Below are 57671 nucleotides of genomic sequence, written 5' to 3'. Positions count from 1 at the left end.
CGTTCGGACTGCTGGTCTTCCTGGTGCTGCGCGCGGTCCGCAACCGGGGCGCCCGGTCCGGGAGCGGGCTCCCGGACCGGGCGGACGGTGTGGTGGCGGGCCGGTGAGGCCGCTGCCGTCAGACGGACTTCTGGTACGAGCGGAAGGTGCGGGTCGACAGCCACACCGCGATCACGGCGAGGGCCAGCAGCGCTCCCCCGCGGCTGAGCACCAGTCCCCAGTCGGGTTCCCGGGTCAGTGCCGAACGTCCGGCCACCATCGCCCAGTTGACCGGGTTGAAGTCGGCGATGTGGCGCATCCAGGACGGCATCTGGCTCGGGGCCATGAAGGACGACGACAGGAAGGTCAGCGGCAGCAGCAGGAAGGTGTTGATGCCGATGATCGACTCACGCTGGCGGACCAGCATGCCCAGGGCGTTGGAGAACGCCCCGAAGACCGTGCCGAGCAGGATCGAGGCGACGACCAGGATCAGCAGTCCGCCCGCCCCGCCCGGGTAGGTGGCGCCCGCGGCCCAGCCGAGCAGGACGATGACCAGGGACTGCACGGCGGTGCTGATGCCGTTCTGCACGACGTTGGCGTTCATCAGGGCGTTGCGGCTGACGGGTGTCGTCAGAAAGCGGTTGAGCGTGCCCCGTTCGATCTCCTCCAGGGTGCCCATGCCGGCCCACATGCTCGACCCCAGGGCGCTCATCACGACGATGCCCGGGATCAGGTAGTCCAGGTACGACGTGGTGCCGAAGCCGCCGAGTTCGACGACCTTCCTGAAGAGGTTGCCGAACAGGAACAGCCAGATCACCGGCTGGATCAGCGAGATCACCAGGAAGACCGGCTGCCGGAGGATCGCCGTCAGCTGGCGCTGGGTCATGTACCAGGTCTGGGCGAGGGCCTGACTGCTCATCGGGTTCCTCCTGCGGCGGCCTGGGCGGGGACGCGGTGCGGGGCCGCGGTCTCCGCCTCGGAGAAGCGGCGGCCGGCGTAGCGCAGATAGACGTCGTCGAGGGAGGGGCGGGCGACCGTGGCGGCGGCCACGGCCGCCCCGGCCCGTTCCAGCGCGGCGAGCAGCACCGGGACGGCGGCCGCGCCGTCGTCGGCACGGACGCTGACCCGGCGGCCCTCGACCAGCACCTCGTGGACACCGGGCAGTCCGGCGAGCGCCGCGCCGGTGGCGGCGCGGTCGCCGTCGGCGCGCAGCTCCATGTGCACGGCGTCGCCGCGCAGTTCGCCCTTGAGTTCGTCGGGGGTGCCCTCGACGACGATGCGGCCGCGGTCGACGATCGCGATGCGCTCGGCGAGCCGGTCGGCCTCTTCGAGGTAGTGCGTGGTGAGCACGATCGTGAGGCCCTCGTCGGCGGCCAGCCGCGCGATCTCCTCCCACATCGCCGTGCGGGCCTCCGGGTCGAGGCCGGTGGTCGGCTCGTCGAGGAAGAGCACCTCGGGGCGGTGGACGAGACCGAGCGCCACGTCGAGGCGGCGCTGCATCCCGCCGGAGTACCCCTTGACCTGGCGCTTCCCGGCGTCGGCGAGGTCGAAGCGGTCCAGCAGCTCATCGGCCCGCCGCTGGACGGCGGCGCCGCGCATCCCGTACAGGCGGCCCTGGAGCACCAGGTTCTCCCGGCCGGTGGCGACGGGGTCGGCGCCGGACTTCTGGGCGACGACACCGATCGCCCCGCGGACCCGGTCGGGGTGGCGCAGGACGTCGTGCCCGGCGACGGACGCGGTCCCGGAGTCGGGGCGGGCGAGCGTGGTGAGGATCTTGACGGTGGTGGACTTCCCGGCCCCGTTGGGGCCGAGGAGCCCGAAGACGGTGCCGGGCGCGACGGTGAGGTCCATCCCGCTCAGCGCGGTGACCTCACCTGGATAGGTCTTGATCAGCTGCCGCGCCTGGACGGCGGGCGCACGGGTGCTCATGGCGGAGCTCTCCTGTGGTCGGCTGGACACTCGGGTCTCCGAGTGCCCGGTGGGCCGAGCCGGTCCGCGTGAGGAGTGCCGGGCTATCCTGGGTGTGCCGCACCTCGATCGCCTGGCGTGCCTTCACGGCTTGTCCGGTCCGGGGTTCGAGACCTCGGCGGGCGCTGCTCCAACAGCTCCTGCCGGGGTCTTTTCTTCTTTCCGGGTCCGTCCTCCTCCGTCACGCCCCGCTTTCGGGGCCGGGGGCAGGGACGATGGCCTGCTCGTCCAGTTCCTGCCAGTCCTGGGGCACCTCGCCGGTCTCGTGGAACGACTTCCACTCCTCGATGCCGCTGATGGCGGAGTCGGTGAGCTCCTTGCGGAACCCCCTGATCCACTCCAGCTGCGCCTCGATCATGTGGAGCTGGTACTCCGTCTCGACGACGAAGACCCGGGGCAGCGCGTCACCCAGTTGGGCGAGCACGCCCCGGAGGGCCGCCGCCTGGACGGTCTGCGCCTGCTCCCGGTCGGTCAGCAGCTCCGCCACCTCGTCCGGCGGCAGCACCGGAAGCAGCGACAGGGCGGTGTCGAAGACGGGGAACTCGGCGGCGGGCACCGCGATCAGATCGGACAACCAGTCCAGCATCTCGGCGCGCCCGGCCCCGGTGATGCCGTACAGCGTGCGCTCGGGGCGGTTGCCCTGCCGCTGCACGCCCGTGACCTCCACATAGCCGTGCTTCTCCAGGTTCTGGACCACGGTGTAGAGCGAGCCGAAATTGATCTTGACGCTGTGCTGCTTGCCGCGCCGGCGGAGGGTCTGGGCAATCTCGTACGGATGCATGGGGCGCTCCGCGAGCAGCACCATCACCGTGAGTGCCAGTGGATTGCCGAGCTTGCGCCGCTTGGCCACCGCCCTCACCACCCCTCACTTCGTCACCGAATACTCGTCACCGAACATATCTCGATTCTCCGCGACACGTCAACCACGATGTATCGCGTATCGCGCAGGGCGTGGAAGGATTCCGTCCCCTGACCAATCCGCACCGTCACCGGCTCCGAATCACCCGTGGAGACCGATGAGCATCCCGGAAGGAAGCCCGCGTGAAAGAAGCCGTGCACATCAGCGGATTGGCCTCGGCGGGGCCCGATCTCCAGGAGCTCCTGGGGATGGTCGCCCGGGGCGATCAGGATGCGTTCGCGCAGGTGTACGAGGCCGTCTGCGGGCCGGTGCTCGGTCTGGTGCGCAGCGTCCTGCGCGATCCCGCCCAGTCGGAGGAGGTCGCGCAGGAGGTACTGGTCGAGGTGTGGCGCACGGCGCCGCGCTTCCGGGCCGCCCGCGGGAGCGCCATGAACTGGGTGCTGACGCTGGCCCACCACCGGGCGGTGGACCGGGTGCGCTCGGTCGAGGCGACAACGGCCCGTGAGCACAAGGCGGCGCTGCTCGACCGCACCCCCGCCTTCGACGACGTCACCGAACAGGTGGAGAGCCGGCTGGAGCGGGAACAGGTCCGCCGCTGCATGCGGACCCTGTCCGAACTCCAGCGCGAGTCCGTCACCCTCGCGTACTACCGCGGACTGACCTATCGCGAAGTGGCAGAGCTGCTCGCGACACCGCTGGGAACCATCAAGACTCGACTGCGCGACGGACTGATCCGGCTGCGCGACTGCCTCGGGGTGAGCGCATGAGCGACGCCGGACTGCACACGATGACCGGGGCCTACGCCCTGCACGCGCTGCCGGACTCCGAACGCCGGGAGTTCGAACGCCACCTGGGCGACTGCGAGGCCTGCTCCGTCGAGGTGCGCGAGCTCTCGGAGACCGCGACCCGGCTCGGGCTCGCCGTCTCGGCCGCACCGCCGCGGGAACTGCGCGAGCGGGTGCTGCAGGAGATCGCGACCGTGCGCCAGGAGCCGCCGTCCGGCGGCCACCGCGCCCGCACCACGAGCGCCGGCCGTACCACCGCGAGCCGCACGTCCCGGTGGCCGAAGTTCGCGCTCGCCGCGAGCCTGGCCGCCGCCGCCGGCTTCGGCGGGATCGCGGTGTGGCAGAACCAGGAGGCACAGGAGGCCCGGCAGGACTCCCGCGCCGCCCAGCAGGAGAGCGACCAGCTCGCGCAGGTCCTCGCCGCACCCGACGCACAGACCCGGTCCGGGTCCCTGGAGGACGGCGGGAAGGGCACGGTCGTGGTGTCCAAGAGCCAGAACCGCGCCGTGTTCCTCGCCTCGGGACTCGCCGAGGCGCCCGCGGGCAAGGTCTACCAGCTGTGGTTCGACGACGACGGCACGATGCGCTCCGCCGGTCTGATGCAGGCGTCGGGCACCTCGCCGACGACGTACGCCAGCCTGCTCGACGGCCCGGTGGACCAGGCGACCGGCATGGGTGTCACCGTCGAGCCGGCGGGCGGATCGGCGCAGCCGACCTCGGCCCCGCTGGCCCTGATGAACCTTCCGTCGGCATGAGCGAGCGCCCCGCCGCATGAGCGACGGCTGCGCCGGGCACCCGTTGGTGACCGGCGCAGTCGCTCGTCCGGGCCCCTGACGCAGTGGCCGCACGCGCTCGCCCCGGGTCGGGTCGTCCCGGTGGGCCGTGGCCATTTCGCGGTGTCCACCCCGTACTTCGGCCGTTGGGAGGCGGCCGGGGTACGGGGCACACTGGCTCCCTCCCGGCGGGCGGCTCAGCCGCGGCGCGGCGGGCGCGGGAAGAACCCGCTGGTCCGGTCCCTGTACGCGGCGAAGCCGGGGCGCTCGGCCATGTGCCGTTCCAGGAGCGCCTTTCCGCTGCCGCCGATGAGCAGGAAGCTCATCAGGACGGGTGCCACCAGGGTGGCGGCGGCCGCGCCGGGCGCCGGGCACACGATCAGGAACAGGCCCCACCACACGCAGAAGTCGCCGAAGTAGTTCGGATGCCGGGTCCAGGACCACAGTCCGCGGTCCATGATCTTCCCGCGGTTCGCCGGGTCTGTCTTGAACCGGGCCAGCTGGCGGTCCCCCACCGCTTCGAAGACCAGCCCCACCGCCCACACGCCCGCACCGGCCCAGGCCCACGCGCCGGCCGGTCCCGTCAGGTACCCGGCCGCCTGCACCGGGAGCGAGATCAGCCAGACCAGGGCGCCCTGGAGCAGGTACACCTTCCGCAGGGCGTACAGCCGCGGGTCGCCCGGCGCCCTGGCGAGCATCGCCGCGTACCGCGGGTCCTCGCCGTGCCCCCTGCCCCGCCGGGCGATGTGCCAGGCCAGGCGCAGCCCCCACACGGCGGTGAGCACGGTGACCAGGAGCCGGCGGGTGCCGTCCCCGTCGCCGGCCGACGCTGCGTACGAGACGAGGGCCACGGCGGTGAAGCCCAGGCCCCAGGCGACGTCCACGACCCGGTGCACACCCATGCGCAGGGCGACGGCGAACGTCGCGAGCATGACGGCCAGGGCGGCGCCCGCACAGGGCAGCAGGCCCTGTGCGAACGCCGCCCATGCGAAGCCGCTCATTCCGCGAGTCCGGCCGTCGCCCCGTCACGCGCGGCCGGCACCTCGGCCGAAGCCGCGTACCAGCCGTTGCGGGTGTCCGGCATCCCGGCCGCACCGGTCGTCTCCGGCCGTACGGAGAGGATCTGGTCCACGCCCATCCGCCGTTCGTCGAACGCCAGGGCGCCGCCTGCCAGGTAGAGCCGCCACACCCGCACGGTCTCCTCGCCGACGAGGTCCGTGAACTCCTGGTGGTTCTCCTCCAGGGTGCGCCGCCACGCGTCGACGGTCCGCACGTAGTGCTCGCGCAGCCCCTCGACGTCACGCACTTCGAGGCCGGCGCCCTCCAGCAGCGTCACCGTCTCGCCGAGCGGGCGCATGTGCATGTCGGGCGCGATGTACGACTCGATGAACGCGCCGCCGCCCGGGGCGTCGCGCCCGCGTGACATCTGCTGGACGAGCACCCGGCCGCGCGGCCGCACCATGGCGTGCAGCGTCCCGGCGAAGGCCGGGTACTGCTCGTCCCCGACGTGCTCGCCCATCTCGATGGTGGACACCGCGTCGTACCCGCCCTCGTGGCCCGGCGCCGGGGCGATGTCGCGGTAGTCGCAGCAGCGGACCTCGACGAGGTCCTCCAGGTTCCGTTCGGCCACCTGGTGGCGGACGTACGCCGCCTGTTCCCGGGCGAGGGTGACCGCGGTGACGCGGACGCCGTGCCGCTGCGCGGCGTACAGCGTGAGCGATCCCCAGCCGCAGCCGATGTCCAGCAGCCGGGCGCCCGGACGCAGTCCCAGCTTGCGGCAGATCAGTTCGAGCTTGTCGCGCTGCGCGTCCGCGGGGCCGTAACCGGGGGCGTCACTGGTCCAGTAGCCGCAGGAGTAGGCCATCGTCTCGTCGAGGAGCAGCGCGTAGAAGGCGTTGGAGAGGTCGTAGTGGTGGCTGACGGCGGCCCGGTCGCGGGCCTTGCTGTGCAGCACGCCGTGGAGTCCGGCGCGGGCGGCGGGTACCGGTGGCCGGGGGCCGACGGCGCCCAGCCGCAGCGCGGTGCCCAGCGCCCGCAGCCGGCCGCCGGCACCGGGGCTCGGCGGGCGCAGTCCGCGTTCGCGCACCGCGTGGCGCATCGCCCGCAGACCGGTGGCGAGATCACCTTCGATGTCGATGTCCCCGGTGATGTAGGCCTCGGCGAGGCCGAGTTCGCCCGGGGCCCACAGGAGCCGGCGCAGTGCGCGGCGGGAGCGGACGTGGACCAGGGGCCCGTCGGGGGCGCCGGTCTCGCTGCCGTCCCACATCCGTACCCTGACCGGCAGTTCGCCGCCGAGCAGCTGCTCGACGAGCGGTTCGAGGCGTTGCGCAGCGCCGGGGGCGGCGGTCTGCTTGGCCGTGAGTGTCATCGCGCTGTTTCCTGACGGGTCAGCAGCATCTGCTGCACATGGAGGTAGCCGGAGCGGAATCCCGCTTCGGAGTAGGCCAGGTAGAAGGTCCACATCCGGCGGAAGGTGGCGTCGAAGCCGAGCGCGTCGACGTCGTCGGTCCGTTCGGTGAAGCGTTCCCGCCACAGCCGCAGGGTCTCGGCGTAGTGGGTGCCGAAGTCGTCGCAGCGCTCGACGCGCAGGCCGGTGTGCTCGGCGGTGACCTGTCCGACGGCCTCGACGGACGGGAGGAGTCCGCCGGGGAAGATGTACTTCTGGATCCAGGTGTAGGTGCTCCCGCCGGCGCGCAGCCGGTCGTCCGGCATGGTGATGGCCTGGAGGGCGATCCTGCCGCCGGGGGCGAGCCGCTCCTCCAGGGTGCGGAAGTAGACCGGCCAGAACTCGGCGCCGACCGCCTCGATCATCTCGACGCTGATGATCGCGTCGTACTCGCCCTCGACGTCCCGGTAGTCGCTGAGCCGGACCTCGACACGGTCCTCGAACCCGGCGTCCCTGATCCGGCGGCGGGCCAGTTCCTGCTGCTCGCGCGAGAGGGTGACGGAGACGACGCGGGCGCCGCGGGCGGCGGCCCGGATCGCGAGTTCGCCCCAGCCCGTGCCGATCTCCAGGAGCTGGGTGCCGGGCCCGACCTCGGTGAGGTCGAGCAGCCGGTCGATCTTGCGGTGCTGGGCGGCGGGCAGCAGGGCGTGCTCGGCGGGGAAGCCGCGGAAGATCGCGGAGGAGTAGCTGAGCGTCTCGTCGAGGAAGAGCGCGAAGAGCTCGTTGGACAGGTCGTAGTGGTGGCTGATGTTGTCGCGGGCGCCCTCACGGGTGCCGAGCTGTCCGGCGGGGCGGCGGCGGGCCCAGACGCCCCGCAGCCGCTGGAGGGGCTGCGGGATCAGGGTGGCGACCTGGTCGGCGAGGACGGTCAGCACGCCCACCGGGTCGGGTGAGTCCCACTCCCCCGCCATGTAGGACTCGCCGAAGCCGATCAGTCCGTCGACGCCGATTCTGCGGAAGAACGTGGCGGGGTCGCGTACGTCCATCAGCGGGCCGCCGAGGCCGAGGTCCTCGCGTCCGGCGAGCCGGACCCGGAGCGGGAGGCGGTCCAGGGCATGGCGGACGAGCCGTTCGGCGATGAGGGTCCGCAGCCTTGAGCCGCGCGGCGGCCGCACGACATCGGGCCAGCGCCCGGGGTCGATGTCCGCGGTGGCGTGCACCGGGGGCGAGGTGGAGGGGGACGGGGAGTGGGACGTGGACACGCTCACTGCATTCCTTCCTGGGGGCGGTGGTGGGGACGGGGCTGTACGGGCAGTCCGCGCAGCAGCAGGCGGATGCCGTGCAGCCGGATGGCGGCCGAGACGACGGCGGTGGACCAGGGGTGGAGCAGCGCCAGCCGGAGCAGGGCGCGCGGGGTGACCGGGCGGCGCACTCCGCGGACCGTGGCGGTGAAGGGCCGGATGCCGGCCCGTTCCAGGTGCACCGTCAGGTCGAGCCGGGGCCCCGGCTCGGGGAGCCGCATCCGGTAGGAGCCGGTCACGTCGAAGAACGGCGAGACGTAGAAGTCCTTGCCGGTGGACGCCCGGCCGTCGGCGTCCGGGCGCAGCAGGTAGCAGTGGCGTTCGCCGTACGTGTTGTGCACCTCGGCGACCGTGCAGAGCGGGCTGCCGTCCGCGCGGCGGCACCAGTAGACGGTCAGCGGGTTGAAGACGTGGCCGAACACCCGGGCCTGGGTGAGCATCCGCACGCTGCCGTCGGCGAGGTCGACGCCGTTCGCGGCCAGGAAGCGGCTCAGTCCGTCCCGGATGGTCGGGGCCGTGCCGCCGAAGTGGTCGCGCGGGTCGAAACCCGCCAGCAGGCGCAGGGCCGCGGGCAGCGGTGGCGGCCCGTCCGGGTCGATCAGCCACAGGTAGGTGCGGTGCCGGAACGCGTACTTGCCCGGCGCACTCCGTACGTGGGCGATGGTGCAGGGGTAGAGGGCGTTCACCAGTCCACCCCCAGGGCGGCGGCGGCCTCGGCCCCCGAGCGGCAGCCGTCCTCGTGGAATCCCCAGCCGTGGTACGCCCCCGCGTAGGCGGTGACCGGGCCGGACAGGGCGGGCAGCCGGGCCTGCGCGGCCACCGACTCCGGGGTGAAGACGGGGTGTTCGTAGACCATGCGGGCGCGGACGAGGCCGGGGGCGACGCGGTCGGCGCCGTTCAGGGTGACGACGAAGGTCTCGGGGGCGTCGAGCCGCTGGAGCCGGTTCATGTCGTAGCTGACGGTGACGTGCCGGGCGTCGGCCGAGCAGTCCGGCATCAGGTAGTTCCAGGAGGCGCGGGCGCCGCGGGCGCTCGGCAGCAGCCGGGTGTCGGTGTGCAGCAGGGTGGGGTTGCGGGAGTAGCGGAAGGCGCCCAGGGTGCGGCGTTCCTCGTCCGTCGGGTCGGCGAGGATGCGCAGCGCCTGGTCGGGGTGGGTGGCGATGACGACGGAGTCGAACGCCTCGGTGGTGTCGTCGGCGGTGACGAGGTCGACGCCGTCCGCGTGCCGGCGCACGGCACGGACCGGGGTCGCGGTGCGGACGGCGGCGAGCTGCTTGGTGACCCGTTCGACGTAGGCGCCCGAACCGCCGGTGACCGTCCGCCACACCGGGGAGCCGCCGACCGCGAGCATCCCGTGGTGGTCGAGGAAGCGGAAGAGGTAGCGGGCGGGGTACAGCATCGCGGTCACCGGGTCGCAGGACCAGACCGCGGAGACCACGGGGGTGAGGAAATGGGCGGTGAAGTACGGGGAGAAGCGGCCGCGGGCGGCGAACTCGCCGAGCGTCATCGTGTCCGCGTCCGGTCCGCCGTCGGCCAGGAGGCGGCGGGCGGCCCGGTGGAAGCGCGGCACGGCGGCCAGCATCCGCAGATAGGCGGGGTCCCGGAGCTGGGCGGGCCGGGCGAGCAGACCGGCCGGGCCGCGGGCACCCGCGTACTCCAGGCCGCATCCCTCGCACCGCACCGACATGCTCATCTCCGACTCCTGGGTCGGGACGGCGAGCTCCGCGAAGAGCCGCAGCAGATGCGGGTAGGTGCGCCGGTTGTGCACGATGAAGCCGGAGTCGACGCGGTGGACGCGGCCGTCCGACGCGGGCAGGTCGTGGGTGTGCGCGTGGCCGCCCACCCGGTCGTCCGCCTCGAACAGCGTCACGTCGTGGGCCGTGCGCAGGATGTGCGCGGCGGTCAGTCCCGCCACCCCGCTCCCCACCACCGCTGTACGTTGCCGCCTGCCTGTCATGCCGTTCCCTCCGCCTGCCCGTGCCCCGCGCTCGCGCGCTGACGCGCGCGAGCGGCGAGGCCTCTCAACTGTGGTTCGTTACAGGTCGCGCCGCGGATTGGCCGGGACCGACTCTCATTCGTTCGGGTGACAGACCAATCCGCGGGCCGACCGGCCACGAATCCCGGTTGTGAGCGAAGATCGGAACGAAGCGAAGAGCGGGGCCCCCGGGTCCCGGCGGTCCCGCTGGGCACGAGCAGCCTGCGCCGCGCTCAGCGGTGTGATCGCCGGGTTCTGCGCCCTGGCCGTCGCCGAGCTCGTGGCGGCGGTCGTGCGTCCCGAGGCGGGTCCGGTCGCGGTGGTGGGCGGTGCGGTGATCGACCGCACTCCCCCGGCGCTGAAGGACTTCGCGGTCCGCCATTTCGGCACCAACGACAAGCTGGTCCTGGAGCTCGGGATTCTGGCCCTGCTGGCGGTCTTCGCCGTGGCGGTCGGGATGCTGGCACTGCGGCACCGGCTGATCGGTTCGGCGGCCGTTCTGGTCTTCGGCGTGGTCGGGGCGGTCGCGGCGATCGGGCGGCCGGAGGGCCGCCCGTCCGACGCCCTGCCCTCGGTGGTGGGTACCGTGCTGGCCGCAGGACTGCTGTACTTCCTGGTCGGACGGCTGGCTCCGGCTCCCGGCCCCTCCCCCGCGGCTGGCGGGAGGGACGGGGAGCCGGTCCGCGGCACCTTCGACCGGCGGGGCTTCGTCATCGCGGCGAGCGCCGCGGCGGTCGCCTCGGCCGGTGCCGGTCTGCTCGGGCGGCGGCTCACCTCCGCCGTCCAGGCCGGGGCCACCGCCTCACGGAACGACCTGGTGCTGCCCGTACCCGGCTCGCGGGCGCCCGCCGTACCCGCGGGCGCCGATCTGAAGATCCGGGGGCTGAGCTCGTTCGTCACCCCGAACAAGAGCTTCTACCGGGTGGACACGGCGCTGGTCGTGCCGCGGATCGACGCGAACGACTGGCGGCTGAGGATCCACGGCAAGGGCGTGAAGACGCCCCTGACGCTCAGCTTCCAGGACCTGTTGCGCCGCGAGATCATCGAGCGCGACATCACTCTGACCTGCGTGTCCAACGAGGTGGGCGGACCGTATGTCGGCAACGCGCGATGGATCGGTGTGCGACTGGCCGATCTGCTGCGCGAGGCGGGGGTGAAGCCGCCGTCCGGCGGTGGACCCGCCGACCAGATCGTGGCGCGTTCGGTGGACGGCATGACGATCGGCACGCCGGTCGAGGACGTCATGGACGGACGCGACGCGCTGCTCGCCCTCGGCATGAACGGTGAGCCGCTGCCCTTCGACCACGGCTTCCCGGTCCGGATGGTCGTTCCCGGCCTGTACGGATACGTCTCGGCCTGCAAGTGGATCAAGGACATCGAGCTGACCACGTTCGACGACTACGACGCCTACTGGGTCAAGCGTTCCTGGTCCAAGCAGGCACCGATCAAGACCGAGTCCCGGATCGACACCCCCCGCCCCTTCGCCTCCCCGAAGGCCGGCACCATTCCGGTCGCCGGGGTCGCCTGGGCCCAGCACCGCGGTATCCAGCGGGTCGAGGTCCGGGTGGACGGCGGCCCGTGGAATCCCGCGAAGCTGGCGGCCGAGGACAGCCGTGACACCTGGCGCCAGTGGGTGTGGGAGTGGCCGGCCACCTCCGGCAACCACACCCTGGAGGTCCGTGCGACGGACCGCACCGGCGCCACTCAGACCGACCGGCGCGTCGGCACCGTACCCAACGGTGCGACGGGCTGGCACTCGGTGGTGGTCGACGTGTCCTGACCGGACGGTCACCACCTCCCCTTACTCACGCGCTCCGCGAGGAGCAGCGTTTCGCACAGCCCAACCCCCTTACCGACCGTAATCATTCGGTCACCCATACGAACCAGGAGAACCATCATGAAGGTCACCCACGCGCGTCGTGCCGCCGTCGCCATCTCGGCGGCGTTCGTCCTGCCGCTGGCCCTTTCGGCCTGCTCCAGCGACTCCAAGGACAGCGCGTCCGGCTCCTCGGCCAGTTCGGCGAAGGCCTCGGACCCGGCGTCGGCGTCCGCGAGCGACACGATGCCCATGGACCAGCCCTTCGGCCCCGCCTGTTCGTCGGTGCCGAAGAACGGTGCGGGCTCCTTCGACGGCATGGCGAAGGACCCGGTCGCCACGGCCGCCTCGCACAACCCGGCGCTGTCCACCCTGGTCACCGCGGTCAAGAAGGCCGGCCTGGTCGACACCCTGAACAACGCGCAGAACATCACGGTGTTCGCCCCGACCAACGACGCCTTCGCCAAGGTCCCGAAGGCCGACCTGGACAAGCTGCTCGCCGACAAGGCCGCGCTCACCAAGGTCCTCACCTACCACGTGGTGGGCCAGAAGCTGACGCCGAAGCAGCTGGAGAAGGGCTCCTTCGACACCCTGGAGAAGAGCGAGCTGACGACGTCCGGTTCGGACATGACGTACACCGTGAACGACTCCTCGAAGGTCGTCTGCGGCAACGTCCCGACCGCCAACGCGACGGTCTACATCGTCGACACGGTCCTGATGCCCGCCAAGTAGCGGTCCTTCCGCGCGGGCCCGCGCTCACGCCCTTCGGCAACCCGCCGGAGGGCGTGAGCACTTCGGCCCCGCCCGGACACGGTCACGTCACGCCCCGGAAACAGCGCGTCCCTAATTTCTGTCGCCCGACAGGAAATCGGCGACAGGGGCTGACATGACCGCCACCGCACCAACGGACGTACGTCCGGATCCCGCCGGAACCGGCCAGGGCGACCACACCTCCCTGGCCGGTTTCGGCTATCGCCAGGAGTTGCACCGCTCCATGGGGCGCTACGCCTCGTTCGCGGCCGGTTTCTCCTTCATCTCCGTCCTCACCACCGTCTTCCAGTTCTTCGCGTTCGGCTTCTCCTTCGGCGGCGCGGCCTTCTTCTGGACCTGGCCGGCCGTGCTCGTGGGCCAGCTGCTGGTCGCCGCGTGCTTCGCCGAACTCGCCGCCCGTTACCCGCTGTCCGGGGCGATCTACCAGTGGTCGACCCGGCTGAGCACCCCCGCCTTCGGCTGGTTCGCCGGATGGATCATGGTGATCGGACAGATCGTCGTGGTCGCGGCCGCCGCGCTCGCGCTCCAGGTGGTGCTGCCCGCGATCTGGTCCGGATTCCAGCTGGTGGGCGGCGATCCGGCACCCACCACGGCGACGGGCGCGGCCAACGCCGCGCTGCTGGCCGTCGTCCTCCTCGCCCTCACCACGACGGTGAACCTGCTCGACAACAGGGTCATGTCGGTCGTCAACCGCGTCGGAGTGACGGCCGAGATCATCGGCGCGGTCCTCATCCTGGTCCTCCTGTTCACCCACACCGAACGCACCCCCGGCGTCACGCTGCACACCGGCGGCCAGGGCGGCGCGCTCGGCGCCCTGCTGGTCGGTTCCTTCACCGCGGCCTACGTCCTGATCGGCTTCGACAGCGCGGGCGAGATGAGCGAGGAGACCCGCTCCCCGCGCCGCACCGCCCCGCGCACGATCCTGCTCGCACTGACCTCGGCGGGTGTGCTCGGCGGACTGCTGGTGCTCGCCGGCATCCTGGCCGCACCGGACCTGACGGACGGCCGGCTGGCCACGGAGGGCCTCTCGTACGTGCTGACCAGCAGCCTCGGGGACGGGGTCGGCCGCTTCCTGCTGGCCGACGTGGCGGTCGCCGTGGCGGTGGCGACCCTCGCCATCCAGACGGCCGGCTCGCGGATGCTGTTCTCGATGGCGCGCGACGGTGTACTGCCCTTCTCCGCCCGCCTCGCCAAGGTCTCCCCGCGCACCGGAATGCCCGCCGCACCCGCCCTGTTCGTCGGCGCGGCGGCCGCGGCACTCGGCCTGCTCAACCTGGCGTCCCCTGAGGCGTTCCTGGCCATCGGCACCACGTGCATCGCGATGCTCTACCTCGCGTACGCCATGGTCACGGGCCCGATGCTGCTGCGCCGGCTGCGCCGCCTGCCGCTCTCGCCCGCCTCCGGCCCGCCGCACGACGAGACGGGCGAACCGCTCTTCTCGCTCGGCCGTTGGGGACTCCCCGTCAACGCGCTGGCCTTCGGGTACGGAGCGGTGATGACCGTCAACCTGGCCTGGCCGAGGGCGGCGGTGTACGACCCGGCGGGCGGGCACTGGTACTTCCAGTGGTTCACGGTGCTCTTCCTGGGCGCCACGGTGCTGCTCGGGGCCGTGTATCGCGCCTGCGTGAAACGGCCGGCCTCCGTACGCTGACCGGATGGACTCCCCGAGAAGACAGGACCGGGCGGCCGGCGCGGTGGTCGGATCGGCCGTCGGCGACGCGCTGGGCGCGCCGTTCGAGTTCGGTCCGGCCGGCGTCCACACCGCCCGCTTCCCGGACGGCTCCGGCACGATGTGCGGCGGCGGTGGCTGGGACCCGGGCGAGGCGACGGACGACACGCAGATGGCCGTGCTCGTCGCGGATTCGCTGCTGGAGTGCGGCGGTCTCGACCTGCCCGACCTGTTCGGCCGGTTCCGGCGGTGGGCGGCCGGCGATCCCAAGGACATCGGCCTCCAGACGGAGGCCGTCCTGACCAGTGGTGATCCGTGGGACCTCGCCGCGGCGCTGCACTTCCGGATCAACGGCCGGGCGGCGGGCAACGGTTCGCTGATGCGCGCCGCCACCTCGGCCGTGTACTTCGCCGGGCCGGAGCGGCCGGAGGCGGAGGCCCGGGCCGCGACCATGGAAGCGGCCCGCCGGATCGCCGCCCTGACGCACGGCGACCGCGCCGCCTGGGAGGGCACCGCCGTCCTGCACGAACTGATCCGGGTGGCGCTGAACGGGGCCGATCCGCTCGACGCCGTCCCCGACGCACTGGCCGCCGTGCACGCGGCCCACCGGGAGCGCTGGGCCGCCGTCCTCGCACCCGACTGGCATCCGGACCTGGCGACCGAGTTCAACGGCGCGGTGTGGCCCTGCCTCGGTACGGCGCTGTGGGCGCTGCGCACGACGCGTGCGTACGAGGACGCGCTGGCCGCGGCGATCGACGTGGGCGGGGACACCGACACCGTGGCCGCGGTGACGGGGGCGCTGACGGGTGCGGTGTACGGGCTCGGGGCGATCCCGTCGCACTGGACCGGGCCGCTGCACGTCCCGCTGCCGGGGTACGGCGACCGGGTGCTGCGCACCCCGGACCTGATCGCGCTGGCCCGGCGGCTGGACGACCGGAGCACCGATGCGCATCCTGCGGAGATTCAGCTGCCTTGAACCTACACATAAGGGGCATATAAGAGCACAATGGCAGAGCGGGTCGCTTGCCGCACACAGCGGCGGCCAGGCCTGCGAAAGCAAGGGAGACGAACCATGTCAAACGTCTCGCACACCGGTCACGACATGACCGGACACCCCGACGTCTCCGAAATGCGCGACCGGTACGACCGGATGATGGGCGGCCGCGACGTGGCGCTCGTCGACGGGCCGGTGTTCCTGGTCGGTCTGTACTGCGCCGTATCGCCCTGGGTGCTGCACTTCACGACGTCCCAGTCGTCCCTCGTGACGCACAACCTGATCATGGGTATCGCGATCGCCGTGCTGGGGCTGGGATTCACCGTGATGCCGCAGCGCATGTACGGCCTGAGCTGGGCCATCTGCGCGATGGGCGCCTGGATGATCATCTCGCCCTGGGTGGTGGGCAGCAGCCCGGACATGGGCGTCGTGCTCAACAACGTCATCATCGGCGGTCTGACCGTCCTGCTGGGGCTGGTCTGCGCGGGCGCCTCGATGAGGAGCGGCAACCGCACTTAGGGCGTGTCACCCCCACCACGGAAGGGACCATCGTCACCGGCCGGGTCCGCGGACAGCGGTCCCGGCCGCACCACGATCACCCGGCGGAATCCGCCCCCACGCCCACGATCCGAAGCGCCGCGTCCGCCGTGGCCGCCGCGAACGTCTCCGTCGCCCGCCCGGGCTCCGACAGATGCACGAGGATCACGCCCTCGATGAGCCCGAAGACCAGATCGGCGCGGAGCCGCGCCTCGTCCGCGCCGAGCGCCGCGCCCGCCCCGGTGGCGGCCAGCAGTTCCCCGTACGCGGCCCGCAGCGCCGCCCGCACCCGGTGGAAGTCCGCGAACCGCTCGGCCCGCACCTCCGGCAGGACGTACAGCGCGCCCAGGTTGTACGGGCCGCCGCACAGCAGCGCCACATCCGCGCGGCACAGCTCCCACAGCCGGTCCTCGGCCGGCCGCGACGCGTCCGCGAGCAGCTTCCCGGCGAGCGCGAGCGACGGGGTGACGGTTGACTCCAGCAGCGCCGCGAGCAGATCCTCCTTGCCCGCCACGTAGTGGTACATCGTGGCCTGGCGCATACCCGCCCGTTCGGCGACGGCCCGGGTGGTGGTGGCCGCGTATCCACGAGTGGTGAACAACTCGGCCGCGGCGGACAGGAGTTCCTCCCGTGCGGACAGTCCGGTGTCCGGTCGCTGGGTGGCGCGCGGCCGGCCGACCCGGCGGCCGCCGCCGGTTCCCGAGGTACTGGACATGGGCCGATCGTCCCACATCCCCGGGCGCCACGATCTTGGTGAGCACTCGGTAACTCCCGCGCAACGAACGGGCAATGGCCACGACTCCCCGGCCCCCTAATTTCTGTCGCGCGACAGAAACAAGCATCGGCAACACGTCGAGCCGGAGGTTCAGCCATGGCGACAGCGACGACACACGGGGCCCGGGACCACGCCCGTGCCCAGGACGGCACCCGTACCGGTGCCATGCCGGTGGTGCCCGCGAGCGACTGGCCGGACGCCACCCCGGGCACCCCGGTCTGGGCCGAGACGGTCGGGGGCGGCAACTACACGCACCGCGTCCTGGCCCGCGGCACCGAGCTGCGGCTCACCGACCTCGCGGGGGACGCCTGCGCCCATCTGCTGCTGTACGCGGACGGCCGGCCGTGGGAGCGGCTCAACACCGCGGACACGGTGAAGGTGCAGTGGAACGCCTACCTGGGTGCCGGCCGGCTGCTCCTGTCCGACCAGGGGCGGGTGCTCGCCTCGGTGACCGCGGACTCCTCGGGCCGGCACGACGCCCTGTGCGGCACCTCCACCCTGGGCCGGAACACCCGCCGCTACGGCGACGGCACCCCGCAGTCGGCCTCCCCCGCCGGCCGCGAACTGCTGAAGCTGGCCGCCCTGAAGAACGGCCTGGAGCCGCGCGATCTGCCACCCTCGCTCTCCTTCTTCCAGGGCGTACGGATCGGCGGGGACGGCACCACGGAGTTCACCGGCTCGGCCGGGGCGGGCGGCTCGGTGACCCTGCGCGCCGAGCAGGACCTGACCGTGCTGATCGCGAACGTCCCGCATCCGCTGGACCCGCGCCCCGCCTACACCAGCACCCCGCTGGAGGTCCTGGCCTGGCGCGCCCGGCCGACGGCCCCGGGCGACGCCCTCTGGGACGCGGCACCGGAGAGCCGCCGCGCCTTCCTCAACACACTCGACTTCCTCACCGCCCGGGGGCTCGCATGACGACCACCACCATCCCCGCCCGCGCGGCCTGGTCCGCGAAGGTCCGCGCGGGTGAGCACCTCACGCTCACCGATCTGCACGGCAACCAGGCGGTGGACTTCCTGGTGTACGACGCCCACGACACGGCCGTCCGCTACAGCGCGCCCGACACGATCCAGGCCGGCGGGGGCATCTTCCTCACCACCGGCAGCGTGCTGATGTCGAACGAGTACAGCCCCCTGATGACGGTCACGGCGGACGGCTGCGGCCGGCACGACACGGTCGGCGGCGCGTGCTCGAAGGAGTCCAACACCCTGCGCTACGGCCACCACACCTGGTCGCAGCACGCCTGCGTGGACAACTTCCTGGCGGAGGGCGCCCGGCACGGGCTCGGCAAGCGCGATCTGGTGTCCAACGTCAATTGGTACATGAACGTGCCGGTGGAACCGGACGGCACGCTCGGCATCGTCGACGGACTCTCGGCGCCCGGCCTCTCCCTCACGCTGCGGGCCGAGACGGACGTGCTCGTGCTGATCTCCAACTGCCCCCAGATCAACAACCCCTGCAACGGTTTCGAGCCGACGGCGGTAGAAGCCACTCTCACCGGGACAAGCCGATGACGTTCGATCCTCCGACGGCCCTCGACACACCTGCGGCCTTCGGCACGCTGCTGATCGCCAACCGGGGCGAGATCGCCGTCCGCATCATCCGTACGGCCCGCCGCCTCGGTCTGCGCACGGTCGCCGTCTTCTCCGACCCGGACCGCTCGGCCCCGCACGTCCGGCTCGCCGACGAGGCCGTCCGGCTGGGCCCGGCGCCCGCCAAGGAGTCCTATCTCGACGCCGATCTGGTGCTGAGGGCGGCGAAGGACACCGGGGCCGGGGCCATCCACCCGGGGTACGGATTCCTCTCCGAGGACGCGGAGTTCGCGCGGCGCTGCGAGGAGGCCGGGATCGTCTTCGTCGGCCCGACCGCCGCCCAGCTGGAGCTGTTCGGCGCCAAGCACACGGCACGTGCCGCGGCCGAGGCGGCGGGCGTCCCGCTCGCCCCCGGCACCGGGCTGCTGCCGGATCTGCCGGCCGCGCTGGCGGCCGCGGAGCGCATCGGTTACCCGGTGATGCTGAAGGCCACCGGCGGGGGCGGCGGGATCGGCATGTCGGCCTGCCGGTCGGCCCAGGAGCTCGCCGGCGCCTGGGAGCGGGTGCAGCGGGTCGCCGCCGCGTCGTTCTCCTCGGCCGGCGTCTTCCTGGAACGCCTGGTGGAGAACGCCCGCCATGTCGAGGTGCAGGTGTTCGGGGACGGGAACGGCCGGGTGGTGACGTTCGGCGACCGCGACTGCTCGCTGCAGCGCCGCAACCAGAAGGTCCTGGAGGAGGCGCCCGCGCCCGGCCTCCCCGCCCGCATCCGGAGCCGGCTGACCGACTCCGCGCGGGAGCTGTGCGCCTCGGTCGGCTACCGCTCGGCCGGGACGGTGGAGTTCGTCTACGACGCGGCGCGCGCCGAGGCGTACTTCCTGGAGGTCAACACCCGGCTCCAGGTGGAGCACCCGGTCACCGAGGAGATCCACGGCGTCGACCTCGTCGAGTGGATGCTGCGCCTGGCCCAGGGCGAGACCGCCGTCGTGCGGCAGCCCGACGCACCCCGCGGCCACGCCGTCGAGGCGCGGGTCTACGCCGAGGACCCGAGCCGCGACCACCGCCCCGGCGCCGGTCTGCTGACCCGGGTCGACTTCCCCCGGGGCGAGGGCCTGCGGGTGGACAGCTGGATCGAGACGGGCACGGAGGTGACGACGGCGTACGACCCGATGCTGGCCAAGGTCGTCGCCCACGGCACCGACCGCGCGGAGGCCCTGGCCCGGCTGGACGCGGCGCTCGCCGCGACCCGCGTCGACGGCATCGAGACCAACCTCGGCCTGGTCCGGGCCGCACTGGCCGACGACCGGGTCCGTACCGCGACACACTCCACGGCCACGCTCGCCACCATCGACGACCCGACGCCCCGTGTCGAGGTGGTCTCCGGCGGCACCCTCACCACCGTCCAGGACTGGCCGGGACGCACCGGCTACTGGCAGGTCGGCGTCCCCCCGTCGGGCCCGATGGACGACCTGTCGTTCCGGCTCGGCAACACCGCCCTCGGCAACACCCCCGGCGCCCCCGGACTCGAATGCACCCTCCAGGGCCCCACCCTCCGTTTCACGCACGCCACGACCGTGTGCGTCACCGGCGCCCCGGCCCCGGTGACCCTCGACGGCGCACCGGTCCCCCAGTGGGAGCCGCTGACCGTCCCGGCGGGTGCCGCACTCGCGGTCGGCGCACCGGACGGGCACGGACTGCGTACGTACGTCCTGTTCGCCGGCGGCGGTCTGGACGTCCCGGAGTTCCTGGGCAGCGCGGCCACGTTCACGCTCGGCGGTTTCGGCGGGCACGGCGGCCGGGCCCTGCGCACCGGCGACGTGCTGCACGGGGGCGCCACCGCACCGGAGGCCCTCCCGGTCCCCGTGGCCGGACGGCCGAGCCTCACGGGCACCTGGCAGATCGCCGCCGCCGAGGGCCCGCACGCGGCGCCGGAGTTCTTCACCGAGGAGGACATCCACGACTTCTACGCGGCCGACTGGAAGGTCCACTTCAACTCGGCCCGCACCGGGGTCCGCCTGATCGGCCCGAAGCCGCGCTGGGCCCGGGCGGACGGTGGCGAGGCCGGGCTGCACCCGTCGAACATCCACGACACGCCGTACTCCGTGGGCGCGGTCGACTACACCGGCGACATGCCCGTGCTGCTCGGTCCCGACGGCCCGTCGCTGGGCGGCTTCGTCTGCCCGGCGACGGTGGTGACCGCCGAACGCTGGAAGCTGGGCCAGCTGCGCCCCGGCGACACCGTCCGCTTCCTGCCCGTGACGGTGACGGGAGAGTCCCGCCCCGAGATCACCGACGGCGGCGTCCTGTACCGCGACGACGCCGTCACCTACCGCCGCAGCGGCGACGACAACGTGCTGGTCGAGTACGGGCCGATGCAGCTGGACCTGGCGCTGCGGATGCGGGTCCACGCCCTGATGGAAGCCCTGACGGCCGCGGCCGTCCCGGGCATCACCGGCCTGACGCCGGGCATCCGTTCGCTCCAGATCCAGACGGACCCCGCGGTGCTCCCGCAGACCGCGCTCCTGGACCTGCTCCACCGCACCGAGGCGGCGCTCCCGCCCACCGACGCCCTGACCGTCCCGTCCCGCACCGTGCACCTGCCGCTGTCCTGGGACGATCCGGCGACCCGCGAGGCCATCGCCCGCTACATGGCGGGGGTCCGGGACGACGCGCCCTGGTGCCCGTGGAACATCGAGTTCATCCGCCGGGTCAACGGCCTGGACTCGGTCGACGACGTGTACCGCACGGTCTTCGACGCCGAGTACCTGGTGATGGGCCTCGGCGACGTGTACCTCGGTGCCCCGGTGGCCACTCCGCTGGACCCGCGCCACCGGCTGGTCACCACCAAGTACAACCCGGCCCGTACCTGGACCGCGGAGAACTCCGTCGGCATCGGCGGCGCCTACCTGTGCGTCTACGGCATGGAGGGGCCGGGCGGCTACCAGTTCGTCGGCCGCACCACCCAGGTCTGGTCCGGCTGGCAGCAGCGCGGCGCCTTCGAACCGGGCTCCCCGTGGCTGCTCCGCTTCTTCGACCGCATCAAGTGGTATCCGGTGGAGGCCGACGAACTCCTGGAGCTGCGCGCCGACATCATCTCCGGCCGGTTCGTCCCGAAGATCGAGGAGGGCGAGTTCTCACTGGCCCGGTACGAGGAGTTCCTGGCCGGGAACGCGGACTCGATCGCCGCGTTCCGCAGCCGCCAGGGCACGGCCTTCGCCGCCGAGCGGGACGCCTGGGAGGCGGCGGGCGAGTTCGCCCGGGCGGAGGCCGCCGACGCCCCGGCGCCCCCGGCCGCCGAGGTGACGGTGCCGCCGGGCGGACGGCTGGTGGAGGCCGAGTTCGCGGCCTCGGTCTGGCAGCTCAACGTGGCCGAGGGCGACACGGTGACGGCGGGTCAGCCGCTGCTGGCGCTGGAGGCGATGAAGATGGAGTCCCGGGTCCACGCCCCGGCTGACGGCGTGGTGGAAAGGATCCTCACCCGCCCGGGCGCCCAGGTGGAGGCCGGCACGGCCCTGGTCACCCTGGCCCCCCTCGCCCGCACGAACCCAGGAGCCCCCTGATGCCCAGCACCTCGCTCGCACCCGTCCTCGCCCGGATCTGCGCCGCGTACGCCCGCATCGAGGCGGTGGACCGCCCGGAGATCTGGATCGGCCTGCGCCCGCAGTCCGACCTGGAGGAGGAGGCCCACGCGCTCGGAACCCGCCTCGCGGCAGGTGAGTTCCTCCCCCTGGCGGGCCGGCTGCTGGCCGTCAAGGGCAACATCGACGTGGCCGGCCTGCCCACCACGGCGGGCTGCCCGTCCTACGCGTACGAACCGGCGGCGGACGCCCCCGCCGTGGCCCGCCTGCGGGCCGCGGGCGCCCTGGTGATCGGCACGACCAACCTGGACCAGTTCGCCACCGGCCTCGTCGGCACCCGGTCCCCGTACGGCGCGGTCCGCAACGCCCACGCCCCCGACCGGATCAGCGGCGGTTCCAGCTCGGGTTCGGCGGTGGCCGTGGCGCTCGGCATCGCGGATCTCGCCCTCGGTACGGACACGGCGGGCTCCGGCCGGGTCCCGGCCGCTTTCAACGGCATCGTGGGCCTGAAGCCGACCCGCGGCCTCGTCCCGACGGAGGGCGTGGTCCCGGCCTGCGCGAGCCTGGACTGCGTCACCGTCTTCGCCCGTACGCTCCCCGAGGCGGAGTCGGCACTCGCCCTGATGACCACCCCCACCGCCCGCCCCGTCCCCGCCCGGACCCCGGGGCCGTGGCGGATCGCGGTACCGCCGACGGACCAGCTGGGCGAACTGGACCCGGGCTGGGCGGAGGCCTACGAGGCCACGGCCGACCGCCTCCGCGCAGCAGGCGCCGTCCTGGTTCCCCTCGATCTGTCCCCCTTCAGCGAGGCGGCGGCGATGCTGTACGCGGGGGCGTTCGTGGCGGAGCGCTACACGGCGGTGGGCGCGTTCGTCGACAGCGGCCCGTCCGGCCTGGACCCCACGGTGGCGGGCATCATCACGGCGGCCCGGGACATCCCGGCCCACCGGCTGTTCGCGGACCGGGACCGGCTGGCGGAGCTCCGGAGCGCGGCCGAGGACGCGCTGGGCGACGCGGACGCGCTGCTGCTCCCCACCGCCCCCGGCCACCCCGCGCTCGCGGACGTGGAGGCCGACCCGCTGGGCGCGAACGCCCGCCTGGGCCGGTTCACCAACTCCACCAACCTGTTCGACCTGTGCGCGGTGGCAGCGCCCGCGGGCGAGGTGGCGGGCCTGCCGTTCGGCGTGATGCTGATCGGCCGGGCGCACACGGACGAACGCCTGCCCCGGATCGCCGCCCTGCTGACCCCGCCCGTCCGCCTCGCGGTGGTCGGCGCCCACCTGACCGGCGAGCCGCTCAACCCCCAGCTCCTGTCACTGGGCGCCCGTCTGCTCCGCACGACGACCACGGCCCCCGTCTACCGCCTGCACGCGCTGGCGACCACACCACCGAAACCGGGCCTGGTCCGCACGGACGAGGGAGGCGCCGCCATCGAGACAGAGATCTGGGAACTGCCGCCCGAGGGCCTCGGCACCCTCACGGCAGCCCTCCCCCACCCCATGACGCTGGGCAGAGTCGACCTGTCGGACGGCACCACGGCACCCGGCTTCCTCTGCGAGCCGTACGCGGTGGCGGGATCGAAGGACATCACGGAGCACGGCGGCTGGCGCGCGTACAGATCCGGCACACACTTCAGCCCCTCCGGCGCCCCTGTCAGCCCCTCCGGCGATTGAGGAGCGGGGTCCGGGGCAGAGCCCCGGTCACGGGAAGGGGCGGGTAGGGGACAAGCCCCGCCGCAGGCGCACCCACTTGCGCGCGCCCCCGCCCGCACCCGACAACAACGCCCCCGGACGCTCATCCCACGGAGCTGTACGCCACAACCCCGCGCAACACCTCATCAACCGCCTTACGCGCATTCCGCCCCACAGAACTCCCCTCCCGAGGAGCCGCCGCAGCCACCTGCCCCAGCACGTCGATCACCTGCTTGCACCAACGGACGAAGTCCCCCGCCGGCATCTCCGCCTCGCGCAGCACCTCGTCCAGCGTCCGCCCGGACGCCCACATGTACACCGCCCAGGCGAACCCGAGATCGGGCTCGCGCTGCCCGACCCCTTCGGCCTGGTTGATCTTGAAGTCCTCCTCCAGGGCATCGAGCCGCCCCCAGATCCGGACCATCTCGCCCATCGCGGTCTTCGCCGGCCCGGACGGCAGCTTCGGCGCCACCGCGTCGTCGGACTGCCGCGCCTCGTACACCAACGCCGAGACGCACGCCGCGAGTTCCGCCGGTGCGAGGCCTTCCCAGACCCCCGCCCGCAGGCACTCGCTCGCCAGCAGGTCCAGCTCGCCGTAGAGCCGGGCCAGCCGCTTCCCGTGCTCGGTGACCTCGCTGCCCCGCAGATAGTCGAGCTCGGTGAGCAGGGCGACGATCCGGTCGAAGGTGCGGGCGATCGTGTTCGTCCGCCCCTCGATCCGCCGCTCCAGCTGACGGGTGTCCCGCTGCAGCCGGTGATACCGCTCGGCCCACCGCGCGTGGTCCTCGCGCTCGTCGCACCCGTGGCACGGGTGCGCGCGCAACTCGGCCCGGTAGCGCGCGATCTCGCGGTCGTCGGCGGCGACGGCCCGCTCCCGGCGGTGCCGGTCCGGCACGATGTGCCCGGCCTTGGTCCGCAGCGCGGAGGCCAGATCACGGCGCGACTGCGGCGAGCGCGCGTTGAACGACTTCGGGACGCGCATCCGCTCCAGCGCCTCGACGGGCACCGGGAAGTCGATCGAGGCCAGCCGCTTCACCTGTCGCTCCGCGGTGAGCACCAGAGGCCGCGGCCCGTCGTGGTACTCCATGCCCCGGTGACCGTGCCCGTTGGTCCGGCCGGCCGGAAGCCCGGGGTCGAGGACGAGCGCGAGCCCGGCGAACTTGCCGGTCGGCACATGGATGACGTCGCCGGGCTTGAGCTTCTCCAGGGACGCCGCCGCCGCGGCCCGCCGCTGCGAGGCGCCCTGCTTGGCGAGCTCCGTCTCCCGGTCCTTGAGGTCGCGGCGCAGCCGCGCGTACTCCTCGAAGTCACCGAGGTGGCAGGTCATGCCCTCCCGGTAGCCCTCAAGGCCCTCCTCGTTCTTCTGGACCTGGCGGGAGATCCCGACCACCGAGCGGTCCGCCTGGAACTGCGCGAAGGAGGTCTCCAGCAGCTCGCGCGACCGGTGCCGCCCGAACTGCTGCACCAGGTTGACGGCCATGTTGTACGAGGGCCGGAAGCTGGAGCGCAGCGGATACGTACGCGTGCCCGCGAGTCCGGCCAGCGCGCCCGGGTCCATGCCGCGCTGCCAGAGGACCACCGCGTGGCCCTCGACGTCGATGCCGCGCCGGCCGGCCCGGCCGGTGAGCTGGGTGTACTCGCCGGGGGTGATGTCGGCGTGCTGCTCGCCGTTCCACTTGACGAGCTTCTCCAGGACCACCGAGCGCGCGGGCATGTTGATGCCGAGCGCGAGGGTCTCCGTCGCGAAGACCGCCTTCACGAGGCCGCGGACGAAGAGCTCCTCGACGACCTCCTTGAACGTCGGCAGCATTCCGGCGTGGTGCGCGGCGATGCCCCGCTCCAGGCCTTCGAGCCATTCGTAGTAGCCGAGGACGTGGAGGTCCTCGCCGGGGATGGACGCGGTCCGCTCCTCGACGATCTCCCGGACCAGCCGGCGCTTGTCCTCGTCGTTGAGCCGCAGTCCGGCGTGCAGGCACTGCTGCACCGCGGCCTCGCAGCCGGCCCGGCTGAAGATGAAGGTGATGGCGGGCAGCAGTCCCTCGGAGTCCAGCCGGTCGATGACCTCGGCCCGCGAAGGGGTCCAGATCCGGCTGCGCTGGCGCCGCTCGCGCTCCCGGTCGGCCTCGCGCACCATCTTTCCGCGGCGGCGCTCGCGCGGGTTGTACCCGCGCTGGTTCTCCATCCGGGCGAGCCGGACGAGGTCGGGATTGACCTCACGGCGTCCGGCACCGCGGCCGCCGTGGTCGCTCTCCTCCTCGAAGAGGTCGTACATCCGGCGGCCGGCCAGCACGTGCTGCCAGAGCGGCACCGGCCGGTGCTCGGAGACGATCACCTCGGTGTCGCCGCGCACGGTGTCCAGCCAGTCGCCGAACTCCTCGGCGTTGGACACGGTCGCCGACAGGGACACCAGGGTGACGGACTCCGGCAGGTGGATGATCACTTCCTCCCACACCGCGCCCCGGAAGCGGTCGGAGAGGTAGTGCACCTCGTCCATCACCACGTATCCGAGGCCGTTCAGCGCCTGGGAGCCCGCGTACAGCATGTTCCTCAGCACCTCGGTGGTCATGACGACCACCGGTGCGTCGGAGTTGACGCTGTTGTCCCCCGTCAGCAGGCCGACCTTGTCGGCGCCGTAGCGCTTGACCAGGTCGGCGAACTTCTGGTTGGACAGGGCCTTGATCGGCGTCGTGTAGAAGCACTTGCGGCCCTGCTCCAGGGCCAGGTGCACGGCGAACTCGCCGACGATCGTCTTGCCCGAACCGGTCGGGGCCGCGACGAGCACGCCCTTGCCGGCCTCCAGCGCGGTGCAGGCCTCGATCTGATAGGGGTCCAGATCGAACTCGTACATCTCGCGGAACGGCCCGAGTGCGGTCGCCTGCTCGGCGGCTCGGATCCGGGAAGCCTGATAGCGCTCAGCTGGTGAGAGGTCCTCTGTCATCTTGTCCACGAGCCTACCCGCCGCCTCTGACAGTGACGCGATCTTTAATTCCCCGTGGGAGAACCCGTCGGAGCACCGGCCGGCGAACCAGTGGAGGTGACCGCGGGCGGGCCCGCCCCGAGCACCCGGACCGCGCCCGGCGCACAGGTGGCGGTCAGCGGCAGCGCCCCGAGCGGTTCACCGTCCGCGTACGCGGTGACACCGACCGCTTCGAGCGCGATGGAGGAGACCCGGTGCGTGGTGACGACGGGATGGCTGAGGTGCGTCCCCTTGTAGACCCGGGGGAACACCTTGAGGAGCGTGGTGCGGCTGCAGTCGCCGACGACCGTCACGTCGAACAGGCCGTCGTCCATGACGGCGTCCGCACAGATCCGCATGCCACCGCCGTACGTGGATCCGTTCCCGACGGCGATGAGCGTCGCCTCGATCTCCCGGACCGGCCCGCCGTCCAGACTCATCCGGTACGCGACGGGCCTGAACGCGGCGAGTTCGGCGAGAATCGCCAGGTCGTACTTGAACCGGCCGCCCCAGCGCATCCGGTTGCCGCGGTCGTTGACCCGGGAGTCGAATCCGGTGGCGAGCACGGACCCGAACCACCGGTCGCCCACCCGGCCGAGGTCGATCTCGCGGACGGCGCCGCCCTTGAGCGCGCGGGCGGCCAGCCGCCCCGCCGCCGCCGGGTCCCGTACCGGCATGCCGAGGGCGCGGGCGAAGTCGTTCCCGGTGCCGACCGCGACGACGCCGAGCGGGGTGAGCGTTCCGGCGACCGCCTGGAGGGCGAGGGACATCATGCCGTCCCCGCCGACGGCTATGAGCGCGCCCGTCCCGCCGGCCACGGCCTCGCGCGCCCGCCGCAGCGCGTCACCGGCGTCCTCACCGAGGACCGTACGGACGGAGAATCCGGCGTCCCGCAACGCGGAAGCGGCCGGCTGCGCGGCGTGCGCGCCCCGGCCGCGTCCTGCGGTGGGATTGACGAAAAGGGTGATCTCGCTGGTCACCCGGGGGACCTTACAAGGTCAGGTGATGTCGTCGTAACCGTTCACCCGGTCACGGTCCGAGGACGCCTGCGCGGGCAGCGACCGGCTCGCGGAGACCGACTCGCTCTCCCCGATGTCCTCGGGAGTGAGGTCCAGTTCCGAGGCCTCGTCGTCGCCGGGGCCCTCCGCCTCACGCTGCGCCTTGCGGCGGTCGTTGAGGAGGGAGATCGCGGTGGCGACGAAGTAGAGGACCCAGATCGGACCGGCGAGCGCCAGCATCGTCAGCGGGTCGGTGCTCGGGGTCGCCAGGGCCGCGAAGAGCGTGATGCCCATGATCATGCCGCGCCACCAGCCGAGCATGCGCTTGCCGGTGATGACACCGCCGAAGTTCAGCATCACCAGGAGCAGCGGCAGTTCGAAGGAGAGCCCGAAGACCACCACCATGCGTGTGATGAGGTCCAGCAGGTCGTCCAGCGGCAGCTGGTTGTCCAGGTCCGCCGGCGAGAACTCCAGCAGGACCTCGGCCATCGTCGGCAGGGTCTTGTAGGCGAAGAAGCCACCCGCGAGGAACAGGGGGAAGCCCGCTCCGACGAACGCGAGCGAGTACTTCTTCTCGTGCCTGTGCAGTCCCGGCGCCACGAAGGCCCAGAGCTGGTAGAGCCAGATCGGCGAGGAGAAGACGACTCCCGCCATCAGCGACACCTTGAGCGCGAGGGTGAACGGGGTGAGCAGTCCGTTCAGGACGATGCGCGCGCAGGTGCCGTCCTTCTGCTTGGCCAGCTCCGCGAAGCTGTACTCGCAGCCGACCGCCTTCAGCACGGGGTCGGTGAAGAACTCGATGATCCCCTTGTAGAAGAACGCGGCGACGATGGTGACGACCACGATCGCCAGCAGGGCCTTCGTCAGCCGGTTCCGCAGCTCACGCAGGTGCTCCACCAGGGGCATGCGGCCCTCTGGATCCGTCTCCTGTGTGCGGGCAGACTTGAGCAACCCACGTCCTCATCTCGTGCAGCAGGCCGTTACCGGTCAGGGCGCCTGCTTTTCGGCCCGGTTGGTGTGTGTGTCAGTGCTTGATCGTCGAGTCGGTCGGCTCAGCGACCGGACGGGAGCTGGTGACGTCACCGGGGGCGGCCTGGATGGTGCGCGGGGCGGTCTGGTCCTGAGCGGCGTCCTTGGCGGCGGGCTCGGCCGGGGTGGCCGACGGGCCGCCCTCGGACTTCATGGCCTTGGCCTCGCTCTTGAGGATGCGGGCCGACTTGCCGAGCGAGCGAGCCATGTCAGGAAGCTTCTTCGCGCCGAACAGCAGAACAATGACGACGAGGATCAGGATGATCTCGGGAGCGCCGAGCCTTCCGAACATATGCGTGTACCTTCTCACCGAGGCAGCAGGGGTGGGGCGGACCGAACGTCGGACGGACGTCCGATCGTCGAACTGTCAGCGATCGTATCCCGCAGGAGTAAACGCAGGGCAATACCCATGCATCCTTGCGATTACGGCCCAACGCCTCGCTCACAGGGCCGTCACCAGCAGCGTACCTCCCGCAACTGAGAAAAAGGAGGCCGCGCCCTCCCGGATCGATCCGGCCCCGGGCGCCGGCTAGCGCAGGGTTTCGCCCGTGGCCGCGAGGTTCGTGGCCGCGCGCTCCAGGTCCTCGGCGGCCCGGTTGATGCGCTCGGTGGTGCTTGTCACCTGGTGTCCGAGGCGCTGGGCCTCGATGAAGACCTTGACGGCGAGCACCCCGAGTACGGCGATCCCGAGGAACCCCAGGGCGATGGCGAGCATGGGCCAGAACATGCGCAGAGCCTCGATGTTTCTAGTGTCCGGCCGGTCCGGAGTGACCGGGGGTGACAGGTCGGGCACCGGTGTGGAGGCGCAGCGTCCGCACCCCGCCACCGGTGAGAAGTTCCACTATCCGCTCCCCCGCGGGCCTGCGGACCGCCGCGTCGCACGCGGGGCAGGTGAAGGAGTAGAACGTGGTCCTGCTGCTGGCGCCGATCGCGAGCCGGAACTCGGCCGCCGCCAGTTCGAACCGCGCCCGGCACTCCGGGCAGGCGGCCCGGAACCGTACGGACTCCGGAACGACCACGGTCGGCACGGCGGAAACACCCGACACCACGGACAAAGGGGGCATGGCTCCTCAGGCTTCCTCTCAGACCGGGCCGTCGTACGCGGCGAGCGCCGCACGGGCCGCACGCTGTGCGCTCTGGGCCAGCTCCGGCGGCGAGACGATGCGTCCTTCCCTGCCGAGCCGGAGCGCGAGCCTGCGCAGCGACGCCGGGTCGGGGGTCCGCAGCGTGATCCGCAGACCGCCGTCGGGCAGTTCGTCGGCGCTGTCGTGCGGGTAGTACTCGGCCACCCAGCGCCCCCCGGGACCGACCTCGACCACGACCTCCGGGTCCTCGGCGGCGGGCTGGACCAGCCCTTCCGACAGGTCCCGGAGTTCGAGCTCCGGCGGCGCGGCCGGCTCGTCGAGCAGCCGGATCTCGGCGACCCGGTCGAGGCGGAACGTACGCCGGTCCTCGGAGGACCGGCACCAGGCCTCCATGTAGGTGTGTCCGACGGCGAACAGCCGGATCGGGTCCACCTCGCGCTCGGTCAGCTCGTCGCGCGCGGGCGAGTAGTAGCGCAGCCAGAGGCGGCGGCGCTCGGAGATCGCCCGGTCCACGTCGGCGAAGACGCCGCCCTCGGACTCGAAGGTGACGGAGAGCCGGGAGCTGGCGGCCCCCACCTCACCGGCGGCGGCCTCCAGCTTGGCGGTGGCCCGCAGCAGGGCCTGGCGGTCGCTCTCGCGCAGTCCGGGGAGCGTCGCGACGGCGCGTGCGGCGACCAGCAGGGCCGTCGCCTCGTCGGCCGCGAGCCGCAGCGGTTCGGCGACGTCGTCCGGGTTGTGCCACCAGATGCGGTCGCCGTCGGTGTCGATGTCCAGCAGGTCGCCGCCGCGGAAGCTCGTCCCGCACATGGGCAGGACGTCGAGGTCCGAGATCAGTTCGTCCTCGGTGATCCCGAAGGCCCGTGCGACGTCCTGGACATGGGCGCCGGGGCGCTCACGCAGATACGTCACCAGGGAGAGCATCCGGCGGGTCTGGTCGATGGCGTTCGTGGCCATGAATACGGTCCCCTCAGTCCTTGGCCACGGCGCGCAGCCGGTCCACCACGTCGGCCCGCAGATCCGCAGGTTCGGTCACGACGACGTCCGGGCCGAACTCCACGAGCCAGGCGTCCAGACCGTGTCCGTACGGGATCTCCAACTCCTCCCACCCGTCCCCGAGTTCCCGGACCGATATCGCCCGGGCCCGGAGCGGGTAGCCGGAGCCGGCCCGCAGCCTGATCAGCGCGGTACGCGTCGCCGTCTCGCCCGCCCAGCTCTCGACGGTCTCGCGGACGGTGACCACGTCGGGCACCTCGGCGGTGAAGGCACCGGCCCGGGAGCGGACCTTGCCGGCGATCCGGGAGAGCCGGAACACCCGCTCAGCGGCTCGCTCCCGGTCCCAGCCGGCCAGGTACCAGTGGCCGCGCCAGCACTCCAGCGTCCACGGCTCGACCTGGCGCTGCTCGGGGCGCGCGGCGTTCGCCTTGCGGTAGTCGAAGGTCACCGGACGGCGGTCGCGGCAGGCCAGCATCAGGGGTTCGAACGCGGCCTCGTGGACGGGGATACGGGGTTCGAGCGCGCTGTGCACCTCGTAGGCGTCCTCGGCCTCCGGCATGCCGGCGGCCCGCAGTTTCTGGAGGGCGCCGCTGGCCGCGCCGGCCAGCCGGGCCTGCTGCCAGACCTTGGCGGCCAGTCCGAGGGCGGCGGCCTCCTCGGCGTCCAGCGTGATCGGGGGCAGCCGGTTGCTGTCGCGGCGGGCGAGGTAGCCGGTGTCCCCGTCCAGGTTCTCCACGGTCTCGATGACCAGGCCGAGCTCGCGCAGATCGTCCTTGTCGCGCTCGAACATCCGGTTGAAGGCGTCGTCGGACCCCGCTTCGAGGTAGGCCTCGATGGAACCGCGCAGTTCGCGCTTGCTGAGCGGGCGCCGGGTCCCCAGCAGACACAGCGCCAGGTTCATCAGCCGCTCGGCCTTGGCAATCGCCATCGACGCCCTTTCTGTTTTGCTCTACGACCCTCGACCGTACCGCCCCGGGGTGTCCGGACAAAAGCCAGTGCCGCGGCAGGCAACGTCTGCGGCGGAGCGCACGTTGCCTGCCGCGGCACTGGGGCCCGCGCCTTGCGGCGCGGGCCCCTGGAAGCGCGGAGGCGCCGGATCAGACGGCGACCAGGTCGCAGACGAAGATCAGCGTCTCGCCCGGGGCGATCGCGCCGCCGCCGGCGCCGCGCTCGCCGTACGCGAGGTGCGAGGGGATGGTCAGCTGGCGACGGCCGCCGACCTTCATGCCCTGCACGCCCTGGTCCCAGCCCTTGATGACCTGGCCGGCACCGAGCTGGAACTGGAGCGGCGTACCGCGGTTCCAGGAGGCGTCGAACTCCTCGCCGGTGGAGAAGGCCACGCCGACGTAGTGGACGGAGACGGTCTGACCGGCCTGGGCGACGGGACCGTCGCCTTCCCAGATCTCCTTGATCTCCAGGTCGGCCGGCGGCTCGCCACCCGGGAAGTCGATCTCGGGCTTCTCGATGCTCACTGACTTGCTCCTCTAAATGATGAACTGGGCAACCGGGACAGTCTTACATCTTTGCCAGGATGTCCACGGCGAAGACGAGCGTCGAGTTCTTGGGGATGGTCTGCTGCGCCTTGTCGCCGAAGGCCTGGTCCGGCGGGATGACGAGCAGCACCCGGCTGCCGATCTTCTTGCCGATCAGACCGGTCTTCAGGCCCTTGAGCGTGACCTGGGCCAGCGGGAAGGTCTGCGTCTTGCCGGTCGCGTAGGTGCTGTCGAACGTCTTGCCGTCCTTCCACAGCAGGCCCACGTAGTTCACGACGACGCTGTCGGTCTCCTTGACGACCTCGCCCTTGGACTCCAGGACGTAGTTGGAGACCAGCTTCTTGGGCGGGGTGGACTTGGTGGGGATCTTGACGCTCGGGGCCTTGCCGTCGGTGTTGGTGCCCACCTTCGGCAGGTCGACGTTGTCCTGGGCGACCTCGGTGCCCTTGGCCGTCGCCGGGATCTGCTTCGCCTTCAGGACGTCGACGACGAAGACGAGGGTGGCGTTGGGCTTGATGTCGCCCTGGCCCTGCGCGCCGTAACCGAGGTCCGGCGGGATCACGAGCTCGACCCTGCTGCCGACCTTCTGACCGACCAGGCCCTTGTCCCAGCCCTGGATGACCATGCCGGCCCCGAGGGTGAGGTCGAACGCCTGCTTGCGGTCGAAGCTGTTGTCGAACGGCTTGTCGGAGTCCCAGGCCTGTCCCAGGTAGTTGACCTGGATCGCGTCGCCGTTCTTGAGCTTCGCGCCGTCACCCTCACTGACAACGTTGGTCTTCAGCTCCTTGGGCGGCGTTCCCGTGCCCTTGGCCAGGGTGGGCTTCTCGCCGAACTTCGCGCCCGCGGTGATGGCGGGGAAGCCGTCCTTGGTGGGGGCGGACGCGGAGGCGGAAGCGGAGTCGGAGCCCTTGTCGTCGTTGCCGCAGGCCGCTGACAGCAGCAGCAGGGGGACGACGAGAAGGCCGGCAATTCGGCGCACTGGTTCCTCAGATCTCAGACGACACATGTGTAGGGGGTCCCGGACACTCTAGGGCGTGCGCAGGGCCCCGTACGAGGAACGTACGGGGCCCGAGTCGCGCGAGGGCCGAGGCGCGTCCTGCGCCGGCTCACATACCCGCGATGAGCTTCTCCACTCGGTCGTCGACGGATCGGAACGGGTCCTTGCACAACACCGTGCGCTGCGCCTGGTCGTTGAGCTTGAGATGGACCCAGTCGACGGTGAAGTCCCGCCGCTGCTCCTGGGCCCGCCGGATGAAGTCGCCCCGCAGCCGCGCCCGGGTCGTCTGCGGGGGCACCGACTTGCCCTCGAAGATCTTCAGGTCGTTGCAGATGCGGGCGGCCTGTCCCTTGCGCTCCAGCAGGTAGTACAGGCCGCGGCGGCGGTGGATGTCGTGGTAGGCGAGGTCTATCTGGGCGACCCGCGGATTCGACATGGTCATGTTGTGCTTGGCCCGGTACCGCTCGATGAGCTTGTACTTCATGACCCAGTCGATCTCGGTGCCGATCCGGTCGAGGTCCTCGGCCTCGATCGCGTCGAGTGTGCGGCCCCACAGTTCGAGGACCTTCTCGACGTTGCCCGTACGGATGCCGCGGCGGTCCACGAAGTCCACGGCCTTCTCGTAGTACTCGCGCTGCACCTCGATGGCGGACGCCTCGCGGCCGCTGGCGAGGCGGACCTTGCGCTGTCCCGTGATGTCGTGGCTGACCTCGCGGATCGCCCGGATCGGGTTCTCCAGGGTCAGGTCCCGCATCACCGTGCCCGCCTCGATCATGCGGAGCACCAGGTCGGTCGCGCCGACCTTGAGGAGCATGGTCGTCTCGGACATGTTGGAGTCGCCGACGATGACGTGGAGGCGGCGGTACCGCTCCGCGTCCGCGTGCGGTTCGTCCCGGGTGTTGATGATGGGACGGGAGCGCGTCGTCGCGGAGCTGACGCCCTCCCAGATGTGCTCGGCACGCTGGCTGACGCAGTAGACGGCGCCCCGCGGGGTCTGCAGCACCTTGCCGGCGCCGCAGATCAGCTGCCTCGTGACGAGGAAGGGAATGAGGATGTCCGCGAGCCGGGAGAATTCTCCGTGCCGGGCCACGAGGTAGTTCTCATGGCATCCGTAGGAGTTTCCCGCCGAGTCGGTGTTGTTCTTGAAGAGATAGACGTCGCCCGCGATTCCCTCCTCGTGCAGGCGGCGCTCGGCGTCGACGAGCAGGCCTTCGAGAATGCGCTCGCCGGCCTTGTCGTGAGTGACCAGTTCGGTCAGGTTGTCGCATTCGGGGGTTGCATATTCCGGATGCGATCCCACGTCGAGGTAGAGGCGGGCGCCGTTCCGCAGAAAGACATTGCTGCTGCGGCCCCATGACACAACACGGCGGAAGAGGTAGCGCGCCACTTCATCAGGAGACAGTCGGCGCTGTCCCCTGAACGTGCACGTGACGCCGTACTCGTTCTCCAGCCCGAAAATGCGGCGGTCCATGACTGAACATTACGCCTGATGGCCCGAGCTGAAACCGGGTTCGACGGCACCGTTTCGATCATTTTCCGATCCTCGCACCGCTACGGCACTACGCCCGGGAGCTGCGAGGACCTTTCCGGTGGCCAGCAGAACGGCCAGCGCGGCCACTCCACCGGCCCCCGCCACGGCGAAGCTCCACGCCGTCCCGCCCCACTCCACGGCCGGACCCGCCACGGCCGTGCCCGCCGCCGCGCCCACCCCGAACGTCGTCACGAGCCAGGAGAACGCCTCCGTCACCGTGCCCCGCGGGGCGTGCCGGTCGACGACGATGAACGAGCAGGCGATGGCCGGGGCCAGGAACACCCCGGCGACGGCGGCCAGCACGGTCATCGCCACCACACCCGGGGTCAGCACCAGGGGGAGGTAGCCGAGCGCCAGCAGGGCGACGATCACCCGGAGCCTGCGCTCGGGCGGCCCCGACCACTGCCGCGCCCCGTAGACCGTGCCGCCGATCAGCGCGCCGAGCCCCAGGGCCGCCATCAGCCAGCCGTAGACCGACTCCTGGCCCTGGTCGTCGGCGTACGCCACGCCCGCCACCGTGATGGAGCCCAGCGCCAGACCGACGAAGAAGAAGGAGCCGAGCAGCGCCAGCAGCCCGGGCGAGCGCAGCGCCCCCAGCCAGTGCGCCTCGCGCGGCGCGGAACGCCAGGCCCTGGACGGCTCGGACAGGACGACGGAGAGCGCCCCGAGGACGCCGATCGCGTTGATGACGAGCAGGGCGGCGGCCGGCGACCAGAGGGAGACCAGCACGGTCACCAGGAGCGGCCCGACCGTGAACATGACCTCCTGCGCGACCGCGTCCATGGCATAGGCCCGGTGCACCCGGTCCTCGCTGCCGAGGACGCTCGGCCACAGGGCCCGCAGGCCGCCCTCCAGGGGCGGCGTGAACACTCCGGCGACGGCCACTGCCCCATAGGCGAGCGGCAGCGATCCGAAGCCCGCCACGGCGAGCAGGACCATGCCGAGTGCGGAGACGACGGCGGCGGGCAGCTGGACGCGCGGCTGGCCGTAGAGGTCCACGGCGCGGCCCAGCAGCGGCTGACCGACCGCCGTGCCCAGCCCGTACACCGCCGCGAGCGCGCCCGCGAGGGCGTAGCTGCCGCCCTCCGCGCGGGTGAACAGGACGATCGCGATGGGGGCGGTGCCGTTCGGCAGCCGGCCCACCAGGGTGCCCGTGAGCAGCCTGGCGGCATGCCGCGCCCGGAGGATGTCCAGATATCCCGCGGCCATGTCCCGCCCCTCTCCTTGGAGCGCCCGTCCGGCCGCCCGAGGTTTTACGTATAACTTCAAGGTTCATACGTACCATGAGCCCAGTCCGCAGGTCCACCTCGCCGTGCCTGCCCCGACCGGCCCGGAGGCCCGCGTGACCAGCCCAGCACCACCCGGCCCGCCCCGGCCCACCAGCCGCGACGTGGCCCGGGCCGCCGGCGTCTCCCAGGCCACCGTCTCCCTGGTCGTCGGTGACAAATGGCGCGGCCGGGTCTCCGAGGCCACCGCCGGCCGGGTGCGCGAGGCCGCCCGCGGACTCGGCTACCGGCCCAATCTCGCGGCCCGCAACCTGCGTCTGGGCAGTACCCGAACCGCTCTGCTCGTCGTGCCCGCGCTCACCAACGAGTTCTTCGCCCGGGTGTACACCGGCGCCGCCGCGGTCGCCGCCGAGCACGGTTTCGGCGTCGTCCTCTACCCGTCACCCGACGGCACGGGCCCGGCCCGGGACCCCTTCGCCTCGGCCCGCGCCGCGCTGGACGGGGTGATCGCCTCCTCGATGGCGGCCGACGCCCTGGGCGCCCTGCAAGGAGCGGGTCTCCCCCTGGTCATGCTCGACAGCGACCCGGCGGCGCCGGGACCCGCCGCCCGGGTCAACCTGGACATCGCCGACGGCATGCGGCAGGTGACGGAACACCTGCTCGCCCTCGGCCACCGCCGTTTCCTGCATGTCTCGTCGTCCGTGGACACCTGGACCTTCGCGGTCCGCGCCCGTGCGCTCCACGCGGCCCTCGGCGGCGTGGCGGGCACGGAGGTGCGTACCGTCGCGGCCGCCCTGGACGTACGGGCGGGACGCGAGGCCACCGAGCGCGCGCTGGCGGCCCCGGGCCCGCGCCCCACCGCCCTCGTGTGCGACGACGACATCCTGGCGGCGGGCGCCTGCAAGGCCGCCCGCCGGCTCGGGCTGCGGGTCCCGGACGACCTCTCCGTCACCGGCTTCGACGATCTGGCCCTGGCCACGGCGGTCGAGCCGGAGCTCACCACGGTGCGGCTGCCCGCCGAACAGGTCGGCGAGCGCGGCATGAGCGCCCTGCTGGCGGTGCTGGACGGCCGGCAGGCCGAGCCGGGGAGACTGCCGGTGCGGCTCGTCGTGCGCGGCTCCAGCGCGCCACCGCCCGCCGGCCAGGCCGTATGACGGTGCCCCGGCCCGCCGAAGGGCGGACCGGGGCACCGTCGGGACGTGCGGGACGGGCTACTCGACGTCGCCGCCGGAATCGGTGGAGTCCCCGGCATCGGAGGCATCCGGGGCGGCCTTCTTGGCGCCCGGCTTGCCGGTGTCCGTCGCGGCCGCGGAGGTGTCCGCGCCCTCGCCGTCCTCGGTGTCCGAAGGGGCGTCCGTGGGCGTCGAATCCGCGCCGTCCGCCTCCAGCAGGCGGGCCAGCTGACGGCCGACGATCCGCTTGAACTTGCGCTGCTGCGGCCGCGTACGGTCCAGGACCGCGACCTCCAGCCGCTCCGCGGGGATCTCCCGCTCGCTGCCGTTGGGATCGCGGGACAGCGCCTGCACCGCCAGCTTCAGCGCCTCGGCGAGCGACATCCCGTCACGGTGGCGCTGGTCCAGGAAGGTGCTGATCTGCTCGGCGTTGCCGCCGACCGCGACCGAGCCGTGCTCGTCCACGATCGAGCCGTCGTGCGGCAGCCGGTAGATCTGGTCGCCCTCGGGCCCGGCGCCGACCTCGGCGACCACCAGCTCCACCTCGTACGGCTTCTCGGCCGCACTGGAGAAGATGGTGCCGAGCGTCTGCGCGTAGACGTTCGCCAGTCCACGCGCCGTCACGTCGTCGCGGTCATAGGTGTATCCGCGCAGATCCGCATAGCGCACTCCGCCGATGCGGAGATTCTCGTACTCGTTGTACTTTCCGGCGGCGGCGAAACCGATCCGGTCATAGATCTCGCTGAACTTGTGCAGCGCGCGGGACGGGTTCTCGCCGACGAACACAATGCCGTCGGCGTACTGCAGCACAACCAGGCTGCGACCACGGGCGATGCCCTTCCGGGCGTATTCCGCCCGGTCGGCCATGGCCTGCTGAGGTGAGACATAGAACGGCGTCGACACCGGCTATCCGTCCCTTTCTGTCAGTGACAAGAGCATCGAAGAAGCCTCGGTACGGGCGGTCAGAGCAGCGCGGCGCGCGGGCCGTCGGGCTGTTCCAGCCGGCGTTCCAGAATCGAGCGGGCAATCTCGGAGGATTCCGTCTCGGTCAGCTTCCGGAAGCCCTCGTCGGTGATGACGGTGAGGATCGGATAGATACGACGGCCCACGTCCGGTCCACCGGTCGCGGAATCGTCGTCCGCCGCGTCGTACAGCGCCTGTACGACCAGCGTGAGCGTCTGCTCCTCCGTCAGGTCCTCGCGGTAGAGCTTCTTCATCGAGTTGCGGGCGAAGATCGAGCCGGAGCCCGTCGACGCGTACCCGTGCTCCTCGGAGCGGCCGCCCGTGACGTCGTAGCTGAAGATCCGGCCCCGCTCACGGTCGACGTCGTAGCCGGCGAAGAGCGGCACCACGGCGAGACCCTGCATGGCCATGGCCAGATTGCCGCGGATCATCGTGGAGAGCCGGTTCGCCTTGCCCTCCAGGGAGAGCTGGGCCCCCTCGACCTTCTCGAAGTGCTCCAGCTCCAGCTGGAAGAGCTTGACCATCTCCACGGCCAGACCGGCCGTACCGGCGATGCCCACCGCCGAGTACTCGTCGGCCGGGAAGACCTTCTCGATGTCGCGCTGCGCGATCATGTTGCCCATGGTCGCCCGCCGGTCACCGGCCAGGACGACGCCGCCGGGGAAGGACGCCGCGACGATCGTGGTGCCGTGCGGCGCCTCGATGGCCCCCTTCATGGGCGGCAGCTGCCGGTTGCCCGGGAGCATCCCGGGCGACTGGTCGGACAGGAAGTCCATGAAGGAAGAGGACCCGGGCGTCAGGAAGGCAGCTGGTAGACGCCCGGTGCTACGAGTGTTGGCTTCCACGCGTTTCCCTCCAGGTAAGCGATGGCCCTGCGCAAGGTGTCAGGAGCATCTCCCAACTTGCCTACGGCCGAATTGCAGTTGAAGCACCGTATGCCACGGACCCTACCCGTCCGACGACGGTGATCCACATGTGTGGCGGAGGCATTCGGACCGATCGCGGTCCGCGCCCGCGAGGTGTGTCCCCGAGGCGTGCCGGCGGTCGTGCGGCACGGGCCGGAGCCCGTGCCGCACGCCGGTCACCGGTGAGGGCGCCGGGCCGGTTACTCCCCGCCCTTTTGAACAAATGAGCGAACGAAGTCCTCGGCATTGGCCTCCAGGACGTCGTCGATCTCGTCGAGGACGTCGTCCACGTCGTCGCTCAGCTTCTCCTGCCGCTCCTTGAGGTCCTCGGAACCCTGCGCTTCCTGCGCCTGCTCCTCGGTCCCCTCGGTGGAACGTGTCGCCTTCTGCTGTCCGCCGCCGGTGTCCTTGGTCGCCATGTAGCTCACCCCGCTCGGTTCGAAGCACTTGATCAGACCCTACCTACGGGGTCCGACATTGGCCCGGTACTTGTCTCAACGTCCGGAGGTCATCGGAATGATTCCCAGTCGGCGGCCCTTTCAGCCGCCCGACAGCACCCGGACCAGCTCTTCCGCCGTACGGCAGCGGTCCAGGAGCGCCTTGACGTGGTCACGGGTGCCCCGCAGCGGCTCCATGGTCGGAACCCGCTGCAGGGAGTCGTGGCCCGGCAGATCGAAGATGACCGAGTCCCAGGAGGCCGCGGCGACGTCGTCCGCGTACTGCTCCAGGCAGCGGCCGCGGAAATACGCCCTGGTGTCCTCCGGAGGCGCCGTACGGGCCTTCTCGACCTCGTTCTCGTCCAGGAGGCGCTTCATCCTGCCGCGGGCCACCAGACGGTTGTAGAGGCCCTTGTCGGCCCTCACGTCGGCGTACTGCAGGTCCACCAGGTGCAGCCGGGCCGCGTCCCAGTCCAGGCCGTCCCGGCGGCGGTAGCCCTCCATGAGCTCCCGCTTCGCGATCCAGTCCAGCTCGCGGGACAGGCTCATCGGGTCGTTCTCCAGCCGGTTGAGCGTGTCCTCCCAGCGGACCAGGATGTCCTTGGTCTGCTCGTCGGCGTCCGCCCCGTACCGCTCCTCGACGTACTTGCGGCCCAGCTCGAAGTACTCCATCTGGAGCTGGACAGCGGTGAGTGTCCGGCCGCTGCGCAGAGTGATCAGCTGCTGGAGATCCGGGTCGTGCGAGACCTGGTGCAGCGTGCGCACCGGCTGGTCGACGGCCAGGTCGACGTTGATGAAGCCGTCCTCGATCATGGAGAGGACCAGTGAGGTGGTGCCCAGCTTGAGGTAGGTGGAGATCTCCGAGAGGTTCGCGTCGCCGATGATCACATGGAGCCGGCGGTACTTCTCGGCGTCGGAGTGCGGCTCGTCGCGGGTGTTGATGATCGGGCGCTTGAGGGTGGTCTCCAGACCCACCTCGACCTCGAAGTAGTCGGCGCGCTGGCTGATCTGGAACCCGTGCTCGTGGCCGTCCTGGCCGATGCCGACCCGTCCGGCGCCGGTGACGACCTGCCGCGAGACGAAGAACGGCGTCAGATGGCGCACGATGTCCGAGAACGGGGTCTCGCGCTTCATCAGGTAGTTCTCGTGCGTGCCGTACGAGGCGCCCTTGTTGTCGGTGTTGTTCTTGTAGAGGTGGATCGGCTGGGCGCCGGGCAGCTGGGCCGCGCGCTCGGCGGCCTCGGCCATGATGCGCTCGCCGGCCTTGTCCCACAGGACCGCGTCCCGGGGGTTGGTGATCTCCGGCGAGCTGTACTCGGGGTGTGCGTGGTCGACGTAGAGCCGTGCCCCGTTGGTGAGGATGACATTGGCCAGGCCGATGTCCTCGTCGGTGAGCTGGCTGGAGTCGGCGGTCTCGCGGGCGAGGTCGAAGCCTCGCGCGTCGCGCAGCGGGTTCTCCTCCTCGAAGTCCCAGCGGGCGCGCCGCGCCCGGTGCATCGCCGCCGCGTAGGCGTTGACGATCTGGGACGAGGTGAGCATGGCATTGGCGTTGGGGTGGCCGGGCACGGAGATCCCGTACTCCGTCTCGATGCCCATTACTCGCCGTACGGTCATGCGGCCCTCCTTGCCCGGCGTCGCTCCCTTCCGGGGCGGCGCTCAAGTACCGCTGCTTCTCCGGTGCGTGCGCGGTCTGCCCGTCCCCGCACTGCGCGACCGGGCGGTACGCCAGAGCCTAGAGCGCCTCTGTGCTGCTGGGGAGATCAATTACGTCATTACTGCGGTGTCGTGGGAGCTGTCCGGAAAGCAACCGGCTGCGGATGCCCGGCCGGGCATCCGCAGCCGGTGTGCGTTCTAGAGGTACTGCCCCGTATTCGCCACCGTGTCGATGGAACGACCGGTGTCCGCGCCCTGCTTTCCGGTGACGAGTGTGCGGATGAAGACGATCCGCTCACCCTTCTTGCCGGAGATCCTGGCCCAGTCGTCCGGGTTGGTGGTGTTCGGCAGGTCCTCGTTCTCCTTGAACTCGTCCACGCATGCCTGGAGGAGGTGGGAGACGCGAAGGCCCTTCTGGCCCTGTTCGAGGAAGGCCTTGATGGCCATCTTCTTGGCCCGGTCGACGATGTTCTGGATCATCGCGCCGGAGTTGAAGTCCTTGAAGTACAGGACTTCCTTGTCGCCGTTGGCGTACGTGACCTCGAGGAAGCGGTTCTCCTCGGACTCGGTGTACATCCGCTCGACGACCGACTGGATCATGGCGTGAGCCGCCGCCTCCTTGGAGCCGGTGTGCTCGGCGAGGTCGTCCGCGTGCAGCGGCAGCGAAGGCGTGAGGTACTTCGCGAAGATGTCCTTCGCGGCCTCCGCGTCCGGACGCTCGATCTTGATCTTCACATCGAGACGGCCGGGCCGCAGGATCGCGGGGTCGATCATGTCCTCGCGGTTGGAGGCGCCGATGACGATGACGTTCTCCAGGCCCTCCACACCGTCGATCTCGGCGAGCAGCTGGGGGACGATGGTGTTCTCCACGTCCGAGCTGACACCGGAACCGCGGGTACGGAAGAGGGACTCCATCTCGTCGAAGAAGACGATGACGGGGGTGCCCTCACTCGCCTTCTCACGGGCACGCTGGAAGACCAGGCGGATGTGGCGCTCGGTCTCGCCGACGTACTTGTTGAGGAGCTCGGGGCCCTTGATGTTCAGGAAGTAGCTCTTTCCGGCGGGCTGGCCGGTGACTTCGGCGACCTTCTTGGCAAGGGAGTTGGCCACTGCCTTGGCGATGAGTGTCTTGCCGCAGCCGGGCGGGCCGTAGAGCAGGATGCCCTTCGGCGGCCGCAGTTCGTGTTCCTTGAAGAGGTCCGGGTGGAGGTAGGGGAGCTCGACCGCGTCGCGGATCAGCTCGATCTGGTCGCCCAGGCCACCGATCTTGTTGTAGTCGATGTCCGGGACTTCTTCGAGGACGAGTTCTTCGACCTCGCTCTTGGGAACCACTTCATAGACGTAGCCGGACCTGGGTTCGAGCAGCAGGGCGTCGCCGGGACGGATGGTGATGTCCAGCAAGGGCTCGGCGAGCCGCACCACCCGTTCCTCGTCGGTGTGCCCGACCACCAGGGCTCGTTCGCCGTCCTCAAGGATCTCCTTGAGGGTGACGATGTCCCCGGCCCGCTCGAATTCCATGGCGTCGACCACGTTGAGCGCTTCGTTGAGCATGACTTCCTGGCCGCGCCGGAGGTCCTTGAGCTCAACACTGGGACTGACGTTCACCCGGAGCTTGCGGCCCCCGGTGAAGATGTCGCAGGTGCCGTCCTCGTTGGCGTGCAGGAACACTCCGAAGCCGGCCGGCGGCTGTGCGAGCCGGTCGACCTCCTCCTTGAGAGCCACGATCTGGTCGCGGGCCTCCCGGAGTGTGCTTGCGAGCCGCTCGTTCTGCGCGGACACGCCTGCGAGGTTGGTCTGCAACTCGACGATCCGCTCTTCGAGAATCCTCGTATGACGCGGAGAGTCGGCGAGCTTACGTCGCAGGACGGCGATTTCCTGCTCGAGATAGGCGACCTGGCCGGCTGGGTCATCGGACCCCCGCCCGGGCCGGATGCCGCGGTTGATGTCGTCGTCGTGGGCTGCCACGGTCCTCACCTCCTCCAAGGGGAGCTGGACGCTTCCTGACCCTACCTGGGTGGGTGATGATTGAAACCCCTAGATCACAAAGACTCTGGGGTGTGTCCGATCTTCACCCTTGCGCTCTCCCTCGTGTCAGGGGAATACCCACCCTTCAACATCGGAAAGCGGCCGGTTGTATCGTCGAACTGTTCAACACCCGTCAGGGCTGGCTTTTTTTGGTTCGGATACGCAGGAAACGGCAGGAGAAATGACCGTGCAGCAGGACGCTCCCACCGGCAGCGAGACGCAGGACCTGGAGGTCTGGATCGACCAGGACCTCTGCACGGGGGACGGCATCTGTGTGCAGTACGCGCCCGAGGTGTTCGAGCTGGACATCGACGGTCTCGCGTACGTGAAGAGCGATCAGGACGAGCTGCTCCAGCACAAGGGCGCGACCACACCGGTCCCGCTGCCGCTCCTCCAGGACGTCGTCGACTCGGCCAAGGAGTGCCCGGGCGACTGCATTCATGTACGACGCGTTTCGGACAGCGTCGAGGTCTACGGCCCCGAGGCCGCCTGACCGCTCCGGCCGCCGTCCCGGACGGGGCGGCGGACACGCGCGGTGACGGTCAGACGCCGGCCCCGGCCGGTTCCTCGGACTGGCTGCTGCGCACGAAGGCGCCGTTCTGCCACTGCCAGGTGACCTTCTCCTGCTCGTCGGGGCAGCAGGAGGGCACCGAGGGCGAGGAGTAGCCGAGGAGCGTGGCGGCGATGACGCCGTCACTCACCGTGAAGTCCCCGACGCTCTTCGACTGGGCGGGGTCCACCAGGGTCGCGACGATCCTCGGTGCGGCCCCGCTTGTCTGCGTGAGGACGTAGACGCCGCTGGGCGGGGTACCGGATCCGGCCGCACAGTGGACCACGGCGACGGTTTCCGGACGTCCGTCGCCGTCGAGGTCGCCCGGGGCCTGCTTGGCCACGGTGGTGCCCACTCCGCCGCACTTCAGGGGGAAGGCGGCGCGGGCCGGGTCGGGTGCGGCGACGGGGGCGGCCCCGTGCTGCGCGGTGGTGCGGTGGGGGGTGGAGGCCGAGGCGCGCGCGTCGGGCTGGAGCAGGCCTGCGGCCGCGACGACGGCGGCCATGGCCGCCGCGGTGGCGAGCCAGTGCATCGGCGAGGTGTCGGTGTGCGCGAGGTCCGGGAGCGCGGAGGTCTGCACGCGGGATGTCTCCTGTGGTCCTGTGGTGCGGAATGCCGGAAAGGCGGTGCCGTCGGCGGGACGTCGGCGGCGGGGTGGGGGTGGCCAGCATCGTGCCACACCTCACACGGCAGCGGAACGGTGGGGTCGCCACGGATCGCTTCCCCGTCCGTCACCCGCCGTGCGGCCAACGAAAGGGCGCCGCCGCCGGGTTCCCGGGTCGGTCCGGGAACCCGGCGGCGGCGCCGGTACGTCGGGTGCGGGGGCGGTGCTCCCGGCTACTCGGCGGCGGAGCCGCTCTGGCTGCCGGGGCCGGTGTAGTCCTCGCCGTAGGCGCCCTTGGAGGGACGGCGACGGCGCGGCGGGGCCTGGACGCCGTCGGCCAGCCGGCGGGCGGTGACGAGGAATCCGGTGTGGCCGATCATCCGGTGGTCCGGGCGGACGGCGAGACCCTCGACGTGCCAGTTGCGGATCATCGACTCCCACGGCTGCGGTTCGGCGAAGCACCCGATCTCACGGATGGACTCGACCGTCCGGGAGAGCTGGGTGGTGGTCGCGACGTACGCGCAGAGGATGCCGCCGGGGACGAGCGCCTTGGAGACGACGTCCAGGCACTCCCAGGGGGCGAGCATGTCCAGGACGACGCGGTCCACGTCGGTTTCCGTGAGGTTGTCCTGGAGGTCGCCGACGGTGAGCTGCCAGGCGGGGTGCGGGCTGCCGAAGTAGCGCTCGACGTTCTGCTGGGCGATCTCGGCGAAGTCCTCGCGGCGCTCGTAGGAGTGCAGCATGCCCTGCTCGCCGATGGCGCGGAGCAGGAAGGTGGAGAGCGCGCCGGATCCGACCCCGGCCTCCACGACGCGGGCGCCGGGGAAGATGTCGCCGAAGGCCAGGATCTGCCCCGCGTCCTTGGGGTAGACCACGGCGGCGCCGCGGGGCATGGACAGGACGTAGTCGGGGAGCAGGGGGCGCAGCGCCAGATAGACGACGTTCCCCGTGGTACGGACAACACTGCCCTCGGGAGCACCGATCAGCTCGTCGTGCGAGAAAGAACCCTTGTGGGTGTGGAAGTTCTTTCCGGCTTCGAGCGTGAAGGTGTAGTGGCGTCCCTTGGGATCGGTGAGCTGGACCTGGTCCCCGACCTTGAAGGGCCCACGTCGGCGGGCGGCACCGGTCGGTTCAGACATGTGACCAGCGTACCGGTGTTTCCCGGGGCTCCGACCGCCTGCCCGGCGGGGTGCGCGGGGGTCAGGCGGCGGGGCGTGCCATGGCGGCGACGAAGGCGCGCTCGACGTCGGCGGTGGACAGCACCCCGTAGATCGCGCCGGTGTCCTCGACGACGAGGTACTCGGTGGCGGGGCTGGCCTTGAGGCGGTCCAGGAGTGCCTCGCCGGCGAGTTCGGCGGGGACCTTCATGCCGTCGGTGAGGTCCTGGGCGAGGCCGCCGACGGCGACCCAGGGACGGCGGTGCTCGGGGACCCCGACGATGGCGGCCTCCCGGACGACGGCCTGGGGTTCGCCGGTCGCGTCGACGACGACGAGGGCGCGGGCCCCGGCCTCGTTGGCCCGGCGCAGCGCCTCGGACAGCGGGGTGTCGGCCTCGACCGGGACGGCTCGCCTGGTGAGGGCGCGGGCCTGGAGGTCGGGGAGGTGTTCGCGGAGCCGGGCCATGCGCAGGCTGTTGCCCGCGCCGGTCCAGATGATCGCGGCGAGGATCGCGGCGAGCAGGGCGTCGGTGACGGTGTCCATGCCGCTGATGTCGCGGTTGCTGCTGCCCAGGGACCCGGTGTGGGTGAGGAGGGGGAGGCCGATGAGGGTGACGACGGCGAGCGCGCGGCCGACCCAGGCGGCGGCGACGGTGCCGCTCATCGGGCGGCCGGTGATCTTCCAGACGACGGCGCGGAGCATCCGGCCGCCGTCGAGCGGGAGGCCGGGCAGGAGGTTGAACGCGGCGACGATGAGGTTGGAGATCATCAGTCCGCCGAGCAGGACGCCGGGCACGGTGCCGGCCTCGACGAACTTCATCGGGATGTAGAAGACCCCGGCGAGGACGAGGGAGAGCAGCGGGCCGACGAAGGCGAGGACGAATTCGCGGCCGGGGGTCTCCGACTCCTTCTCGATCTCCGAGACGCCGCCGAAGAACTGGAGCTGGATGCGGCGGACCGGGAGCTTGTAGCGCAGGGCGGCGACCGTGTGCGCGAGTTCGTGGACGAGCACGGAGGCGTAGAAGGCGATCGCGAAGAAGAGGGCGACCAGGTAGCGCGCGGCGCCGAGGTCGGGCAGGACGCGGTCGAGCTGGCCGCCGAACACCCAGGTGATCAGGGCGGCCACCACGAACCAGCTGGGTGCGACGTAGACGGGCACTCCGAAGGGGCGGCCCATGAGGATGCCGCCCCCGGGATCCTCCCTGCGCCCCGGTGCGCCCTTGTCGGGGCCGTCGCCGGGGTCGGCTCCCCCTGCGCCGGGCTGCGGCCGCCCGCTGTTGCCGCTCTCGTCCACGAGGTCCCTTCGGTCGGTGCCGTTTCGGCACGATCATGCAGTGTTCGAGGGTCTGTGGTCGATGGTATGCCGGTTGGTGTCAGTGGCGGGTCGTAGGGTCTTCGTCATGACCTCTGTGCCGCGGCCGCCTCAGCCGCCCTCGTCCCTTTCGCCGTCGCGGGCGAGCGATTTCATGCAGTGCCCCCTGCTGTACCGCTTCCGGGTCATCGACAAGCTGCCGCAGAAGCCCAGTGAGGCGGCTACCCGGGGCACGCTCGTGCATGCGGTGCTGGAGCGCCTCTTCGACAATCCGGCGCAGGAGCGCACCCCGGGGCGGGCCACGGCGCTGATCCCGGGTCAGTGGGACCGGCTGCTGGAGTCGAAGCCGGAGCTGTCGGAGCTGTTCGCCGAGGACCCGGAGGGCGAGCGGCTCGCGGGGTGGCTGTCGGAGGCGGAGCGGCTGGTGGAGCGCTGGTTCTCGCTGGAGGACCCGATGCGGCTGGAGCCGGCCGAGCGGGAGCTGTTCGTCGAGACCGAGCTGGAGTCGGGGCTGCGGCTGCGCGGGGTGATCGACCGGATCGACGTGGCGCCGACCGGCGAGGTCCGGATCGTCGACTACAAGACCGGGAAGGCGCCGCGTCCGGAGTACGCGGAGGGCGCGCTCTTCCAGATGAAGTTCTACGCGCTGGTGATCTGGCGGCTCAAGGGTGTGGTGCCGCGCCGGCTCCAGCTGGTCTATCTCGGCAGCGGCGACGTGCTGACGTACGACCCGGTGGTGGCGGACCTGGAGCGGGTGGAGCGCAAGCTGCTGGCCCTGTGGGAGGCGATCTCGCTGGCCACGGAGACGGGCGAGTGGCGGCCGCGGCCGACGAAGCTGTGCGGCTGGTGCGACCACCAGGCGCTCTGTCCGGAATTCGGCGGGACTCCCCCGGTCTATCCGCTGTCGGTGCGCCCGGCGGAATCGGGACAGGATGTCCAGGGCAGAATGGATCCGGTCCGGGCTGAGGCCGGCCGGCCTGAGGTCCTTGAAGGACATTGAGGAGATCCCGTGGCTATCCGCGTCCTACTGGTCGACGACCAACCGCTGCTGCGCACCGGCTTCCGGATGATTCTGGAGGCGGAGGGTGATCTCGCGGTGGTGGGCGAGGCCGGTGACGGTCTCCAGGCGCTCGACCAGGTGCGGGCGCTCCAGCCCGACGTGGTGCTGATGGACATCCGGATGCCGCGGATGGACGGCGTCGAGGCGACCCGTCAGATCACCGGTCCCGGCCGGGACGGTCCGGCGAAGGTGCTGGTGCTGACGACCTTCGATCTCGACGAGTACGTGGTGGAGGCACTGCGCGCCGGCGCGAGCGGCTTCCTGCTGAAGGACGCCCCGGCCAATGAGCTGGTACAGGCGATCCGGGTGGTCGCGGGCGGTGAGGCGATGCTCGCCCCGAGCATCACGCGCCGGCTGCTCGACAAGTACGCGGACCATCTGCCGTCCGGCGAGGATCCGGTCCCGGACACGCTGCACACGCTCACGGACCGCGAGGTCGAGGTCCTGAAGCTGGTGGCGCGCGGTCTGTCGAACGCGGAGATCGCCGCGGACCTGTTCGTCAGCGAGACCACGGTCAAGACGCACGTGGGCCATGTGCTGACGAAGCTGGGGCTGCGCGACCGGGTGCAGGCCGCGGTGTACGCGTACGAGAGCGGACTGGTGCGCCCCGGCGCTCAGTGACCCGGTGGGGGCCCGGCACCGGGGCGGTGTCCCGGCCGGTCAGCCGCGGCCGAGTTCCCAGAGCTGGAGGTCGGCGGAGGAGTTGACCGCCCACTCGACGCCGGTGAGGCCCTCGCGGGAGGCGACGTACTGCTTGCCCTGCCAGACGGGGAGGACGGGGACGTCCTCGGCGACGATGTCCTGGAGCTGCTGGAAGGTCCTGGCGGCGGCGCTGCGGTCGTCCTCGCGGCGGGACTGCGGGATGAGGGTCTTCTGGGCCTCGGCCGACCGGTAGGGCGAGTTGAGGAAGTTGTCCTTGTCGAGGAACGGCGCCGTGTAGTTGTCCGGGTCCGGGAAGTCGGGGAACCAGCCCATGCCGTAGGCGGCGTAGTCACCGCGCACCTCGGCCGGCCGGTACTTGGCCCAGGGGGTGCCCTCGACGGAGATGTCGAACAGGCCGGTGTCGTTGAACTGCTTCTTCAGCATCCGGTACTCGGCGGCGGTCGCCTCGCCGTAGTGGTCGGTCGTGTAGTGCAGGGTGAACTTCACCGGGGTGTGGATCCCGGCGTCCTTCAGGATGGCGGCGGCCTTCGCGGTGCTGGGCTCGCCGTACTTGTTGAAAAACGAGTTGGTGTGCCCGGTGATGCTGGTCGGGATCAGTGAGTACAGCGGTTCGGCCGTGGTGCCGTACACCTCGCTCGCGATCCGGCCGCGGTCGATGATCTGGGCCATGGCCTGGCGGACCGCCTTGTTCTTCACCGCGGGGTCCTCGGTGTCGAAGCCGAGGTAGCCGATCGCGAGGCCGGGCATCTCGGTCAGCTTGATGTCGTCCTCGGGCTTCTCCAGCATCCGCCGGGACTGCTCGGGCGACATGGTGCGGGTCATCATGTCGATCTTCTTCTCGTCGAGCGCCTTGCCCATGGCGGTGGCGTCGGGGAAGAGATCGAGTTCCACCTTGTCGTTCAGCACCTTGAGGTCACCCTTGTACCGGGGGTTCCTGGTGAAGACGACTTTCACGACCTGATCGTTCTTCACTTCCGGCTTCATCGTGTACGGGCCGGAGCCGTCCACCTGGAAACCGTCGCGCGCGGAGGCCGCCGGGTATTTGTCCTTCTGGACTATTCCGGCGGGCGGTGTGGCGAGCTTGTACGGGAAGGTCGCGTCCGACGTCCGGAGGTGGAATACGACTTCGCGATCGCCCTTGGTCTCGACGGTGTCGATGTTGTTGAGCAGCGCGACGGGCCCGTTGGTGGACTTGATCCGGATGACGCGGTCGATGGAGTACTTGACGTCCTCGGCGGTGACCGCGCTGCCGTCGGCGAATTCGAGTCCCGCGCGCAGCTTGCAGCGGTAACTCTCGTTCGCGGTGTCCGTGAAGGTGCAGCTCTCGGCCGCCTCGGGCACCGGCAGGCCGCCGCCGCGCGGGACGTGCATGAGGGTCTGCACGGTCTGCCGCAGCACGTTCCAGACGCCCGCCTCGTAGCCGATGGCCGGGTCCAGGGGTGCCGGGGCGTCCGTGGAGGCGACGAACTGGTCCGTGGTGCCGACAGCGATGGCGCCGTCGCCCTCGCTCCCGCCGTCCGACACACCGCAGGCGGCGAGTACGGGCGCGAGCAGGCCGACGACGGCCGGCAGCACCAGAGTCTTGCGGTTCATCGTGGTCGTTCTCCCTCATGCGGTCATGGAGAAAACGACATTAGTAGGCGTCGCCGGCAATGCCGGACCGGTGCCGCTGCCGCGTAATCGGAGCGTGTACGGAATCGGTGGCGAGCCGATTTCCGGTTCCCGGAATGATTCGTACAGAGATTCATGTATCGGGACACTTGGGTACACGGAACGGGCAGCACGGAAGAGTTCACGGGCTTAGCGGCGCTCGAATGAGTGACAAAGGTCACGCGGTGGACACTTTTGCGAATTTGACATGTCCCCGACTTATCCACACTCGGGCGCAACATAAAGCGCACGGCCGCACGCGAGAGCTTTTCCATTCATTCACAGAAATACTCTCGGTATGCGGATCAGCGCATACCGGTGACCAGTCCCCTGAGAAATGCGAGATCGACTTCTTCGAGCGAACCGACGACCACCCGGCCGGCCGCCGGTGCGATCGGCGACACGGACGGCACGGCCACCACCCGGCACCCCGCGGCCTCCGCGGCGGCCACACCGGTCGCGGTGTCCTCGATGACGGCACAGAGCCGGGGATCGGCCCCGAAGCCGCTCGCGGCGGTGAGATAGGGCTCGGGGTGGGGCTTGGTGCGGGTCACCTCGTCGCCCGCCACGGTGAGCGCGAAGTGGTGCCGGCCCACCGAGTCCAGGACCCGTTCGATGATCCGCCGGTGCGAGGCGGAGACCAGCGCGGTCGGGATCTCGTGCTGGGCCAGCTCGGCGAGCAGCCGGGCGGCGCCCGGCATCAGCGGCACCCCGGCGGCGATGCGCTTCTCGAAGCGGTCGTTGAGCAGCACGGTCAGTTCGTCGAGGGTGACGTCCGCACCGGTGACGTCCATGAGGTACCCGGCGCTGCGCGTCATCGGGCCGCCGACGACCACGTCCTTCCACGCCTCGTCCAGCCGGTGCCCCAGATCGGCGAAGACCGACACCTCGGCGTCCCACCAGAAGCCCTCGGTGTCGACCAGGGTGCCGTCCATGTCGAGGAAGACGGCCTGAAGGGCGCCACCCTCGGCCGTACGGGTCAGGGACGCGGGGATCGTACTGGTCATCCGGCACACCTTCCATGAGGGACGAGAAGGCCGGCCACCTTTCCCGGGAGGGAGGGCGACCGGCCTGCACTGGACCGACCAGTGTACGACTCGTACGGCTACCGCGCGTCGAACGGCGTCTTACCGCGCGTTGAAGTACTTCGCTTCGGGGTGGTGGATGACGATCGCGTCGGTGGACTGCTCGGGGTGGAGCTGGAACTCCTCCGAGAGGTGCACACCGATCCGCTCCGGCTGGAGCAGGTCGGCGATCTTCGCGCGGTCCTCCAGGTCCGGGCACGCGCCGTAGCCGAGCGAGAACCGCGCGCCCCGGTACTTCAGCGCGAACATGTCCTCGACCTCGGACGGGTCCTCGCCGGCGAAGCCGAGCTCCGAGCGGACCCGGGCGTGCCAGTACTCGGCGAGGGCCTCGGCGAGCTGGACGGACAGGCCGTGCAGCTCCAGGTAGTCGCGGTAGGAGTTGGCCTCGAAGAGCTTGGCGGTCTCGCCGCCGATCCTCGAACCGACGGTGACGACCTGGAGGCCGATCACGTCGGTCTCGCCGGACTCCTCCGGGCGGAAGAAGTCCGCGAGGCACAGCCGGCGGCCCCGGCGCTGGCGCGGGAAGGTGAAGCGGGTGCGCTCCGAGCCGTCCTCGTGGAGCAGGATCAGGTCGTCGCCCTTGGAGACGCAGGGGTAGTAGCCGTAGACGACGGCTGCCTCGAGGAGGTTCTCGGTGTGCAGCTTGTCGAGCCAGCCGCGCAGGTGCGGGCGGCCCTCGGTCTCGGCCAGCTCCTCGTACGTCGGTCCGTCGCCGGCCCGGGCCTGCTTGAGGCCCCACTGGCCCTTGAAGAGGGCGCCCTCGTCCAGCCAGGAGGCGTACTCCTTGAGCTGGATGCCCTTGACGACCCTGCTTCCCCAGAACGGCGGGGTGGGGACGGGGTTGTCGACGGCGACGTCCGAGCGGACGCCCTCCTCCGGCTCCTCGACCTCCAGCACGGCCGTGTCCCGCTTGGGCACGCGGCGCTGCTTGAGCTCGGGGAGGACGGCACCCGGGACGCCGCGCTTGACCCCGATGAGCGCGTCCATGAGACGCAGCCCCTCGAAGGCGTCCCGCGCGTAGCGGACCTCGCCCTCGTAGATCTCGTGCAGGTCCTGCTCGACGTAGGCGCGGGTGAGGGCCGCGCCGCCGAGGATGACCGGGTACTCGGCCGCCAGCTTGCGCTGGTTCAGCTCCTGGAGGTTCTCCTTCATGATCACGGTGGACTTGACCAGGAGGCCGGACATGCCGATGACGTCGGCGCGGTTCTCCTCGGCGGCTTCCAGGATCGCGGAGACGGGCTGCTTGATGCCGATGTTGACGACGTTGTAGCCGTTGTTCGACAGGATGATGTCGACGAGGTTCTTGCCGATGTCGTGGACGTCGCCGCGGACGGTGGCCAGGACGATGGTGCCCTTGCCCTCCGCGTCCGACTTCTCCATGTGCGGCTCCAGATGGGCCACCGCGGACTTCATGACCTCGGCGGACTGGAGCACGAACGGCAGCTGCATCTGGCCGGAGCCGAAGAGCTCGCCGACGACCTTCATGCCTTCCAGCAGGGTGTCGTTGACGATGTCGAGGGCGGGCCGGGTCTGCAGGGCCTCGTCGAGGTCGGCCTCAAGACCCTTCTTCTCGCCGTCGATGATCCGGCGCTGGAGGCGCTCGTCGAGCGGCAGGGCGAGGAGCTCCTCGGCCTTGCCCTCCTTCATCGACTTCATGTTGACGCCCTCGAAGAGCTCCATGAGCCGCTGCAGCGGGTCGTACCCCTCGGCGCGGCGGTCGTAGATCAGGTCGTGGGCGACCTTGACCTGCTCCTCCTCCAGCCGGGCGATGGGCAGGATCTTCGAGGCGTGCACGATCGCGGAGTCCAGACCGGCCTTGACGCACTCGTCGAGGAAGACGGAGTTCAGGACGACGCGGGCCGCCGGGTTCAGCCCGAAGGAGATGTTGGAGAGGCCCAGCGTGGTCTGCACCTCGGGGTGGCGCTTCTTCAGCTCACGGATCGCCTCGATGGTGGCGATGCCGTCCTTGCGGGACTCCTCCTGCCCGGTACAGATGGTGAAGGTGAGGCAGTCGATGAGGATGTCCGACTCGTTGATGCCCCAGTTGCCGGTCAGGTCCTCGATCAGCCGCTCGGCGATGGTGACCTTGTGCTCGACGGTGCGGGCCTGGCCCTCCTCGTCGATGGTCAGCGCGATCAGCGCGGCGCCGTGCTCGGCGGCCAGCTGGGTGACCTTGACGAAGCGCGACTCGGGGCCGTCGCCGTCCTCGTAGTTCACGGAGTTGAGGACCGCGCGCCCGCCGAGCTTCTCCAGCCCGGCCCGCAGCACCGGCAGCTCGGTGGAGTCCAGCACGATCGGCAGCGTGGAGGCGGTGGCGAAACGGCCGGCCAGTTCGTTCATGTCGGCGACGCCGTCGCGGCCGACGTAGTCGACGCACAGGTCGAGCATGTGCGCGCCCTCGCGGATCTGGTCCCGGGCCATCTCCACGCAGTCGTCCCAGCGCGCCTCCAGCATGGCCTCGCGGAACTTCTTGGACCCGTTGGCGTTCGTACGCTCACCGATCGCGAGGTACGAGGTGTCCTGGCGGAACGGCACGGTCTGGTAGAGCGAGGCGGCGCCGGGCTCGGGGCGCGGGTCGCGGACGGCGGGGGTGAGACCGCGGGCCCGGTCGACGACCTGGCGCAGATGCTCGGGCGTCGTACCGCAGCAGCCGCCGATCAGGGAGAGACCGTAGTCGCTCACGAAGGCTTCCTGCGCGTCCGCCAGCCCCTCCGGGCCGAGCGGGAAGTGCGCGCCGTCCTTGGTCAGGACGGGCAGGCCCGCGTTCGGCATGCACATCAGCGGGGTGCGCGAGTGCCGGGCCAGATAGCGCAGGTGCTCGCTCATCTCGGCCGGGCCCGTCGAGCAGTTCAGCCCGATCAGATCGATGCCCAGGGGCTCCAGGGCGGTCAGCGCGGCGCCGATCTCGGAGCCGAGCAGCATGACGCCGGTCGTCTCGAAGGCCAGCGAGCAGATCAGCGGCACGTCGGCGCCCAGGGCCTCCATCGCGCGGCGTGCGCCGATGAGGCTGGACTTGGTCTGGAGCAGGTCCTGCGTGGTCTCCACGATCAGGGCGTCCGCGCCGCCGGCGAGCAGGCCCTCGGCGTTCTGCTGGTAGCCGTCCCGCAGCACGTCGTACGCGATGTGGCCGAGCGACGGCAGCTTGGTGCCGGGGCCGACGGAGCCGAGGACCCAGCGCTGGCGGCCGTCCTTCGCACCGAACTCGTCGGCGACCTCACGGGCGATGCGGGCGCCCGCCTCGGACAGTTCGAAGATCCGGTCGGCGATCTCGTACTCGTTCGCCGCCGAGTGGTTCGCGCCGAAGGTGTTCGTCTCCACGCAGTCCACACCGACCGCGAAGTACTCCTCGTGCACGGAGCGCACGATGTCGGGGCGGGTGAGATTCAGGATCTCGTTGCAGCCTTCGAGGTTCTCGAAGTCCTCCAGCGTGGGGTCCTGTGCCTGGAGCATGGTGCCCATGGCACCGTCGGCCACCACCACGCGGGTGGCGAGCGCCTCGCGGAGGGCTGCGGCTCGGTTCCGGCTGTCGGCGGAAGGGGTCGGCGACGAGGCCATGGATGTACTCCCAGGGATGCGACGGCTGTCGGCTTTGCGTCTTCGGCGGAAGGCGCACCCGGCCAGGGTAGCGGGGCGGCGTCCCGGACCGTCACTCTGTCCCACGAATCGGACGGCATGGCTTCCCGCGGCCGTCCGGACCGGTGAGGTGCCGCAGACTTCCCTAGTGATCGAGCATGGGTCGGCATCGACCGATAGTGTTCAGCATTGTCGAACATGATGGAGGAGTACGGCGCGATGGCCAAGAACATCCAGTCGCTGGAGCGGGCGGCCGCGATGCTGCGTCTGCTGGCGGGCGGCGAGCGGCGGCTGGGGCTGTCCGACATCGCCTCCTCCCTGGGCCTGGCCAAGGGCACCGCGCACGGCATCCTGCGCACGCTCCAGCACGAGGGCTTCGTCGAGCAGGACGCGGCGTCCGGCCGCTACCAGCTGGGGGCCGAGCTGCTGCGCCTGGGCAACAGCTATCTGGACGTGCACGAGCTGCGGGCCCGCGCCCTGGTCTGGACGGACGACCTGGCCCGGTCCAGCGGCGAGAGCGCCCACCTGGGCGTCCTGCACCAGCAGGGCGTGCTGATCGTCCACCACGTCTTCCGGCCGGACGACAGCCGGCAGGTCCTGGAGGTCGGGGCCATGCAGCCGCTGCACTCCACGGCCCTGGGCAAGGTGCTGTCCGCCTACGACCCGGTGGCCCACACGGAGGCCCTGGAGGCCGAGCGGCAGGCCTTCACGCCCCGCACCGTCACCGACCCGGAGGAGTTCGAGTCGATGCTCGACCTGATCCGCGCGCGCGGCTGGGCGGCCGACGTGGAGGAGACCTGGGAGGGCGTGGCCGCGGTGGCCGCCCCGATCCACGACCGGCGCCGGATGCCCGTGGGCGCCGTGGCCGTGACCGGAGCCGTGGAGCGGGTCTGCGCGGACGGCGAGCTGCGTCCGGACCTCGTGGCGGCGGTACGGGACTGCGCCCGCGCGGTCTCCCGGGATCTGGGCGCCAGGCGCTTCTGAGCACCCCTCCGGATCACGCGTAACGATCGAGTTATAGAACACACAACCCTTGACGCCTCTCTCACCTGGGAGAAACACTGCCGTTCATCGGTCGGCATTGTCGAACAGCTAACGGAAACAAGCGTTAGGGTGTGACAGTGCCAAGGGCCGGCAACGTCCTCACATGAGGGCGCGGACCACCGGAGGGACCCGGGGTTCGGCTTCCCTGGACGAACGACAAAGGAGTCGCGGGTGTCCAGCTCCGACATCTTCATCGGCGAGACCATCGGTACCGCCGTACTCATCCTGCTCGGCGGCGGTGTCTGTGCCGCCGTGACGCTCAAGCACTCCAAGGCGCAGAACGCCGGCTGGCTCGCCGTCACCTTCGGGTGGGGGTTCGCGGTCCTGACCGGCGCCTATCTGGCCGGCGGCGTGTCCGGCGCGCAGCTCAACCCTGCCGTCACCATCGGTCTGGCGATCGAGGGCGGCACCAAGTGGAGCGACGTACCGCTGTACCTCGGCTCCCAGCTCCTCGGCGCGATCATCGGCGCGGTGCTGGTCTGGCTGACCTACTACGGGCAGTTCCGCGCCCATCTCACCGACCCGGAGGTCCTCAAGGCCCATACGGGTGAAGAGGGCATGGTCGACAAGGCCGCGGCCCCCGCGGCCGGACCGGTCCTCGGCGTGTTCTCCACCGGCCCCGAGATCCGCAACGCCGTGCAGAACGTCGTCACCGAGATCATCGCCACCGTCGTGCTGGTCCTGGCGATCCTCACCCAGGGCCTCAACAACGAGGGCAACGGCCTCGGCACGCTCGGCGCCCTGATCACCGCACTGGTGGTCGTCTCGATCGGTCTCTCGCTCGGCGGCCCGACGGGCTACGCGATCAACCCGGTTCGCGACCTCGGTCCGCGTATCGTGCACGCGCTGCTTCCGCTGCCGAACAAGGGCGGATCCGACTGGGGCTACGCGTGGATCCCGGTCGTCGGACCGCTCATCGGCGGCGCGATCGCCGGCGGGCTCTACAACGTCGCCTTCGCCTGAGCCGCAGAGCCCAGAGCCGTCACCCCCACGACCACACAGACTTCCGGGAGAGCACACCGTGACCGACGCACACACCACCGGCACCCACGGCACCGGGCCGTTCATCGCCGCCATCGACCAGGGCACCACGTCCAGCCGCTGCATCGTCTTCGACAAGGACGGCCGGATCGTCTCCGTCGACCAGAAGGAGCACGAACAGATCTTCCCGAAGCCGGGCTGGGTCGAGCACGACGCGACCGAGATCTGGGAGAACGTGCAGGAGGTCGTGGCGGGCGCCATCGTCAAGGCCGGCATCACCGCCGCCGACGTGAAGGCGATCGGCATCACCAACCAGCGCGAGACCACGCTGCTCTGGGACAAGCACACCGGTGAGCCCGTCCACAACGCCCTCGTCTGGCAGGACACCCGCACCGACGCGCTCTGCAAGGAGCTCGGCCGCAACGTCGGCCAGGACCGCTTCCGCCGCGAGACCGGCCTGCCGCTCGCCTCGTACTTCGCCGGGCCCAAGGTCCGCTGGCTGCTCGACAACGTCGAGGGGCTGCGCGAGCGTGCCGAGCGCGGCGACATCCTCTTCGGCACCATGGACTCCTGGGTCATCTGGAACCTGACCGGCGGGACCGACGGCGGGGTGCACGTCACCGACGTCACCAACGCCTCGCGCACCCTGCTGATGAACCTGCACCGCATGGAGTGGGACGACAAGATCCTCTCCTCCATCGGCATTCCGGCCGCGGTGCTGCCCGAGATCCGTTCCTCCGCCGAGGTGTACGGCCACGCCAAGGGCGGCGTGCTCGACGGCGTGCCGGTCGCCTCCGCGCTCGGTGACCAGCAGGCCGCGCTGTTCGGCCAGACGTGTTTCGCCGAGGGCGAGGCCAAGTCGACGTACGGCACCGGCACCTTCATGCTGCTGAACACCGGCGAGACGCCCGTCAACTCCTACAACGGGCTGCTGACCACGGTCGGCTACCAGATCGGCGACCAGAAGCCGGTCTACGCCCTGGAGGGGTCGATCGCCGTCACCGGTTCGCTGGTGCAGTGGATGCGCGACCAGATGGGCCTGATCCAGTCCGCGGCCGAGATCGAGACCCTGGCCTCCTCGGTCGAGGACAACGGCGGCGCGTACTTCGTGCCGGCCTTCTCCGGCCTGTTCGCCCCGTACTG

51 protein-coding genes and 1 pseudogene (2 of these 52 running past the window's edge) are annotated in these 57671 nt (G+C 71.0%); 19 read left to right on the top strand and 33 right to left on the bottom strand.

What is annotated here, in order from left to right:
• A protein-coding gene (locus tag OG521_32020) for an ABA4-like family protein (protein ID WUW25138.1) crosses the window boundary here: on the top strand, positions 1-107 show its end. It extends 367 nt beyond the left edge of the window; 107 of the gene's 474 nt are visible here — the last part of the coding sequence; its start codon lies off the left edge, out of view; the stop codon is at positions 105-107.
• A gap of 11 nt (positions 108-118) precedes the next feature.
• Here OG521_32020 and OG521_32015 read toward each other — a convergent pair whose 3' ends face one another.
• The 3 genes from OG521_32015 to OG521_32005 all read right to left on the bottom strand — a co-directional run bounded on the left by OG521_32015 (position 119) and on the right by OG521_32005 (position 2797).
• Positions 119-898, bottom strand: coding sequence for an ABC transporter permease (locus OG521_32015; GenBank protein WUW25137.1), 780 nt, complete (start codon positions 896-898; stop codon positions 119-121).
• The gene (locus OG521_32010) at positions 895-1908 is read right to left on the bottom strand and encodes an ATP-binding cassette domain-containing protein (GenBank protein WUW25136.1); all 1014 of its coding nucleotides are present in this window, start codon (positions 1906-1908) and stop codon (positions 895-897) included. The genes OG521_32015 and OG521_32010 overlap by 4 nt, the downstream gene beginning before the upstream one ends.
• 220 nt (positions 1909-2128) lie before the next feature.
• Positions 2129-2797 (bottom strand): PadR family transcriptional regulator, encoded by a 669-nt coding sequence (locus OG521_32005; GenBank protein WUW25135.1) that lies wholly within the window; start codon positions 2795-2797, stop codon positions 2129-2131.
• Between the two features lie 191 nt (positions 2798-2988).
• On the opposite strand from OG521_32005, the gene OG521_32000 reads away from it, so the two are divergent.
• Together OG521_32000 and OG521_31995 are read left to right on the top strand one after the other, a co-directional pair.
• Positions 2989-3573, top strand: a complete 585-nt coding sequence (locus OG521_32000; GenBank protein WUW25134.1) for a sigma-70 family RNA polymerase sigma factor — start codon at positions 2989-2991, stop codon at positions 3571-3573.
• Positions 3570-4346, top strand: coding sequence for an anti-sigma factor (locus OG521_31995; protein WUW25133.1), 777 nt, complete (start codon positions 3570-3572; stop codon positions 4344-4346). The genes OG521_32000 and OG521_31995 overlap by 4 nt, the downstream gene beginning before the upstream one ends.
• Positions 4347-4561: 215 nt before the next feature.
• Here the strand turns inward: OG521_31995 and OG521_31990 are convergent, their stop codons facing one another.
• From OG521_31990 to OG521_31970, 5 genes are read right to left on the bottom strand one after another with little or no spacing between them, the layout of a single operon-like run.
• The gene (locus tag OG521_31990) at positions 4562-5365 is read right to left on the bottom strand and encodes a DUF1295 domain-containing protein (GenBank protein WUW25132.1); all 804 of its coding nucleotides are present in this window, start codon (positions 5363-5365) and stop codon (positions 4562-4564) included.
• Positions 5362-6732 carry a cyclopropane-fatty-acyl-phospholipid synthase family protein gene (locus tag OG521_31985; GenBank protein WUW25131.1) on the bottom strand — a complete coding sequence of 457 codons (1371 nt, stop codon included), beginning with the start codon at positions 6730-6732 and terminating at the stop codon, positions 5362-5364. The genes OG521_31990 and OG521_31985 overlap by 4 nt, the downstream gene beginning before the upstream one ends.
• Positions 6729-8012 (bottom strand): cyclopropane-fatty-acyl-phospholipid synthase family protein, encoded by a 1284-nt coding sequence (locus OG521_31980; GenBank protein ID WUW25130.1) that lies wholly within the window; start codon positions 8010-8012, stop codon positions 6729-6731. The genes OG521_31985 and OG521_31980 overlap by 4 nt, the downstream gene beginning before the upstream one ends.
• A 2-nt stretch (positions 8013-8014) precedes the next feature.
• Entirely contained in the window at positions 8015-8740 is a 726-nt protein-coding gene (locus tag OG521_31975) for a DUF1365 domain-containing protein (GenBank protein ID WUW26875.1), read from the bottom strand.
• Positions 8734-10008: an FAD-dependent oxidoreductase gene (locus tag OG521_31970; protein ID WUW25129.1), complete on the bottom strand. Its 1275-nt coding sequence runs from the start codon at positions 10006-10008 to the stop codon at positions 8734-8736. The genes OG521_31975 and OG521_31970 overlap by 7 nt, the downstream gene beginning before the upstream one ends.
• Before the next feature lie 259 nt (positions 10009-10267).
• On the opposite strand from OG521_31970, the gene OG521_31965 reads away from it, so the two are divergent.
• From OG521_31965 to OG521_31945, 5 genes are all read left to right on the top strand, one after another.
• Entirely contained in the window at positions 10268-11806 is a 1539-nt protein-coding gene (locus OG521_31965) for a sulfite oxidase (protein WUW26874.1), read from the top strand.
• A gap of 117 nt (positions 11807-11923) precedes the next feature.
• Complete coding sequence (locus tag OG521_31960) at positions 11924-12574, top strand: fasciclin domain-containing protein (protein ID WUW25128.1); 651 nt, start codon at positions 11924-11926, stop codon at positions 12572-12574.
• A gap of 154 nt (positions 12575-12728) precedes the next feature.
• Positions 12729-14264: an amino acid permease gene (locus OG521_31955; protein WUW25127.1), complete on the top strand. Its 1536-nt coding sequence runs from the start codon at positions 12729-12731 to the stop codon at positions 14262-14264.
• A 4-nt stretch (positions 14265-14268) separates the two neighbouring features.
• On the top strand, positions 14269-15258 hold the full coding sequence (locus tag OG521_31950; protein ID WUW25126.1) for an ADP-ribosylglycohydrolase family protein: 990 nt from the start codon (positions 14269-14271) through the stop codon (positions 15256-15258).
• Positions 15259-15354: 96 nt separating this feature from the next.
• On the top strand, positions 15355-15795 hold the full coding sequence (locus OG521_31945; protein WUW25125.1) for an SPW repeat protein: 441 nt from the start codon (positions 15355-15357) through the stop codon (positions 15793-15795).
• A 76-nt stretch (positions 15796-15871) separates the two neighbouring features.
• Here OG521_31945 and OG521_31940 read toward each other — a convergent pair whose 3' ends face one another.
• Positions 15872-16528 carry a TetR/AcrR family transcriptional regulator gene (locus OG521_31940; protein WUW25124.1) on the bottom strand — a complete coding sequence of 219 codons (657 nt, stop codon included), beginning with the start codon at positions 16526-16528 and terminating at the stop codon, positions 15872-15874.
• Positions 16529-16684: 156 nt separating this feature from the next.
• On the opposite strand from OG521_31940, the gene OG521_31935 reads away from it, so the two are divergent.
• The 4 genes from OG521_31935 to atzF are packed head-to-tail and all read left to right on the top strand — an operon-like array spanning position 16685 to position 23368.
• Positions 16685-17503 (top strand): urea carboxylase-associated family protein, encoded by an 819-nt coding sequence (locus tag OG521_31935; GenBank protein WUW25123.1) that lies wholly within the window; start codon positions 16685-16687, stop codon positions 17501-17503.
• Positions 17500-18102 carry a DUF1989 domain-containing protein gene (locus OG521_31930; GenBank protein WUW25122.1) on the top strand — a complete coding sequence of 201 codons (603 nt, stop codon included), beginning with the start codon at positions 17500-17502 and terminating at the stop codon, positions 18100-18102. Before OG521_31935 ends, OG521_31930 begins: the two co-directional genes overlap by 4 nt.
• A complete protein-coding gene (locus OG521_31925; protein WUW25121.1) occupies positions 18099-21677 on the top strand; it encodes a 5-oxoprolinase/urea amidolyase family protein in 3579 nt (1192 codons plus the stop codon). The genes OG521_31930 and OG521_31925 overlap by 4 nt, the downstream gene beginning before the upstream one ends.
• Positions 21677-23368, top strand: coding sequence for an allophanate hydrolase (gene atzF, locus OG521_31920; protein ID WUW25120.1), 1692 nt, complete (start codon positions 21677-21679; stop codon positions 23366-23368). Before OG521_31925 ends, atzF begins: the two co-directional genes overlap by 1 nt.
• A 121-nt stretch (positions 23369-23489) precedes the next feature.
• On the opposite strand, the gene OG521_31915 is transcribed toward atzF, so the two are convergent.
• The 12 genes from OG521_31915 to OG521_31860 form a co-directional block, all read right to left on the bottom strand.
• Positions 23490-26324: a DEAD/DEAH box helicase gene (locus OG521_31915; protein ID WUW25119.1), complete on the bottom strand. Its 2835-nt coding sequence runs from the start codon at positions 26322-26324 to the stop codon at positions 23490-23492.
• A gap of 44 nt (positions 26325-26368) precedes the next feature.
• Positions 26369-27322, bottom strand: a complete 954-nt coding sequence (locus OG521_31910) for a diacylglycerol kinase (protein ID WUW25118.1) — start codon at positions 27320-27322, stop codon at positions 26369-26371.
• Between the two features lie 18 nt (positions 27323-27340).
• Positions 27341-28291: a twin-arginine translocase subunit TatC gene (tatC, locus tag OG521_31905; protein ID WUW25117.1), complete on the bottom strand. Its 951-nt coding sequence runs from the start codon at positions 28289-28291 to the stop codon at positions 27341-27343.
• A gap of 73 nt (positions 28292-28364) precedes the next feature.
• Entirely contained in the window at positions 28365-28661 is a 297-nt protein-coding gene (gene tatA, locus OG521_31900) for a Sec-independent protein translocase subunit TatA (protein ID WUW25116.1), read from the bottom strand.
• Positions 28662-28898: 237 nt separating this feature from the next.
• Positions 28899-29096 carry a hypothetical protein gene (locus tag OG521_31895; GenBank protein ID WUW25115.1) on the bottom strand — a complete coding sequence of 66 codons (198 nt, stop codon included), beginning with the start codon at positions 29094-29096 and terminating at the stop codon, positions 28899-28901.
• Between the two features lie 19 nt (positions 29097-29115).
• A complete protein-coding gene (locus tag OG521_31890; GenBank protein ID WUW25114.1) occupies positions 29116-29433 on the bottom strand; it encodes a hypothetical protein in 318 nt (105 codons plus the stop codon).
• An 18-nt stretch (positions 29434-29451) separates the two neighbouring features.
• Positions 29452-30408 carry a WYL domain-containing protein gene (locus tag OG521_31885; protein ID WUW25113.1) on the bottom strand — a complete coding sequence of 319 codons (957 nt, stop codon included), beginning with the start codon at positions 30406-30408 and terminating at the stop codon, positions 29452-29454.
• Positions 30409-30421: 13 nt separating this feature from the next.
• A complete protein-coding gene (locus tag OG521_31880) occupies positions 30422-31375 on the bottom strand; it encodes a WYL domain-containing protein (GenBank protein WUW25112.1) in 954 nt (317 codons plus the stop codon).
• A 169-nt stretch (positions 31376-31544) separates the two neighbouring features.
• A complete protein-coding gene (locus tag OG521_31875; protein WUW25111.1) occupies positions 31545-31919 on the bottom strand; it encodes an FKBP-type peptidyl-prolyl cis-trans isomerase in 375 nt (124 codons plus the stop codon).
• Between the two features lie 43 nt (positions 31920-31962).
• Positions 31963-32919, bottom strand: coding sequence for an FKBP-type peptidyl-prolyl cis-trans isomerase (locus OG521_31870; protein WUW25110.1), 957 nt, complete (start codon positions 32917-32919; stop codon positions 31963-31965).
• Positions 32920-33046: 127 nt separating this feature from the next.
• Entirely contained in the window at positions 33047-34408 is a 1362-nt protein-coding gene (gene pafA / locus OG521_31865; protein ID WUW25109.1) for a Pup--protein ligase, read from the bottom strand.
• A gap of 9 nt (positions 34409-34417) precedes the next feature.
• Entirely contained in the window at positions 34418-35677 is a 1260-nt protein-coding gene (locus OG521_31860) for an MFS transporter (protein ID WUW25108.1), read from the bottom strand.
• Positions 35678-35810: 133 nt separating this feature from the next.
• Between OG521_31860 and OG521_31855 the strand changes: the two genes are divergently transcribed.
• Positions 35811-36848 carry a LacI family transcriptional regulator gene (locus tag OG521_31855; protein WUW25107.1) on the top strand — a complete coding sequence of 346 codons (1038 nt, stop codon included), beginning with the start codon at positions 35811-35813 and terminating at the stop codon, positions 36846-36848.
• A gap of 57 nt (positions 36849-36905) precedes the next feature.
• On the opposite strand, the gene prcA is transcribed toward OG521_31855, so the two are convergent.
• From prcA to arc, 6 genes and pseudogenes are all read right to left on the bottom strand, one after another.
• On the bottom strand, positions 36906-37769 hold the full coding sequence (gene prcA, locus OG521_31850) for a proteasome subunit alpha (protein ID WUW25106.1): 864 nt from the start codon (positions 37767-37769) through the stop codon (positions 36906-36908).
• Positions 37770-37828: 59 nt separating this feature from the next.
• Positions 37829-38674, bottom strand: a complete 846-nt coding sequence (gene prcB, locus OG521_31845; GenBank protein ID WUW25105.1) for a proteasome subunit beta — start codon at positions 38672-38674, stop codon at positions 37829-37831.
• Positions 38626-38817: pseudogene (locus OG521_31840) on the bottom strand (endonuclease VII domain-containing protein). The gene prcB and the pseudogene OG521_31840 overlap by 49 nt, the downstream one beginning before the upstream one ends.
• 117 nt (positions 38818-38934) lie before the next feature.
• A complete protein-coding gene (locus OG521_31835; GenBank protein WUW25104.1) occupies positions 38935-39153 on the bottom strand; it encodes a ubiquitin-like protein Pup in 219 nt (72 codons plus the stop codon).
• Between the two features lie 120 nt (positions 39154-39273).
• The gene (gene dop / locus OG521_31830) at positions 39274-40785 is read right to left on the bottom strand and encodes a depupylase/deamidase Dop (protein WUW25103.1); all 1512 of its coding nucleotides are present in this window, start codon (positions 40783-40785) and stop codon (positions 39274-39276) included.
• A 237-nt stretch (positions 40786-41022) separates the two neighbouring features.
• Entirely contained in the window at positions 41023-42789 is a 1767-nt protein-coding gene (gene arc, locus OG521_31825) for a proteasome ATPase (protein ID WUW25102.1), read from the bottom strand.
• 241 nt (positions 42790-43030) lie between these two features.
• Here arc and OG521_31820 point away from each other — a divergent pair, with 241 nt between their 5' ends.
• Positions 43031-43342: a ferredoxin gene (locus OG521_31820; protein ID WUW25101.1), complete on the top strand. Its 312-nt coding sequence runs from the start codon at positions 43031-43033 to the stop codon at positions 43340-43342.
• Positions 43343-43391: 49 nt separating this feature from the next.
• On the opposite strand, the gene OG521_31815 is transcribed toward OG521_31820, so the two are convergent.
• The 3 genes from OG521_31815 to OG521_31805 form a co-directional block, all read right to left on the bottom strand.
• Positions 43392-43979 (bottom strand): hypothetical protein, encoded by a 588-nt coding sequence (locus OG521_31815; GenBank protein WUW25100.1) that lies wholly within the window; start codon positions 43977-43979, stop codon positions 43392-43394.
• A 257-nt stretch (positions 43980-44236) separates the two neighbouring features.
• A complete protein-coding gene (locus OG521_31810) occupies positions 44237-45142 on the bottom strand; it encodes a tRNA (adenine-N1)-methyltransferase (GenBank protein ID WUW25099.1) in 906 nt (301 codons plus the stop codon).
• A 61-nt stretch (positions 45143-45203) separates the two neighbouring features.
• Positions 45204-46454, bottom strand: a complete 1251-nt coding sequence (locus OG521_31805; protein ID WUW25098.1) for a site-2 protease family protein — start codon at positions 46452-46454, stop codon at positions 45204-45206.
• Positions 46455-46626: 172 nt separating this feature from the next.
• On the opposite strand from OG521_31805, the gene OG521_31800 reads away from it, so the two are divergent.
• The gene (locus OG521_31800; GenBank protein ID WUW26873.1) at positions 46627-47472 is read left to right on the top strand and encodes a PD-(D/E)XK nuclease family protein; all 846 of its coding nucleotides are present in this window, start codon (positions 46627-46629) and stop codon (positions 47470-47472) included.
• A gap of 9 nt (positions 47473-47481) precedes the next feature.
• The gene (locus tag OG521_31795) at positions 47482-48153 is read left to right on the top strand and encodes a response regulator transcription factor (GenBank protein WUW25097.1); all 672 of its coding nucleotides are present in this window, start codon (positions 47482-47484) and stop codon (positions 48151-48153) included.
• Between the two features lie 39 nt (positions 48154-48192).
• Here OG521_31795 and OG521_31790 read toward each other — a convergent pair whose 3' ends face one another.
• The 3 genes from OG521_31790 to metH all read right to left on the bottom strand — a co-directional run bounded on the left by OG521_31790 (position 48193) and on the right by metH (position 54485).
• A complete protein-coding gene (locus OG521_31790; protein ID WUW25096.1) occupies positions 48193-49788 on the bottom strand; it encodes an ABC transporter substrate-binding protein in 1596 nt (531 codons plus the stop codon).
• Between the two features lie 362 nt (positions 49789-50150).
• A complete protein-coding gene (locus OG521_31785) occupies positions 50151-50852 on the bottom strand; it encodes an HAD family phosphatase (GenBank protein WUW25095.1) in 702 nt (233 codons plus the stop codon).
• A 120-nt stretch (positions 50853-50972) separates the two neighbouring features.
• Positions 50973-54485, bottom strand: coding sequence for a methionine synthase (gene metH / locus OG521_31780; protein ID WUW25094.1), 3513 nt, complete (start codon positions 54483-54485; stop codon positions 50973-50975).
• A gap of 219 nt (positions 54486-54704) precedes the next feature.
• On the opposite strand from metH, the gene OG521_31775 reads away from it, so the two are divergent.
• The 3 genes from OG521_31775 to glpK all read left to right on the top strand — a co-directional run.
• On the top strand, positions 54705-55487 hold the full coding sequence (locus tag OG521_31775; GenBank protein ID WUW26872.1) for an IclR family transcriptional regulator: 783 nt from the start codon (positions 54705-54707) through the stop codon (positions 55485-55487).
• A 231-nt stretch (positions 55488-55718) separates the two neighbouring features.
• The gene (locus tag OG521_31770) at positions 55719-56510 is read left to right on the top strand and encodes an aquaporin family protein (protein ID WUW25093.1); all 792 of its coding nucleotides are present in this window, start codon (positions 55719-55721) and stop codon (positions 56508-56510) included.
• 58 nt (positions 56511-56568) lie between these two features.
• A protein-coding gene (gene glpK, locus OG521_31765) for a glycerol kinase GlpK (protein WUW25092.1) crosses the window boundary here: on the top strand, positions 56569-57671 show its 5' portion. 439 nt of this gene lie beyond the right edge of the window; the window shows 1103 of its 1542 coding nt (coding positions 1-1103); it begins with the start codon at positions 56569-56571; its stop codon lies off the right edge, out of view.

Source organism: Streptomyces sp. NBC_01463, from assembly GCA_036227345.1.
In the GTDB taxonomy this organism is placed as follows: domain Bacteria; phylum Actinomycetota; class Actinomycetes; order Streptomycetales; family Streptomycetaceae; genus Streptomyces.
Note: the sequence above shows the minus strand (reverse complement) of the source record. Positions and strands in the feature narration are given on the sequence as shown.

Excerpts from the sequence above, each read along its gene's own strand:
- OG521_31935 (WUW25123.1), top strand. The coding sequence starts at position 16,685 with ATGGCGACAGCGACGACACACGGGGCCCGGGACCACGCCCGTGCCCAG.
- OG521_31945 (WUW25125.1), top strand. The coding sequence starts at position 15,355 with ATGTCAAACGTCTCGCACACCGGTCACGACATGACCGGACACCCCGAC.
- OG521_31775 (WUW26872.1), top strand. The coding sequence starts at position 54,705 with ATGGAGGAGTACGGCGCGATGGCCAAGAACATCCAGTCGCTGGAGCGG.
- OG521_31995 (WUW25133.1), top strand. The coding sequence starts at position 3,570 with ATGAGCGACGCCGGACTGCACACGATGACCGGGGCCTACGCCCTGCAC.
- OG521_31970 (WUW25129.1), bottom strand. The coding sequence starts at position 10,008 with ATGACAGGCAGGCGGCAACGTACAGCGGTGGTGGGGAGCGGGGTGGCG.
- dop (WUW25103.1), bottom strand. The coding sequence starts at position 40,785 with ATGACCGTACGGCGAGTAATGGGCATCGAGACGGAGTACGGGATCTCC.
- OG521_31895 (WUW25115.1), bottom strand. The coding sequence starts at position 29,096 with ATGTTCTGGCCCATGCTCGCCATCGCCCTGGGGTTCCTCGGGATCGCC.
- OG521_31800 (WUW26873.1), top strand. The coding sequence starts at position 46,627 with ATGCAGTGCCCCCTGCTGTACCGCTTCCGGGTCATCGACAAGCTGCCG.
- OG521_31985 (WUW25131.1), bottom strand. The coding sequence starts at position 6,732 with ATGACACTCACGGCCAAGCAGACCGCCGCCCCCGGCGCTGCGCAACGC.
- OG521_31835 (WUW25104.1), bottom strand. The coding sequence starts at position 39,153 with ATGGCGACCAAGGACACCGGCGGCGGACAGCAGAAGGCGACACGTTCC.
- pafA (WUW25109.1), bottom strand. The coding sequence starts at position 34,408 with ATGGACCGCCGCATTTTCGGGCTGGAGAACGAGTACGGCGTCACGTGC.
- OG521_31890 (WUW25114.1), bottom strand. The coding sequence starts at position 29,433 with ATGCCCCCTTTGTCCGTGGTGTCGGGTGTTTCCGCCGTGCCGACCGTG.
- OG521_31885 (WUW25113.1), bottom strand. The coding sequence starts at position 30,408 with ATGGCCACGAACGCCATCGACCAGACCCGCCGGATGCTCTCCCTGGTG.
- OG521_31880 (WUW25112.1), bottom strand. The coding sequence starts at position 31,375 with ATGGCGATTGCCAAGGCCGAGCGGCTGATGAACCTGGCGCTGTGTCTG.
- OG521_31810 (WUW25099.1), bottom strand. The coding sequence starts at position 45,142 with ATGTCTGAACCGACCGGTGCCGCCCGCCGACGTGGGCCCTTCAAGGTC.
- OG521_32015 (WUW25137.1), bottom strand. The coding sequence starts at position 898 with ATGAGCAGTCAGGCCCTCGCCCAGACCTGGTACATGACCCAGCGCCAG.
- OG521_31990 (WUW25132.1), bottom strand. The coding sequence starts at position 5,365 with ATGAGCGGCTTCGCATGGGCGGCGTTCGCACAGGGCCTGCTGCCCTGT.
- OG521_31785 (WUW25095.1), bottom strand. The coding sequence starts at position 50,852 with ATGACCAGTACGATCCCCGCGTCCCTGACCCGTACGGCCGAGGGTGGC.
- OG521_31915 (WUW25119.1), bottom strand. The coding sequence starts at position 26,324 with ATGACAGAGGACCTCTCACCAGCTGAGCGCTATCAGGCTTCCCGGATC.
- OG521_31955 (WUW25127.1), top strand. The coding sequence starts at position 12,729 with ATGACCGCCACCGCACCAACGGACGTACGTCCGGATCCCGCCGGAACC.
- OG521_31940 (WUW25124.1), bottom strand. The coding sequence starts at position 16,528 with ATGTCCAGTACCTCGGGAACCGGCGGCGGCCGCCGGGTCGGCCGGCCG.
- OG521_31790 (WUW25096.1), bottom strand. The coding sequence starts at position 49,788 with ATGAACCGCAAGACTCTGGTGCTGCCGGCCGTCGTCGGCCTGCTCGCG.
- atzF (WUW25120.1), top strand. The coding sequence starts at position 21,677 with ATGCCCAGCACCTCGCTCGCACCCGTCCTCGCCCGGATCTGCGCCGCG.
- metH (WUW25094.1), bottom strand. The coding sequence starts at position 54,485 with ATGGCCTCGTCGCCGACCCCTTCCGCCGACAGCCGGAACCGAGCCGCA.
- OG521_31950 (WUW25126.1), top strand. The coding sequence starts at position 14,269 with ATGGACTCCCCGAGAAGACAGGACCGGGCGGCCGGCGCGGTGGTCGGA.
- OG521_31860 (WUW25108.1), bottom strand. The coding sequence starts at position 35,677 with ATGGCCGCGGGATATCTGGACATCCTCCGGGCGCGGCATGCCGCCAGG.
- OG521_31930 (WUW25122.1), top strand. The coding sequence starts at position 17,500 with ATGACGACCACCACCATCCCCGCCCGCGCGGCCTGGTCCGCGAAGGTC.
- OG521_31820 (WUW25101.1), top strand. The coding sequence starts at position 43,031 with ATGACCGTGCAGCAGGACGCTCCCACCGGCAGCGAGACGCAGGACCTG.
- OG521_31925 (WUW25121.1), top strand. The coding sequence starts at position 18,099 with ATGACGTTCGATCCTCCGACGGCCCTCGACACACCTGCGGCCTTCGGC.
- tatA (WUW25116.1), bottom strand. The coding sequence starts at position 28,661 with ATGTTCGGAAGGCTCGGCGCTCCCGAGATCATCCTGATCCTCGTCGTC.
- OG521_32010 (WUW25136.1), bottom strand. The coding sequence starts at position 1,908 with ATGAGCACCCGTGCGCCCGCCGTCCAGGCGCGGCAGCTGATCAAGACC.
- OG521_31960 (WUW25128.1), top strand. The coding sequence starts at position 11,924 with ATGAAGGTCACCCACGCGCGTCGTGCCGCCGTCGCCATCTCGGCGGCG.